At 53.8% G+C, this 55,279-nt stretch carries 47 protein-coding genes (1 of these 47 cut by a window edge); 26 read left to right on the forward strand and 21 right to left on the reverse strand.

The features are described 5' to 3' along the window. Both HOV93_RS26240 and HOV93_RS21435 read left to right on the forward strand, forming a co-directional pair. Window positions 1-1,007, forward strand: the 3' portion of a protein-coding gene (locus HOV93_RS26240; RefSeq protein ID WP_207398591.1) for a DUF1559 family PulG-like putative transporter. It extends 1,051 nt beyond the left edge of the window; only the last 1,007 of its 2,058 coding nucleotides appear in the window; its start codon lies beyond the left edge, outside the window; it ends in the stop codon at window positions 1,005-1,007. Window positions 1,008-1,149: 142 nt separating this feature from the next. Then, entirely contained in the window at window positions 1,150-2,775 is a 1,626-nt protein-coding gene (locus HOV93_RS21435; RefSeq protein ID WP_207398592.1) for a phytoene desaturase family protein, read from the forward strand. On the opposite strand, the gene HOV93_RS21440 is transcribed toward HOV93_RS21435, so the two are convergent. From HOV93_RS21440 to HOV93_RS21480, 9 genes are all read right to left on the reverse strand, one after another. Next, on the reverse strand, window positions 2,772-3,425 hold the full coding sequence (locus HOV93_RS21440) for a hypothetical protein (protein ID WP_235990757.1): 654 nt from the start codon (window positions 3,423-3,425) through the stop codon (window positions 2,772-2,774). The genes HOV93_RS21435 and HOV93_RS21440 overlap by 4 nt on opposite strands. Before the next feature lie 60 nt (window positions 3,426-3,485). Then, a complete protein-coding gene (locus HOV93_RS21445) occupies window positions 3,486-4,220 on the reverse strand; it encodes a class I SAM-dependent methyltransferase (protein ID WP_207398593.1) in 735 nt (244 codons plus the stop codon). 127 nt (window positions 4,221-4,347) lie between these two features. Further along, the gene (locus HOV93_RS21450; protein WP_207398594.1) at window positions 4,348-5,547 is read right to left on the reverse strand and encodes a DUF3419 family protein; all 1,200 of its coding nucleotides are present in this window, start codon (window positions 5,545-5,547) and stop codon (window positions 4,348-4,350) included. A gap of 370 nt (window positions 5,548-5,917) precedes the next feature. Then, window positions 5,918-6,820 carry an HvfC/BufC N-terminal domain-containing protein gene (locus HOV93_RS21455; protein WP_207398595.1) on the reverse strand — a complete coding sequence of 301 codons (903 nt, stop codon included), beginning with the start codon at window positions 6,818-6,820 and terminating at the stop codon, window positions 5,918-5,920. Between the two features lie 4 nt (window positions 6,821-6,824). Further along, window positions 6,825-7,736: an MNIO family bufferin maturase gene (gene bufB / locus HOV93_RS21460; RefSeq protein ID WP_207398643.1), complete on the reverse strand. Its 912-nt coding sequence runs from the start codon at window positions 7,734-7,736 to the stop codon at window positions 6,825-6,827. 35 nt (window positions 7,737-7,771) lie between these two features. Further along, a complete protein-coding gene (locus HOV93_RS21465; RefSeq protein WP_207398596.1) occupies window positions 7,772-8,233 on the reverse strand; it encodes a hypothetical protein in 462 nt (153 codons plus the stop codon). A gap of 100 nt (window positions 8,234-8,333) precedes the next feature. After that, window positions 8,334-9,581, reverse strand: coding sequence for an aminotransferase class V-fold PLP-dependent enzyme (locus HOV93_RS21470; RefSeq protein ID WP_207398597.1), 1,248 nt, complete (start codon window positions 9,579-9,581; stop codon window positions 8,334-8,336). Window positions 9,582-9,695: 114 nt separating this feature from the next. Then, window positions 9,696-10,664 carry a hypothetical protein gene (locus HOV93_RS21475; RefSeq protein ID WP_207398598.1) on the reverse strand — a complete coding sequence of 323 codons (969 nt, stop codon included), beginning with the start codon at window positions 10,662-10,664 and terminating at the stop codon, window positions 9,696-9,698. Window positions 10,665-10,723: 59 nt separating this feature from the next. Next, complete coding sequence (locus tag HOV93_RS21480; protein ID WP_207398599.1) at window positions 10,724-13,786, reverse strand: YCF48-related protein; 3,063 nt, start codon at window positions 13,784-13,786, stop codon at window positions 10,724-10,726. A gap of 179 nt (window positions 13,787-13,965) precedes the next feature. Here HOV93_RS21480 and HOV93_RS21485 point away from each other — a divergent pair, with 179 nt between their 5' ends. The 3 genes from HOV93_RS21485 (at window position 13,966) to HOV93_RS21495 (ending at window position 16,549) form a co-directional block, all read left to right on the forward strand. Then, window positions 13,966-14,742 carry a hypothetical protein gene (locus HOV93_RS21485; RefSeq protein WP_207398600.1) on the forward strand — a complete coding sequence of 259 codons (777 nt, stop codon included), beginning with the start codon at window positions 13,966-13,968 and terminating at the stop codon, window positions 14,740-14,742. Between the two features lie 73 nt (window positions 14,743-14,815). Beyond that, window positions 14,816-15,979, forward strand: coding sequence for an 8-amino-7-oxononanoate synthase (gene bioF / locus HOV93_RS21490; RefSeq protein WP_207398601.1), 1,164 nt, complete (start codon window positions 14,816-14,818; stop codon window positions 15,977-15,979). 96 nt (window positions 15,980-16,075) lie between these two features. After that, window positions 16,076-16,549, forward strand: coding sequence for an FxsA family protein (locus HOV93_RS21495; protein ID WP_261358648.1), 474 nt, complete (start codon window positions 16,076-16,078; stop codon window positions 16,547-16,549). Window positions 16,550-16,625: 76 nt separating this feature from the next. Here HOV93_RS21495 and HOV93_RS21500 read toward each other — a convergent pair whose 3' ends face one another. Continuing rightward, entirely contained in the window at window positions 16,626-18,140 is a 1,515-nt protein-coding gene (locus tag HOV93_RS21500) for an FHIPEP family type III secretion protein (protein WP_207398603.1), read from the reverse strand. Between the two features lie 506 nt (window positions 18,141-18,646). On the opposite strand from HOV93_RS21500, the gene HOV93_RS21505 reads away from it, so the two are divergent. Beyond that, complete coding sequence (locus HOV93_RS21505) at window positions 18,647-19,990, forward strand: PhoH family protein (RefSeq protein WP_207398604.1); 1,344 nt, start codon at window positions 18,647-18,649, stop codon at window positions 19,988-19,990. Between the two features lie 157 nt (window positions 19,991-20,147). On the opposite strand, the gene HOV93_RS21510 is transcribed toward HOV93_RS21505, so the two are convergent. Both HOV93_RS21510 and HOV93_RS21515 read right to left on the reverse strand, forming a co-directional pair. Continuing rightward, a complete protein-coding gene (locus HOV93_RS21510) occupies window positions 20,148-20,363 on the reverse strand; it encodes a hypothetical protein (RefSeq protein WP_207398605.1) in 216 nt (71 codons plus the stop codon). A 34-nt stretch (window positions 20,364-20,397) separates the two neighbouring features. Then, complete coding sequence (locus tag HOV93_RS21515; RefSeq protein ID WP_207398606.1) at window positions 20,398-20,895, reverse strand: class I SAM-dependent methyltransferase; 498 nt, start codon at window positions 20,893-20,895, stop codon at window positions 20,398-20,400. Between the two features lie 777 nt (window positions 20,896-21,672). Here HOV93_RS21515 and HOV93_RS21520 point away from each other — a divergent pair. From HOV93_RS21520 to ilvE, 5 genes are all read left to right on the forward strand, one after another. Continuing rightward, complete coding sequence (locus tag HOV93_RS21520) at window positions 21,673-22,773, forward strand: alpha/beta hydrolase family protein (protein WP_207398607.1); 1,101 nt, start codon at window positions 21,673-21,675, stop codon at window positions 22,771-22,773. Between the two features lie 251 nt (window positions 22,774-23,024). Continuing rightward, window positions 23,025-23,879 carry a hypothetical protein gene (locus tag HOV93_RS21525; RefSeq protein ID WP_207398608.1) on the forward strand — a complete coding sequence of 285 codons (855 nt, stop codon included), beginning with the start codon at window positions 23,025-23,027 and terminating at the stop codon, window positions 23,877-23,879. A 140-nt stretch (window positions 23,880-24,019) separates the two neighbouring features. After that, window positions 24,020-25,330 (forward strand): sulfatase-like hydrolase/transferase, encoded by a 1,311-nt coding sequence (locus HOV93_RS21530; protein ID WP_207398609.1) that lies wholly within the window; start codon window positions 24,020-24,022, stop codon window positions 25,328-25,330. 143 nt (window positions 25,331-25,473) lie between these two features. Beyond that, complete coding sequence (locus HOV93_RS21535) at window positions 25,474-26,109, forward strand: adenylate kinase family protein (RefSeq protein ID WP_207398610.1); 636 nt, start codon at window positions 25,474-25,476, stop codon at window positions 26,107-26,109. Between the two features lie 203 nt (window positions 26,110-26,312). Next, complete coding sequence (ilvE, locus tag HOV93_RS21540) at window positions 26,313-27,170, forward strand: branched-chain-amino-acid transaminase (RefSeq protein ID WP_207398611.1); 858 nt, start codon at window positions 26,313-26,315, stop codon at window positions 27,168-27,170. A gap of 61 nt (window positions 27,171-27,231) precedes the next feature. Here ilvE and HOV93_RS21545 read toward each other — a convergent pair whose 3' ends face one another. Beyond that, complete coding sequence (locus HOV93_RS21545; RefSeq protein WP_207398612.1) at window positions 27,232-28,140, reverse strand: hypothetical protein; 909 nt, start codon at window positions 28,138-28,140, stop codon at window positions 27,232-27,234. A gap of 201 nt (window positions 28,141-28,341) precedes the next feature. Between HOV93_RS21545 and HOV93_RS21550 the strand changes: the two genes are divergently transcribed. Next, window positions 28,342-28,797, forward strand: a complete 456-nt coding sequence (locus tag HOV93_RS21550; RefSeq protein ID WP_235990759.1) for an EVE domain-containing protein — start codon at window positions 28,342-28,344, stop codon at window positions 28,795-28,797. Between the two features lie 85 nt (window positions 28,798-28,882). On the opposite strand, the gene HOV93_RS21555 is transcribed toward HOV93_RS21550, so the two are convergent. Continuing rightward, on the reverse strand, window positions 28,883-29,932 hold the full coding sequence (locus HOV93_RS21555) for a 2-hydroxyacid dehydrogenase (protein ID WP_235990761.1): 1,050 nt from the start codon (window positions 29,930-29,932) through the stop codon (window positions 28,883-28,885). A 45-nt stretch (window positions 29,933-29,977) separates the two neighbouring features. Between HOV93_RS21555 and HOV93_RS21560 the strand changes: the two genes are divergently transcribed. The 8 genes from HOV93_RS21560 (at window position 29,978) to HOV93_RS21595 (ending at window position 38,149) form a co-directional block, all read left to right on the forward strand. Further along, a complete protein-coding gene (locus HOV93_RS21560; RefSeq protein WP_207398614.1) occupies window positions 29,978-30,595 on the forward strand; it encodes an HAD family hydrolase in 618 nt (205 codons plus the stop codon). A 98-nt stretch (window positions 30,596-30,693) separates the two neighbouring features. Then, window positions 30,694-31,746 carry a TIGR03009 domain-containing protein gene (locus HOV93_RS21565; RefSeq protein WP_207398615.1) on the forward strand — a complete coding sequence of 351 codons (1,053 nt, stop codon included), beginning with the start codon at window positions 30,694-30,696 and terminating at the stop codon, window positions 31,744-31,746. A 235-nt stretch (window positions 31,747-31,981) separates the two neighbouring features. Further along, entirely contained in the window at window positions 31,982-34,117 is a 2,136-nt protein-coding gene (locus tag HOV93_RS21570; protein ID WP_207398616.1) for an NfeD family protein, read from the forward strand. Window positions 34,118-34,157: 40 nt separating this feature from the next. Continuing rightward, on the forward strand, window positions 34,158-34,739 hold the full coding sequence (locus HOV93_RS21575; protein WP_207398617.1) for an NfeD family protein: 582 nt from the start codon (window positions 34,158-34,160) through the stop codon (window positions 34,737-34,739). A gap of 70 nt (window positions 34,740-34,809) precedes the next feature. Then, entirely contained in the window at window positions 34,810-35,871 is a 1,062-nt protein-coding gene (gene floA / locus HOV93_RS21580; protein WP_207398618.1) for a flotillin-like protein FloA, read from the forward strand. A 24-nt stretch (window positions 35,872-35,895) separates the two neighbouring features. Beyond that, window positions 35,896-36,465, forward strand: coding sequence for a hypothetical protein (locus HOV93_RS21585; protein WP_207398619.1), 570 nt, complete (start codon window positions 35,896-35,898; stop codon window positions 36,463-36,465). Between the two features lie 189 nt (window positions 36,466-36,654). After that, window positions 36,655-37,572: an NAD(P)-dependent oxidoreductase gene (locus HOV93_RS21590; protein WP_207398620.1), complete on the forward strand. Its 918-nt coding sequence runs from the start codon at window positions 36,655-36,657 to the stop codon at window positions 37,570-37,572. Window positions 37,573-37,720: 148 nt separating this feature from the next. Continuing rightward, window positions 37,721-38,149, forward strand: coding sequence for a response regulator (locus HOV93_RS21595; RefSeq protein ID WP_207398621.1), 429 nt, complete (start codon window positions 37,721-37,723; stop codon window positions 38,147-38,149). Between the two features lie 7 nt (window positions 38,150-38,156). Here the strand turns inward: HOV93_RS21595 and HOV93_RS21600 are convergent, their stop codons facing one another. After that, window positions 38,157-39,443 carry a PQQ-binding-like beta-propeller repeat protein gene (locus tag HOV93_RS21600; RefSeq protein ID WP_207398622.1) on the reverse strand — a complete coding sequence of 429 codons (1,287 nt, stop codon included), beginning with the start codon at window positions 39,441-39,443 and terminating at the stop codon, window positions 38,157-38,159. 66 nt (window positions 39,444-39,509) lie between these two features. Continuing rightward, window positions 39,510-40,163, reverse strand: coding sequence for a CerR family C-terminal domain-containing protein (locus tag HOV93_RS21605; RefSeq protein WP_207398623.1), 654 nt, complete (start codon window positions 40,161-40,163; stop codon window positions 39,510-39,512). A 125-nt stretch (window positions 40,164-40,288) separates the two neighbouring features. On the opposite strand from HOV93_RS21605, the gene HOV93_RS21610 reads away from it, so the two are divergent. Further along, window positions 40,289-41,641 carry an efflux RND transporter periplasmic adaptor subunit gene (locus HOV93_RS21610; RefSeq protein WP_207398624.1) on the forward strand — a complete coding sequence of 451 codons (1,353 nt, stop codon included), beginning with the start codon at window positions 40,289-40,291 and terminating at the stop codon, window positions 41,639-41,641. A 2-nt stretch (window positions 41,642-41,643) separates the two neighbouring features. Continuing rightward, window positions 41,644-44,910, forward strand: a complete 3,267-nt coding sequence (locus HOV93_RS21615; protein WP_207398625.1) for an efflux RND transporter permease subunit — start codon at window positions 41,644-41,646, stop codon at window positions 44,908-44,910. Window positions 44,911-44,922: 12 nt separating this feature from the next. Here the strand turns inward: HOV93_RS21615 and HOV93_RS21620 are convergent, their stop codons facing one another. Together HOV93_RS21620 and HOV93_RS21625 are read right to left on the reverse strand one after the other, a co-directional pair. After that, a complete protein-coding gene (locus HOV93_RS21620) occupies window positions 44,923-45,810 on the reverse strand; it encodes a hypothetical protein (RefSeq protein WP_207398626.1) in 888 nt (295 codons plus the stop codon). A gap of 22 nt (window positions 45,811-45,832) precedes the next feature. Further along, the gene (locus HOV93_RS21625; RefSeq protein ID WP_207398627.1) at window positions 45,833-46,291 is read right to left on the reverse strand and encodes a hypothetical protein; all 459 of its coding nucleotides are present in this window, start codon (window positions 46,289-46,291) and stop codon (window positions 45,833-45,835) included. A 274-nt stretch (window positions 46,292-46,565) separates the two neighbouring features. Here HOV93_RS21625 and HOV93_RS21630 point away from each other — a divergent pair, with 274 nt between their 5' ends. Together HOV93_RS21630 and HOV93_RS21635 are read left to right on the forward strand one after the other, a co-directional pair. After that, complete coding sequence (locus tag HOV93_RS21630) at window positions 46,566-47,342, forward strand: SDR family NAD(P)-dependent oxidoreductase (protein ID WP_207398628.1); 777 nt, start codon at window positions 46,566-46,568, stop codon at window positions 47,340-47,342. A 71-nt stretch (window positions 47,343-47,413) separates the two neighbouring features. Beyond that, entirely contained in the window at window positions 47,414-48,385 is a 972-nt protein-coding gene (locus tag HOV93_RS21635; RefSeq protein WP_207398629.1) for an alpha/beta hydrolase family esterase, read from the forward strand. Here HOV93_RS21635 and HOV93_RS21640 read toward each other — a convergent pair whose 3' ends face one another. Continuing rightward, a complete protein-coding gene (locus tag HOV93_RS21640) occupies window positions 48,386-51,679 on the reverse strand; it encodes a PVC-type heme-binding CxxCH protein (protein ID WP_207398630.1) in 3,294 nt (1,097 codons plus the stop codon). Window positions 51,680-51,969: 290 nt separating this feature from the next. On the opposite strand from HOV93_RS21640, the gene HOV93_RS21645 reads away from it, so the two are divergent. Together HOV93_RS21645 and HOV93_RS21650 are read left to right on the forward strand one after the other, a co-directional pair. Further along, window positions 51,970-52,542, forward strand: coding sequence for a hypothetical protein (locus HOV93_RS21645; protein WP_207398631.1), 573 nt, complete (start codon window positions 51,970-51,972; stop codon window positions 52,540-52,542). Between the two features lie 21 nt (window positions 52,543-52,563). Further along, window positions 52,564-53,148, forward strand: coding sequence for a 5-formyltetrahydrofolate cyclo-ligase (locus HOV93_RS21650; RefSeq protein WP_207398632.1), 585 nt, complete (start codon window positions 52,564-52,566; stop codon window positions 53,146-53,148). On the opposite strand, the gene HOV93_RS21655 is transcribed toward HOV93_RS21650, so the two are convergent. Together HOV93_RS21655 and aroH are read right to left on the reverse strand one after the other, a co-directional pair. After that, a complete protein-coding gene (locus HOV93_RS21655) occupies window positions 53,145-54,056 on the reverse strand; it encodes a cysteine peptidase family C39 domain-containing protein (RefSeq protein WP_207398633.1) in 912 nt (303 codons plus the stop codon). The two genes, HOV93_RS21650 and HOV93_RS21655, sit on opposite strands and share 4 nt — an antisense overlap. Window positions 54,057-54,422: 366 nt before the next feature. After that, a complete protein-coding gene (gene aroH / locus HOV93_RS21660) occupies window positions 54,423-54,848 on the reverse strand; it encodes a chorismate mutase (protein WP_207398634.1) in 426 nt (141 codons plus the stop codon). Window positions 54,849-55,279 lie beyond the last annotated feature (431 nt).

Genomic DNA, 55,279 nt, shown 5'->3' on the forward strand with positions numbered 1-55,279 from the left:
CCAATACTAACGCTACATCAGAAATTTCGATGACATCCACGGAGCCCCTAGCGGCTCCCATTTCACGAAATGACTTCGATCCGACTAAATTACCGTTACCATCACATGTTGAAATTGATAGCGCGGCGCTCGAACTGCGGCGCCTATTCCAAAGCGAAGCTCGCGAGGCAGATCAGGACAAGAAGAAAGAAGAGATCGCTAAAAAGCTGCTTCAACACGCTGAATATCTACAGAACGATCCTGCCAAGCAATGCGCGGCGTTGCAGATCGCGTATCGTTTTGCCATCCTGGCCAAGAATCCGGTACTGCTGAAGAACGCGTTCGACAAATTGCAAGAGAGGTTCCAGGTCGACAGCTTCAGCTCAGACCTATACACAGTGCGATTTGGTGCAGAGAACCTGCAAAAGATCCCGGCACACGAGCTACCCGAGTTTCGTGCAGTGGCCAAGTCGATCTTGGAGCGTGCCGAGCAAGAGAATAACTTCCAGGCCATGGACGAGTTGATTCAAATTGGCACCCGTTTCGCGGCAAGTCAAAGCGATCAAAAGAACCTTGCGGAATTAGAGCAGTTGAAGGAACGTCTCAAAGCTTCTCGCAAAGCTTACGATTCCATCCAAGCCCGCTTCCTGTCGTTACAAGTCCCTTCGCTCGACGAAGAGGGCAATCTGATGGTCGGCAAGTTTTGGTGTGTCCATCGCAATCAATGGGACAAGGGCTTCGAGTTTCTGCTTCGCGGCAACGATGTTCGCTTTGAACACCTGGCTGAAACCGAACGCACTTCTCCGATCGACCCACGAATCCAATTCAAGATCGCCGAAGGTTGGTGGGACATCGGGATTTCTAGCCCCCCCGGTGCCGAGCGTAATAAATTCCTCGGACGCGCTGCCCAGTGGTACAAGAAGGCAGACAGTAACATGCAAGATTCGATTGAAAAGGTTACCTCCCAGCAGCGTCTACAAGAATTTGCCCGCCTGACCGGGGTCAAGGAAATCCCCGCGATGAACTAGGCTTGGAATGAACTCTCGCTTATCGCGGTTGTATCGATCAATACGATTGCCGTAACCCAGGTAAACTTATCCGCTTGCTCGTGGCGAAGTCTAGATTGATATCCCTCAGTCCCAGACATCCCTCAGTAAGAATTGGTTTCGTATGGCATCCGGTGGCGGGCACTATGATTGCGTTGTAATTGGCGCAGGGCACAATGGCTTAATTACCGCTGCGTATCTGGCCAAATCCGGCAAAAAAGTCGCCGTGCTCGAACGGCGGCATGTCCTGGGTGGCTGCTCGACCAGTGAGCAGCTGTGGCCCGGCTATAAGGTCTCGACCGCATCTTACGTGGTCAGCCTGCTTCTGCCAGAGATTATCCGCGACCTGAAGCTGAAGCAAAACGGTCTGAAGATTCTGCCGCGCGATCCGGCCTCGTTCACGCCTACCGACGACGGACGGTACTTGCTGCTGGGGCATGATGTCGATTCCAACGCCCAGCAGATCGCCAAGTTCAGCAAGCACGATGCCGAGAATTATCCGAAGTACAACCAATTGTTGGAACGCATTGCGGCGGTCGTCGAACCCATCCTGATGAAGACAGCCCCCGATCCGCTGCCGATGCCTAAAGATTGGCGGAATGTCTCGCTGACCAAACGAATTCGTGATACCTCGCGTCTGTGGAAATTCTACCAGAGCTTTGGCAAGCTCGAGGGAGAAATCCCCGAAGCGATCGAGCTTCTCTCCGGAGCTGCCCGGCCGATCTTGGAACGGTGGTTTGAAAGCGAACCGCTGCGGGCCACCCTCGCGACCGACGCGATCATCGGCGCGTTCGCCTCGATCTCGGCACCTGGCACCGCCTATGTATTGCTGCATCACGTGATGGGGGAAGCAGGCGGCAAAAGGGGCGTGTGGGGGTTCGTCGAAGGAGGCATGGGAGGGATCGCTGCATCGCTTGCCAAGACATGCGAAGAACTGGGGGTAACCATCGTCCGCGAAGCACCTGTCGAAAAAATCCTCAGCAGCGAAAGCAAGATCCAAGGGGTTCAACTCGAAGATGGAACCACTTACGAAGCCAAGGTGGTGGCTTCGAGCGTGGACGCCAATCTGACATTTCGCAAGTTCCTTTCGCCAGACCAGTTGCCGGCAGACTTCCTGCGTGCCATCTCGAACATCGATTACGGTTCCGCTTCGGCCAAAATCAATTTAGCATTGGCCGAACCGCCTCAATTTACAGCCTATCCCGAGTCGGGCCTCAGTCCGATTCATCGCGGGACGATGCATATCTCTCCCACGATGGACTATCTCGAACGGGCCTACGACGACGCCAAGTATGGCAGGGCAAGCGAAGAACCGATCCTCGAAATGACGATGCCCACCTCAGTCGACAAAACAATTGCTCCAGAGGGGAAACATATCCTGTCGATCTTCGTCCAGTACGCGCCCTACCATCTGCGGGATGCCCACTGGGACGATATCAAAGAGTCGTTTGCCGATCGCTGCATTGCCAAGATTGGGCAGTACGCCCCGAACGTACCGGGGGCCGTATTGCATCGCCAGGTGCTCTCGCCGCTGGACCTCGAACGCGTTTACGGGCTGACCGGTGGTAACATCATGCAGGGCGCGATGAACTTCAATCAGCTCTTCGCCATGCGTCCCATTCCAGGCTGGGCCGATCATCGCACGCCGGTGAAGGGGCTCTACTTGTGCGGCGCAGCAAGCCACCCCGGCGGCGGCGTGATGGGAGCATGCGGCAAGAATGCCGCCGTCGAGATTCTACGCGACTACTAACGAACCAGCTCTAAGGTCGTCCAGATACTGGGATCTTCATCGATGGGGAATTGCGTGTTGACGCTCTGGGTCTGCCACCCCAGTTCGCGATCCATCACGGCGTAGAAGAAACCGATTTTGTCATACTCGCTCGGATCGTATCCGGTTAGACTTGTCGCCGGCACGCAGCATTCCAGCAGATAGCCGTCTTTGGTCAAGGTTCCTCGCACCCGTAAATCGCCAGGACGAACGGGGTTTGCATTCTCTCTTGCGCGGTTGATCAGCAGTTGATCCCCGACCGGGTCGCGATAGCTCGGCCCGGCACCGATGGGCAGAAAGGCAAACCGATGACAAAACTTTGTCGCGCGATGCACGGTGTGCGTTGCCCTGGTGTCGATCCAGAGTTGAAAGCCATCGCTTTCGTCGACGCGACTCTCGCGGCACCATACCGGCTGCCGTTTTCCAGAGACAAGCACTGAGAAAGAAACGCCTCGTTCGTTCCACCCACCCCGCACATCGGCAAACTGCTTGCGGCCATCGAGTTCTCCGAACCCGCGCAGCTTGTAGTCCTCGGAATATGCCAGCGGCTTTTGCTGCCAGATCTTCTCGCGGAAATTCAGCGGGACCGAATACTGAAACAGGAAGGATGGTGAGAGAACCGATTTCGCCATGGGCTTTACTATTTCGTCGCTAGTTGAAGTTCCATTTGGCTAACGTGACCGCATGCGGACCTACGCCTCGCGTTTTGTGCCGGTAAAGATGTAATACGGTGTCTTAAACCATAACAGGTAAGGAACCTTGGCGCGGTTCTCTTCCAAGTTGGTGGTTTCAAAGTGCCGCTGCAAATAGGGGACATGATCGCGCGACGGAAAGACATTGTCCGACGCAAACCAAACCGGCCAGAAACTACGTGTGAACCACGGATGACGCTTGAGCGACTCGTCGGGGAATTTACGCGAAACGTAGAAATCGACCACACCGATCGTGCCACCCGGCTTCAAAATCCGTAAAGCATTTTCCATCGCCGCGAACCAATCGGGGATCATCGTCAGCGAGTAAGAGAACGTTACTACGTCGGCGTACCCTTCGTCTGGTGTCCAGGCAGTAGCGTCTGCTTCCACCGTTTTCACGTTGCTCCAACCGCGCTGCTTGATGCGATCGTCGCATACCTTCAAAAGAGACGAAGCCAGATCAACCACATAGGCCTGCTTCAGGTTGCCGATACGATCCGCGATGAACTCGAGATTCGAGCCGGTCCCGCCTCCCATGTCGACCCACACGGCATCTTGCGGTGGCTCGATCGAACGGTACATCTCTTCCCGCCCTTTGAGCAGGCGTTTGCGAAAGTCATCGTACGCGCCGGCCTGACCGCTGTAAAAGCTATCAAGCCGCTGGGCGTGGTTGTCCCCTTTCACCGGCTTCACGGCAAGGTGATACAAGACTTTCAGATCCGAAGCCAGACTCATCCGATGCTCCTCGAGGTGTCCTTTCATTTCCCCTCGCCCCGTGGGGGAGAAGGTTAGGGTGAGGGGGTGAAACGAGAGCCCGTTTCTCATCCCTTTCCCTTGCGAAGTGTGCGGGAACCGGTGTTGTTTAGGCAGCGATATCCGCGATTCGGAACGCCCCGTAGGTGTGCACGCGATCTTTGACGTGAAGCTCTTCAGCCAGTTGCTGGTTATAGGTCAGCAATTCGCCGACCTGCTTCTTCTGACCTTGATGAGTGATCTCGACTTCATCGATAAAATCGGTGTTCAGGCCGCCTGTTCGCCAGATAATGCGGGTATCGTCTTCCCCTTCCATTCGATTGGCAATGGCCTGCCATTCGTTGACCAGGGCGAAGTAAAGTTTGTCGGTCAGCCAGTCTTGATGATCCAACAGCACCAAACGATGAATTGGGTGCCCGTCATGCTTCTCGAGGAAGTGCTGCACCGAATCGGTATGCGTGCTGACCTTGTGCACCAAGCCGTCCTTCAATTTCTGAAAGTTATCTGGCTTGAGATATTCGGGACAGCAATCTTCGGTGTATTGCCCCGTCACGTATACACGCCAGAAGTAGTTGTCCTGGATTGGAAGTTCAGCGAAGACGGCCCGCATGTTGTCTTGCACGAAGTCCACGATACCGTTGGAGTACTGCTTCTCGAGATGCTCGCGTTGGGCACGAGGCACCCCGACCAAGCTCCAGGTGGTGTCCCGGCTCATCGCAAACTTGAGAGGCCCGGTCCACAACTTTCGGTCGATGACCTCAAAGATCTCACGTTGCTCTTCCAGAGTTTTGGCATCCAGCAAATCGAGAACTTGCGGTCGCATTCGCAGGACATTCTCGACATACATGTTCACCACCTTGGCGAACGCTCCGGATGTCCCACGGAAGTAGAAGCTTCGCTTCTTGCGAGGACGGAAGTACTTGATCTTCCGATCCCAATAACTGCGTGACCATTCCGGCAGCGAATTTCGCAGTTTCGACTTGTAGGTGTCCTTGAAGTCGAGCAACTGGCCTTTCCCGAACATGGAGAAGAAGTCTTCATACTCCAAATTCTGGATTCCCGCTTTCTTGAGATCCAAAAGCGCATTTTGCCGTGGATTCATATCGACGGCATAGACATGGTTGGCTCCGGCCAGAACATAATCTAGCGCATTGCAGCCTGCCGACGTGATCACCATCACATTGTGATGGGGTTGAATCTCCAGGGCGACCCGATCTAAGCGAGGGTCTTCCCAGCAGGTATTGTACACTAAGTTGTTACGGTGAACGAAGTTAAAAACACGACCTCGAACCCAGCTAACCAATGCCATTGCGGCCCTCAAAGAACTAGATCAGGCAAGGAAGGGGGAAACCGAGTCGGTAACCCTGCCAATCAATGGAGCACCAGAACCAGCACTCCAAGGTAACTCATTGATTGTAGGGGCTCTGATACCGATCACAAGCCACGGTGCCTCCCATTCCCCCTCCATTTCCTCGCTTCTTACATAAGATTTACCCATTCTCGGGATCCGGACGGGCAATGCTGATGCGTTGGTTAAGTTCCCAAGGAATGTCAGGAAACTTTTGCCATAGAGAACATGGAAAAAGAGGGGGTTATCAATAAACGATCAATCAGGTGGCTCCCATTCAATCCGCGAGGTTAAAACCTCGGCAATGGTCTTAACTTCAGGAATATGGTGCCTAGCACTCTCTTCGCTCAGAAGAGACATCAATTGCCAGAAAGAACTGCTCGCGAGTGAATTTTTGGAAAGCGGCTGCTAGCAATTCAGGGAAATCATCCGACGAGCCGGCCTCGATCACCGCGCCTTCGATTGCCTGGGAAACGCTCTGTCCTTCGGCAAGCCGCGACAGAAGATGGTATTCCCAACACGTAAGAGGCACGCGACGGACGACATAGTCTTGGCGTGACAAAGCGAGCCAACTGGGTGCGGCTTCTGGAATTGCTGCCTGGGCCTCTTGTTTGATGGATGTGATGAAGTCACTGATCGGGAAGGGAAAAGAGTGCAGTCTCAGGCACGGCACCATCTGGAACGTTGCCTCCGCGAACGCTGTCGGCGAGATGCCTTCCAACTGGGCTGGCGACATCACCTCTTGCTGCTCTACGCCTGGCCCATCGAAGATCGCGTCGATGGAACGCTCGGCCACGGCAAGCCCTACCAGAAAGTCTTCAAAGCCTAACTCTTGGATACCTTGGGTCGGACTGGTCTCTTCCAGAAAGTCAGGAAACCGACTCCCCAGTCGATTCAGCGTGTACGACCGCGACGGATACTGTTGCAGGTAGGCGATCGCGAACTGATCGAATAGCTCGTCCCCGACGGTCTTAGCAAACAACGGGTAGATCGACTTCAGACACTCCACTAGGCGGGCATAGTAGGCATGCGCGTACACCTCCAGCCGCTGAATACTGGTCCGCCGGTCGCTGCGGGTCACCACCGATTCGATCTGCGATGAATCGACCGAGATATGCCGTTGTGCATCGGGCGCATCGATCCCTTCGACCACCCCATCCACATTCGTAATCACCGACTGCAACCATTTTTGAAGAACCGGTAAGTTGGTCGCGTTCGGCTTGTTGTCAGTCATCGATCTAGTTCACTTCGTGCTCGATACGATGCGCAGGGTGGGGAACGGCCGCGTGGCTGGCGTCGGTCGATTCTTCGACGACAATCGTTTCCCCCTGGATAAACTTCTTCGCCTTGAGGACCTCGGCATGCAGCGTGGGAAAATCAGGGATATTAGCGTCCCATTCCAAAAGCGTAGAAACACCACCGGTTCGCTCGTGGGCCAAGCGATAGAGTTTCCAAACCGGGTCGATGACATGGCCGTCGTGCGTATCAATGCAGTAGTCGCCCATGTTGGTGTGCCCAGCCAGATGAAACTGAACGATGCTCTCCCAGGGAAGGTTCTCGATGTACTGCACCGGATCGAAGTCGTGATTGACGGCTGAAACGTACACGTTGTTTACATCGAGCAGTAGCCCGCAGCCGGTCTCTATGGTCAGCGCGGTCAGAAACTCCCACTCGCTCATCGTCGATGCGGCGAAGGTGATATAACTGCTGGGATCTTCCAGGATCAGCGGGCGTTCGAGGAAATCTTGCACCTGACGAACACGCTGAGCGACGTGCTGGAGTGTTTCCTCGTTGTAAGGAATCGGCAAGAGGTCGTGCGTGTTTTGGCCGGAAACGCCTGTCCAGCAAACGTGATCCGAAACCCACTTGGCACCAATCGCCTGGGAGAGAGACTTTAGCTTCGCAAGATAATCGAAGTCGAGCGAATCGGTGCTGCCGATCGAGAGAGACACACCGTGCATCACAATCGGGTATCGCTCGGCAATCTGATCCAAGACATACCTGGGCCGGCCCTGCGAGTCGATGAAGTTCTCGGAGATGATCTCGAACCAGTCGACCGCAGGCCAGTGCTTTAAAATATGCGTGAAATGGGGGGCACGCAGTCCGACCCCCAATCCCAAATTTTCGTGGCCAAGCCGCGGCTGTGGCATAATCACTTCTCAGTCTCTTAGGCGAGATCGGCGACTTAAGCAGTCGGTTCCGGAGCAGGGTTCAATTCGACTTCCTTTTCCTTCATGCGCTCTTCAAACAGTTCGCGGGCCTTCTTCCACATGCCACCGGTCATGGGAATACCGCAACCACCTTTGCCGGCACATTCGTTGGCCCCTGGCGTTTTACCGCAGCCACCTTGCCCTTTGCAGTCGTTGTGGCCGCCGCAAATGTGATGCTCGACAGTCGCACAGTTGCCTGCCCCTGCACATTCGTTGGTGCCTTTGGCTCCTTGTCCCTTACATTCGTTCAAACCACGGCAAGCGTGCTTGGCGACAGTGGACGTGTCTCTACCTTCTGCAGGGGAACCGCCGTCTTCTTCGCCGGTCTTAGCAGCGGGCTGAGATCCGCAACCGATCGTTCCGGCTGCCAACATCCCACTCAGGGCCGCAGCAGAAAGCATATGAAAATCGCGGCGGGTGTAATCTTTTTGAGACATTTGCCTGGGTTTCCTGTCCGAAAAGGATCGGGGTGGTGATCGTGTGTAAGGACTAGTCTAACGGATTGAGGAAGCACCGTCTGGTGATCTGGAATACGGTTTAACCGAAAAATTTGACGGTCGTTTTCACGGCATTCGCTAGTTTTTCGACTTCTTCTTGCGTGTTGTACAGATAGAAACTGGCCCGAACACTCGCACTGATCCCCAACTTCTTATGCAGCGGCAGCGTGCAGTGATGCCCCTCACGCACAGCAATCCCACGTCCATCTAGAAATGTGGCGATGTCACTCGCGGCGAGGCCTTCGATCGTAAAGCTAACGATGCCGGCCTTCTTGCTGACGTCTGGCCCGTAGATTTTCAGGCCTGGCACATCGGCCAACAACTGGTGAGCATACGCGGCCAACGCTTGCTCGTGCTGTAAAATGCGAGCCAAGCCGACTTGTTCCAGGTACTCAATCGCGGGAATCATTGCAATCGCATCGGCAATGGGCGGCGTACCGGCTTCAAACTTCGCCGGCAACATGGCAGGCGTGAAATGATCGATCTCAACCGTATCGATCATGCTTCCCCCGCCCAAAAACGGTGGCATTTCTTCCAGCAGCGATTGCTTGCCATACAGCACGCCCACGCCGGACGGCCCCAACATTTTGTGGCCACTGAATGCCACAAAATCGGCATCCCAGCCACCGACGTCGATCGCTTCGTGCGGCACTGCCTGTGCCGCGTCGACCAGAACCTTGGCTCCCACGGCATGCGCTGCCGCAGTGATCTGAGCGACCGGGTTGATGGTCCCCAGTACGTTAGAAACTGCCGCGACTGCGACAATCTTGGTCCGTTCGGTCAAAAGCATCGGAAGCGAATCGAGGTCCAACTGGCCGTCTTCGGTGACCGCGATGGCACGGATCTTCGCTCCGGTTCTCTGGGCCAGTTGATGCCAGGGTACGAGATTGGAGTGGTGCTCCATCTCGGTTACTAGAATCTCGTCGCCTGCGGTGATATTGGCATCCCCCCAACTGCGAGCGACCAGATTGATGCCCATGGTGGTCCCGCTGGTGAAGATCACCTCGTTCTCCGACGATGCCCCCAAAAACCGCTGAACGGCGCGACGTGCCTCTTCGAATAGATCGGTCGACTCTCCGCTCAGACGATGGGCACCTCGATGAACATTCGCGTAATACCTTTGGTAGACATTACTTAAACAGTCGATCACCGACTTAGGGCGTTGGCTGCTGGCACCGTTGTCTAGGTAGACGAGGGGATGCTGTTCTTCGTCAACTTGATGCAGGATAGGGAAATCGGCTCGGATGCGCTTGACATCCAATTGCGATTCCACGTCGAAAGTGGCCATGGACTCGTGATTCTGTTGAGGGGGAAACGACGGCTCGGGTCGCCGTCTATTTTTCGCATACTTTGGTTATTTTATTCCCCTAGACCCAGATCGACAACGAGCGGTTCGGTCTTGTTACTTGAGTCGCCAGAAAGTCTCCCACGGGATCTTCTGTTCTTTACGACACGCCTCGGTCTGTTTCGCGAAGCGAGCCGCGTCTACCGGATAGCCGGCCGTCTCGGCAATTCCGGGTACCTGTTTCGCCCAGTAGGCGTTGATGGCTCGCATCGCGACTTCGCGGTGAAACTTCGCATAAATCGATGCCAGCGCGGTAGGCAGAAACGCCTCCCCCTTCGAGCGGAACTCGACCGACACCTGTGTGGGGCCAATATCACCCATATAGCGGCTTACGCTGCGCGACTCTTCGAGAATCTGCCACCAGGTATCAGGAAAGAAATGCTGTAAGAGCCCTGCGTAGTAGTCTCTCCCGCCATGTTTGTCGCACACAATCCGCACAGCCTGGGGTGACGCGGTTTGCATGTCTTTCAGCAGTCGCCGCACTAGACCAAGCGAGGCGTGCGAGAGGACCGTGCTCTTGTTGCCAATTCTGGCGAGACGTTCGTTGTAAGTCTTCTCAGTCAGAAATACGCTCCGAACATGGGCCAGCGACACGCCGCTTGCCTGACAAGCATGCGTGAACTGCGATGTTCGCTCAGCCACCATTTCGACCGTAGCGTGTGTCGGACAGGCATGCTCCCAGCCTAAATACCAAGGGGCTAAGTCTTGAGGGACGGCGTCGCCCAGGTCTGGCTCACAGCATCCTTGCCAGATGGGATGGATATGCGGTAGATGACTGCCGGTCGCCAGAACGGCTTCTTCCAGTAGTGAAAGATCGTCTCGCTTGCCGTACACCACCTTAGAATCAGCAATCGCCAGATGCTTGCGCGATGGCTTGCGCGAAACGGCTTCTTTCAGCAGATCGTAGAGTTCAAGACTTGCCAGGTCTGCGTGGCGGTCGCCGACATTCCAGACGGTGCCACCGATGACCAGTGGCCCCAGATTTGGGCCATATCCGGCTTCATCGATTCCAATCAGATATGCCACGCTTATTGCCGCTTGCGAGAGAACTCTGTTTGTTTCAACTCGCTAGGTTCTAAGCAGATTTATCGAAATTGCAAGAGACCGAACTCCGCAGGCCCCATTTCATACAGGGCACTTGAAGGCCAAGCTTCGGTTCCTTCGCTAACCATCACGCGTTGCACGGCCATCCCCCAGGTATCGCCTGGTTGGAGCAATTGGCCAGACAATTCACGGAAAGGTATGGCCGCTTCAATCGTCCAGGTCGATTCATCCTGATCGGCGGCAACATACCAGTTGGGGTTCCACGTCAGATTGCCAGAAAGCGAATCGGCCGTCCTTCCTCGGTAGTCAACCGACAAGCAATACGAGGTGGCATAGTCGCGATCGAGATCGAGATAAATACGAACACGATCACTCGAGGTGAGGTCTGCGTCACGCTCGCGTGGCCGCTCTCCAGGAGCTTCGTAGTGGAAGTTTTTCGACTTCATGCACCGAATCGCGAGATACAAATAATCTTCATCAAAGCCCACAATCATTGCGGCCGGCGGTGCCCCCGCTTCAGGTGATAGAGTGCCTGCCTGGAAATCGACCGGCTTGCCCGTTTGCCAAACACGATCATTCAAACGGCCATCGAGGACCGGCTTCGAGTCTTCGTAGTTAGCCGCCACGATTGGGGCATCGACCTGACTATTGCCACGCCCTAAAACAAGCTCCCATTGAGCGCGTCGACACCAGGCGTTTTCTTGTCCCAGGTTCAACAAACGTCGAATGTAGGATTCTCCCTGGCGAGAATGGCCTTGCTCGGCATGCAATCGTTCTAACAGAAATGCCAAAGAAGGATCGGCCAAAACATGGGGCATGTTTTGGTTCAATTCAGCGATCAACTTCGCGGCACGTTCCGGCGATTTGGTTGGACTTTTGTAGTTGGTAGGGTCGTTGAACGAAACGGTTGCGATCTCGCTGGCATCGGATGTCTCTTCCTCTGCATTCATTTCCTTGGGTGCCGTCGGAGCAGCGAATTCAACCGAGTCGCGGTTAAGAAACTGCATTTCGCTGCTCGCGTAATAGGCTAGTAGCCACGCGGCGGAACGCTCGGCAAGGACGTGGGTGGGAAACTTGCGAACAATCTGATGATGCATATCAGCGGACAGAGTCAAGTTGCCATTCTCGTTGGCCTTTTCTGCCAGGTGCGAAAGAACTTCCACGCTGCGTGCCGGCGGCAAGTCTTCCGACAGCTTAAGCATCTGCCCTAAAAGCAATGCTCCCCGCTGCTCGTCCTTGGCGGAATGGTTGATCATCTCGAACATATTCCGCCGCTTCTGAGCTGCCCTTTGAAGCTGCGCCAAATCGACCAGCGACATTTGCTGAGGTGGTCGCCGGGCCCCTTTACCAGCAGGGACCGAAAGCCCCGTAAAGATGTCACTCAAGCGGCCTTCGAGAAGGCCTGACGAACGTAAAACCTTCATTTCCAACGTGGAAGGTGAACTGCTCAGCTTGCCCGTTGCAACGCCTCGTGACACGCCAGCATGTTCCGATAAAGACATGGCGAGCTGCGGCGAGATCTGCGTCGTATTCAAGGTGATCGAGCCGTTTTGACCTTCCGGCACCACACTGCAGACTCGGGCAACCTTCCACGGTGCGAGCCCCAGTTCGGCTTGTTGTTCGGGGAAGCTATCGGCGTCGCCAGCTTTCTCCACGGCACGAAGCACGAGTTGGTTGACCATGTAGGCCAAAGGATCTTTACCGGTCGGATCGGCATAGTCGGTCAGCACCACGGTGGGTTTCCATTGGCGAATGCGTTGGACCAGGTAGCTTTCTGCGGCAGCGAGCCCCTGACCGTCGTTGGCGGCGTCCCAGGTCTTGGCCATTTGATCGCCGGTCAACTTAAGTTGCACGTCATGGGCCGGAAACTGCCAGGCCGTGTGACCGAAGTTCGCTCCGCTATGCAACAGAGCGTCTCTTAAAGGGGGACGTGGTTTTCCAGTTTGCGGCATAGGACGATTGATTACTTCCATACCAGTCAAATAGCCCTGCGAACCAGCGTGATGACTCACCAGTTCATAAGGAATGATCGACGAGTCGTGAAAGATTCCTAACAGCGCCAACCGCTGGCCCCCTTGCCGCTGCACGCTCCATGTTTGACCTCCATCCTTGGTATGCAAAATGGTTCCTAGTGAGCCGACGGCCCAACCGGTCGTTTCGCTGCGAAAGAAGATCGCGCGAATGGTTGCCGTAGTGGGCAGCTTCTGCGTGGTGAACGATTGCCCGCCGTTGCTTGAGTGCAGCACAAAACTGCCTGGGTCGCCGGCGATCCAGACCTGTTTTCCCAGACGCTCGACGGCGTGAAAGTCGACCTGTCGATCGGTTTGCTGTAGCGGTCCCGGGGCGACAACTTCCCACGAAGTCCCCGCGTTGGTCGAATTGAGAATAAGTCCCCCTTCGCCTACGACGGTTGCGTCTTTGGCACCTGCGACGACGATATCCTGCATATCTCTTAGCGGATCGACCAGAATCGTGGGCTTACGAATGCCGCCGCGATCGGCCAGCGAGAGATTACCACTGACGCCTGCCAGCAAGAGTTCACCACCAGGCAACACGGCAAACTTTTCAAAGCGAGTGTTCTGAGTGCCGGGCAAGCTTCGCCAACTGCGGCCACCATCGTTGGTTTCAAACATTCCGGTGGGAAACATGTGCGAACCATGACCCACGGCCCAGCCATGCCGAGTATCTTCAAATCGCACACCGGTCAACTTGGGCAACGACTGCTCTGGCATCGCGTTCCATGACATGCCACCATCGCTGGTCGTGAGCACAACGCCACGTGTCTGGGTGCTGTAAGGCTGCTGATAGCCGCCCACGGCCCAACCGTGCCGCGAATCGGTGAAGTAGACACTTGCGAGATGGGCATCGGTGCCTGAGGGAATCTGCTTCCACTCAAGTCCCCCGTTATCGGTGTGCCAGATGGCACCGTGGTCGCCGACGGCAAGACCGTGCCGATCATCTACGAAGGTCACGTCGTTTAGCTGAGCATCCAAGTACCAGGTACCCGGCACCTCGGCCTGGGCCGGAGATGCTAGCACCGTCAGGCATGTCAACAATAACGCGTTAGGCAGAAGTCGACCTAAGGCTGGAATGAGTCCGTTCATTCGCGAAACCACGATGATATCAGAGGGGAGAAGCGTACGAGAGTTTGGACGGAATCTTAGAAGAATTCGCACAATCGTGCCAATCCGGTTCGTCCGACTTTAGAGAATTCGTGCGAACCAAATCGAGAAAATTGCGATAAACAATAGATAGGATCCATACTTTCCTGGGGGAGACACCCATGCCGCTGCAAAACTGGAGAACTTTGCCTCTGATGGTTTGCGGCATTTGCTTGCTGTTGCCATCGCTGCTATCAGCCGCACCCCAGGCCGACTTCGAGAAGATTCTTTCCCCCATTTTGGAAGATGCCGTCCATCGGTCGCTTCCCTCGTCTTTCAAAGACGAATCGGACTGGGGGCGCACTCACGAGTTCACCAAGCGGCTAAAAGTCCGCGGCAAATGGCATAGCTTGAAGCTCGAACGCGTTCGCGAAGCTCAGAACCATGGCGACTGGGTTCGCTATCTGGGGCATATTGAAGCCCCGAATCAGCATGTCCGGATTTGGATTGAAGAATTGAACGTGGGCCCCATGCGTTCGACCTGCCAGATTCATGCCCGAGTCGAGTTTCAGGGTGAGGCCGAATTTCAACAATGGGTCCGCGATGTGCGTCTGCTCGGCGTGAGTGTTGTCGCTGAAGCGACTGTGAAGATTCGTCTCGATGTCCAACTTGACAGCAAATGGGACATGTCGACGTTCGTATCGACGGCCGAATTGACGCCCACGGTCACCGGCGGTGCGATCGAACTCGAGCGGTTCTACGTCCACCGCATCGGCAAAGCTCACGGCGAAGTTGCCGAGCAAATCGGCGAACAACTCGAAGGTAAACTCGCTAAGAAGCTCTCTGGCAAGGAGGAAAAGCTCGTTCGTGAAGCGAATAAAGCAATTGCCAAAGAGCTGGAAAACGGCACCGTTAAGCTCGACCTGCTCGACTATCTCAAGAAGCAGTTGTTGAACTAGGGTCAAGCCCGTTTGAGCGGTAAGCGCACTTGCGAAATAATAAGAGGGTATCCTACTATTCCGCGAGAACCCCATGTTTGACCCGCTTGCTTGGATTCCCGAACAACTTGATCTCCTTCAAGCGATGGAGCGTCGACGTGCCATTCACGTTCGCTCAACCGCACAAGGAGCAACCGTTTCGTGGAAAGAAACCAAACTCATTAACTTCGGTAGCAACGATTACCTCGATCTGGCTGCAGATGCTCGCTTAGGCGATGCGGCCCGGGAAGCCATCACCGCAGAAGGATGGGGAAGTGGCGCCAGCCCGCTCATCACCGGCCGAGGAAACGACCAGGCCCGGCTCGAAGCTGAACTGGCCCAGTTTGAAGGGACCCAGGCCTCTCTGGTATTTTCGAGCGGCTTTGCTGCAAACGCCGGAACGATCGACGCGCTCACCGATCGAGGCGACGTCATCCTTAGCGACGAAAAGAATCATGCCAGTATCATCGACGGCACTCGGCTTTCCAAAGCGACTGTGCGCGTTTATCCCCATCGCGATGTCGACTACCTGGAAAACCTGTTGAAACAGTGCGGGACATTTCGGCGGCGATTGATCGTGACCGATACGCTCTTCAGCATGGACGGCACGATTGCCCCGCTGCCAGAGTTGGTCGACCTGGCCGAACAATACGACGCGATGCTAATGGTCGACGAGGCCCACGCTACCGGCGTATTCGGCGAGCAAGGGCATGGTCTCTGCGAACATTTCGGCATCGAAGATCGCGTGCCGGTGCGCGTCGGGACGTTCAGCAAGGCCTTAGGGGGACACGGCGGCTTTGTCGTCGGCAGCCAAACGCTCATCGACTATCTGGTGAATCGCTCTCGGCCATATATCTTCTCCACGGCGGCCCCGGCGGCCAATGCCGCGGCGATGCTTGCCGCACTTCAAATCGTGCAGAAGGAACCCCAGCGTCGTCAGACGTTGATGGCAAGTGCCAAGTTTTTAAGAGACGCGCTGCGTAAACAAGGGTGGGGGCTGGGGGATTGTCGTAGTCAGATCATTCCGGTGATCGTCGGGACGGAAGCCTTGGCGATGCAGCTTTCCGCCAAGCTGTTCGACAGGGGCATGCTGGTCCCTGGGATTCGACCTCCATCAGTAGCTGACGGAGAGTGTCTGCTGCGGATCAGTCTTTCCTCAGGACACACGCGGCAGCACCTGGACACGTTGGTGGAAGCACTGGAAGAACTTCGTTTCTAAGCTTCCGACATTGGCGACGAATAACTGCGTGTTATCATTTCGATAGGCGACCACCCCCTTTCAACATGGATTAGAACCATTCAAGTTTTTGCCATACTGCTTGCTCTCTTTGTTACCGTTCCCTTAGTGGAACTCACCTTGCTACTGTGGCTGGCCCAGTACGAAGGGTGGTTGGTGACTTTGGGCATCGTACTGTTCACTGGCATCCTGGGAACGCTTTTGGCACGCAGCCAAGGGTTTTCGACCTGGCAGAAGATTCAATCGCAGCTAGCAACGGGACAGATGCCTGGCAGCGCGATGGCCGATGCGGCGATGATCTTCGCGGCAGGAGCCATGCTGATGACGCCAGGCCTGCTAACCGATGCGTTGGGTTTCTCCCTGCTGATTCCCCCTTGTCGCGAGTGGATGAAGAAACGCTTTCTGGCCTGGGCCAAGTCGAAGTTTAATATCCAAGCCACCACCACCGTGGACGGAGAGACCCGCACCTACTCTAGTTCGCCAGAGAAATCGGAGATTGTCGATTCCTATGTCGTTTCCGAACCGAAACAGCACAAGGCGTTGGAAGACTAGAAGTCCTCTCAAGAAAGTAAAAATGGCTATCCTGCGAAGCCGCCGGATAGCCATTTTATAGTGTTTAGTCGTAGCGTTAACGTGGGCGACGCGGTGGCAATTCTTCCGCCATGTGCTCGGAAATCTTGCTCTTGCTGGGGCGATAGGTTGTGTCCTTCGCCACCGCCGGGTGCGGATTTCGCTTGACGGCCGTTTCCAGCGCCCCGACCTCTTCCGGCGAGACAATCATCTGCCAGTAGATTTCGGTCCCTCGTGGAATCTCGGCCAGACCCAGGACCGAAATCTGCGGGAAGTGAGGCGATAGGATTTGCCACAGGCGATTTCGCAGGTCCGATGAAACAATGACCGCGACCGGCCGCTGCTGATCGTCCAGTCGTTGGAACGCTTCCCGTAAAACTTCGACAAGCCGTTCCATCCAGCCGCGAACGTGCCGACCGGCGTCTTCATCGGTCATTTGCAACAGGGGGGCTTCCAAGTCCCGGTCGATCCCGATGGCATGGACTTTCCCGTCGGTATCGATATACCGCTGAACGAGTTGCCGACCCAACCGGACGCGAACCATGGCGACGAGCGATTCGATCTCTTGATTGCGGTGGCCGTGCAAAGCAAGAATCTCGACGATTCGCGAGAAGTTCTTGATCGATTCGCCTTCTTCCAATAATCGCCGCAAAACGGCGTGCAGCAGGGACACTGTCATCGGGCTCGAGCGGACTTCGTCGAACTCGCCTGGGCTGCGATCTCGGAGCCGTTCGAGCATTTCACGAACGTCTCCCAACGTGAGAATCTCGTGGGCTTGTCGCCGCAAAGTTTCCTGGAGATGCGTGATCACCAGCATGGAAGGATCAATCACCAGGTACCCTAGTTGTTCCGCTTCCTGCTGCTGATCAGAGGTAATCCAAATGCCTGGTCCGCCAAAGGTTGGATCCGTTCCACGGACGCCCTGTAGAGTTCCACTGGAGGTTCCCATGTCGAGGGCCAGATACTGGCCAGGACCAAGTCGGCCACGTGCGACCTCGTATTGATCGATGAGAATTCGGTATTCCTGATCGCCTAAATCGAGCGAATCCCGAAGCCGCAGACGCGGAATGACAATCCCCATTGAATCGGCCAAATGGCAGCGAATCGCCGAGGTCCTCTGCATGATATCGGTCGACTCGGGATGAGCGAGCTTGACCAGTTTCTGCCCTAATTCCAGGGTCAAACGGTCGACTTCGAGAAATGCATCCCAGGGCTCCTGGGATGACTCCGGTGCTGAAGCGATTTCACTCTCGACGATCGGTACTGGCAAGTCTGCATGAAATTCCGGCAGCACCGGAACGTCCATCAAGTCATCATCCGCACAGCGTATCGCGACAATATGATGAAAATGGACCAGGGCTTCCGAGCCATCTGCATGGGGTCCATCTTCGCCAAAATCCGATACGGAGCTAGACCAAGGGCTATCCTCCGACTCTTGCGAAGTCGAGGCATTAATTAGACGGACGCAGTCTTCGTAAACTGCGGCCAATTCTCCACGTAAGCGAACGTGGCCAAATGTCGATACATAAACATCCCTGCCGATGTAACGAGCCAGAATCGACGCATAATCCATTGAGAACCTTTCGTCTCAAAAGGTGCACGACTTGGATCTCGCAACCATCCGCGAAACCGCTTCCATGTTATGCTCGATTGTAGGCATTGCCCCCAATTGGCGGCAACTCAAAGAACAGAGTTTTTCGATCTTTGCGGTGTCCACCTGGGTAAACTATCCGGAGCGGCAAATTTCTGGCGAAGGTTCCGCAAAGTTTCTCGCAAGTACACGTTACGTCATTCGTGCAAAAGTTCTAAGTACTAAAACGTGACGAACCGGAGAAACAGGGACATGTCCTGTAGGATATACTTCAATAAAGCACGGAAATACTTCGAGATGAACCAGTTCGTTCCGCTCGCTTTTTCGCTTAAAATTTGATTACGAGGAAAAAGCGGGCTTTTCTCAAGCTGGCACCTCGGTCACAATCCAGCAAAGCAATGGAATGTGACCAACAGGGACGCAAAGTAGCCCTTCGACTCGGCATTTCACTTCACGCGTGCCCATGGTCCCGTGCAAACGGAGAACGCATGATTGTTCAGTCGGTGCAGACGCAGTTGAAGCTTTTTGTTCTCGACACCAACGTTATCTTGCACGACGCAAGATCGTTCCAAAACTTTGAGGAGCACGATGTGGCCTTGCCCATCACCGTCCTCGAAGAGCTGGATCGGTTTAAAAAAGGTAACGAGGACATTAATTTCCAGGCCCGCGAGTTCCTTCGCCAGATCGACCAAATGACCGGCGATCTTCTCTCGGAAGAAGGAGCACCTCTCGGCGAAAACCAAGGTCGCCTTAGGGTCATCTTTACAAATCAGCTCGATGCTCGCCTGCATCAAGTCTTTCTCCATGATTCGCCTGACAATCGCATTTTAAATACGGCCTTGCATCTGCAGCGTAACGCCAACGATCGCCGTGTCATCCTGATTACTAAGGACGTAAACCTTCGCATGAAGGCCAAGAGCCTGGGCATTCAGTCGCAAGACTACGTCAACGACAAAATCGAAAGCTTCGATAGCCTTTACTCAGGCCGTCGAACTCTTGAGAACATTACCACCGAACAGATTGACCGCTTCTACCAAGACTCAGGCCACGTTCAGCTGGAAGACTTTCCGGAAGTATGCGACCCGATCGCGAACGAAAACTTTGTTCTCAGAAACGGCTCGAAGTCCGTTCTCGCGACCTTCAACGGTGAAGAACAAGCCCTGCGACGAATTGAAAAATACAGCCCCTACGGCATCAAGCCACGCAACGCCGAACAGGTCTTTGCCATCAAAGCGTTGATGGACGACAACATCAAGCTGGTCACCCTGGCCGGCAAAGCAGGTACCGGTAAGACGCTGCTGGCGTTGTCCTCAGCTCTGGCTTGCTCGTCCGCGTATCGTCAGATTTTGTTGGCTCGCCCGGTGGTTCCACTTTCCAACCGAGACCTGGGTTACTTGCCTGGCGATATCTCGGCGAAGATGGATCCGTACATGCAACCGCTGTTCGATAACCTCTCGGTAATCCGACATCAATTCAACGATACCGACAAAGAGGCCCAGCGTATCAACCGCATGCTGGAGCAGGAAAAGCTGGTCATCACGCCGCTGGCTTACATCCGCGGGCGCAGCTTGCAGCGGATGTACATGATTGTTGACGAAGCCCAGAACCTGACCCCGCACGAGGTGAAAACCATCATCACCCGCGCCGGCGAAGGAACCAAGGTCGTCTTCACAGGCGACATCAACCAAATCGATCATCCGTATCTGGATAGCCTGTCCAACGGACTGTCGTACATGATCAACCGCATGAAAGGCCAAGAGCTATACGCCCATATCTCGCTCGAGAAGGGCGAACGGTCGGAATTGGCCGATATTGCCAGCGAGCTGCTATAAAGCGATTTACGAATCACGAAGTTCACTCAAATGCCCACGCCCAGCGTGGGCATTTTTCGTTACCAACCCAAAGACCGCCTTCAGAAACCCTGGCAACAGCGAGAAGAATTTCAGGCGAGTTGAAACTCCAGTCCTTCCAATCGTGCCGGGGCGGCGATTAAGGAGCGGTCGCGGTCGCGATCAGTGTATCTGTCTGGTTAAGCCCTGCGAGCATCTCTCCGTAGGCGGCCTCGAGCGTTGGAGTTCGCAGCTGACTCCACTTGAGGTGGCCGCTAGCCTTTCCTTTAGCCAACCAGTGCAGGTGATTGGCTAGCGGATAACGCTGGAAGCCTTTTATCGAAATCTCCGCAAAGCCCGCTCTTTCTAAAAACATCCTTAGGCTGTTTCGAGTGTGCAAAATCAGATGCTCACTCCAGAAAGTAATGCTCACTCCAGAAAGTAAAAGACTTAAACTCTTCCAGATCTAGAAAGGAAATGAGAAAGTCCTCGGCGTGCGGAACTTCAATCACGATCTTTCCACCTGCCGACATCTTGTTTCGCAATGTCGTCGCAGTGCCGATTGGGTCGATTAAGTGTTCAAATACATGAAATAAGGTGACGACCTCGATATCGTCATGGGGCACCTCTTCCACAGAACCGTACACGTCATATCCAGATTCCGCGATGCTCTGCCGCCCTTCTTCTTGAGGCTCGACTGCGATTGTTTCTGATGCAAGCGGCGAGAAAGCATCTAAAACGGCCCCAGCGCCAGCCCCTACGTCCATCCATTTCTTATTGGCAACGACGCTTCCAAATTGTTGAAACCGCCGTTGAGTATCTTCGGACTTCGCTGCGATGGTCGCCTTTCTTTCCAAGGCACCCCAGAAGCTGAAATTATCGTTACCTTCGTAGTAAGAGATATCCATGTGATCGGATCGCGATAAAAAAATCACGCCCGACTTTTGGCACTTCAAGACAGCGACATCCTCACGATCTCGAACTCTTGGATGAAAGGGGACAATCGAGTCAGGATCGCTTATGCCCAAGTCATACAGTAACGATGCAATGCGATTTTCCATTCGTGTTCTAACCTAATAGTCTTGGGACATAGGATGATTCTGGATGTCTAACCGGCGATAGATGCTTGGGATCAGATTTGCTCTCACGAACACGCAATGATGATGAAAGCTCCTAGCAAACGCGGCCGGTCATCGATCTGGACTTCGAAAGCCGTTTCTTCAGCATGACATCCGCTTTCCTTGAGCAATCGCCGATCTTCCTCAGCGTCGAATGATTCGGCAATCTCTTGAGAAAAGCGTGGAATAAAACTTCCACGTCAACGGTTTGTTCAGCTAAGCCCAGGTGATCATATTCTTCGGCTTGTGGCTTTCGCCAGCTAGTTTAGTGACAAGCGATTGGTTCGGGAAGCCTGGTTTAAAGCCGTTCCGAGAACCAAGCTTCCGGCAAGCTACACCGAGATTACAATTGAATAAATCCGAATCAGATCTGAATTGAACGGTAAAATTCAAAAAAAGTAAATTGACTTTGCCGAGGCTGGAAGCGTCCAATCGAACCGTCGATATCGATCGCAGACGTCTGGAAAAACAGAAGCTCCCGTGCTCTAAAGTGCTTTCCATCCGCCGTTAAATATGGCAACTTAGCAGCTATAAATTCCCACCTTCTTTCCGCAAGAGATCCCGCCAATGACCGCGTTTCACCTTTTGACCGCCCTTTGCGCCCTCACGTTCCTGTCTTCGACTGCCAGAGCCCAGGCCATTCCTAAAGACAACAACGTTTCCCACAGTTTTGAGCGTCTCGGCCAGCAAGTCACTCCGGCTCAGATGTATAACGCCACCACAGTTCAAGAGCACGAGGCCTGGCGAGCGAATATGCATACCACGGTAGTCGACCTACTCGGCGAAATGCCGGAAGCGGTTCCTTTGGAAGTGAAGTGGGCCGAAGAGAAGAAGTTCGAGAAGTTCACGCGACATAAGATCTACGTTCACACCGAACGCAACTATTGGGCTCCGGTCTATTACTTTGTGCCGCACGAACTGAAAGAGAAGACGCCGGCCATCGTCTGCCTGCACGGGCACAGTGGCATCGATCCCTACATCCGACTGAACGAAACGCCGGCACAAAAGAAGAAGACCGACGAGCATGCGCTCGATTACGCGGTTTACATGGCCGAGCATGGCTACATCACGGCGGCGATCGTCGTTCGCGGTTGGAACGAAACGGTTGGGCGGCAAGACTACGGCATTAAGTCGCCGGCGCGAAGTTGCCACGAGACCACCATGAACGCATTCTTGATGGGCATGACACCACAAGGTATACGCTGCTGGGATGCCATGCGAGTAATCGACTTTTTAGAAACCCAAGACGAAGTCGACGCCGATCGCATTGGAGTGTGCGGCCTTTCCGGTGGCGGAACCCTGACAATGTATCTGCCGATTCTCGACAATCGTGTTAAACTAGCGATGATCGCCGGAGCTTTCTCCGAATACCGTACGTCGATCTACGCCATCCATCACTGCATCTGCAATACCCTTCCAGGCATTATGCGAGAAGGGGAAATGGCCGATGTTGTCGCACTATATGCCCCACGCCCGGTCCTGCTGATCAATGGCATCGACGATCGGATCTTCCCGATAGATGGTGCTCGAAAAGAGTACGCTCGACTCAAGAAGGTCTACGCTGTACTCGGGCAGGAAGAGAACGTCGACGCCGACTTCTTCGACGGCGGCCACGCTTGGTCGAACAACAAGACGCTCGCGTTTCTTAAACAACACTTCGGCGAGTAGCTAACTCCCATCCGGTTTTGTCGCATCAACGCCAGGGCTGGCCGTTATATCGAATGCCTTATGCCGTTTGGCATTCGGCTTAAGTCGATGGTTAATCCCCAAGATTAACAATCGATGAATTTTACCGATTCCAGGCAACCATACTGCGATTCGATCGTTAACCATAGCGAGCGCCCAATCTGATGACCTGATGAAGATTATCTAGCCCACACTGATGCCCCCAAATTCATGACACTCTAGGAATGTTAGCGATGCCACCTACGATTCCGAGCAAAGACGGCGAAGTCAATAAATACAACTTGATGGCCGTCCCGACAGTTTCTCCTAGGGTGTATTACGTCAACGGCATCCGAACTAGCGCCAAAGACCACGCCCTGACATCTTCTCTGCTTTCTATTCTTTGCGAACACCCGGTGCATGGAGTTTACAACTTATCGAACGGAGCAATCTTAGACCTGGGGCAGTGTGTGCTAGACTTCACGCAGAATGCCAGTGCCCGCGTATTCGGAAACCGGAAGCTTGTCCCAGGCCAACACATTAACACTGCCGAAATCAAAAAAATCGTCGACGACACCGTGAAGGGCTCGTTCGTCTGGAATCAGGCCACAGTCTCGTTGTTTCGAGAGGTCGCGAAACACTACGGCCGCAAGACATTAATTGTCGCCCACAGCCAAGGCAACCTCATTACCTCAAACGCCTTATTCATTGTCGAACGCATTTTCGGTTCTGCCGCCCTGGAGCATGTGCGTGTTTACTCCTTGGCTTCCCCCTCACCTGCCTGGCCCTTGGGACTTCGGCATACCAACGGTGGCGGAGGACGTCAGGAAAACGCGTTCATGAACGATCTGGTCGCGCTGCTTCGCCCCCACAACATGGCCGCCAAGATCGGCGTCACCCGTTTTCAGAACTCCGGCGACTTCCGCACCCACGCTGGATCTGGCGTCGTCGGTGTCGCCCCTCACGGCGTGAACGAGAACATCGCCCTCAACTTTCTCAAATCGATCCGTATCGACCTGGGAAAATCGAAGGAGTTCGCGACAGACTTTCTCGATAAGTCGAGCAAGAAGGCAGACGAGGCGATCAAGCAAATTGGCGTGAATAAGTAGGCACACCTAGGGCGTAACTGGCTGAAACAACCCATCCGCAGCTTGCAGGCCCGCGGGGATGACATTCGTATCGCGGTCGACTAGGCTAATGCCAACCCGCTTTTCAACGATTCTCTCTCTGCCAGAACGTGGTTCTTCCCATGCGTCGACTGTATTTCGCTCTGTTGTTTTCTACGCTTTCTCTCCTGATTCCAGTCTTGGCCCAAGCTGAAGACCGGCTGCCGAATTTGGTCGTAATCATGGCCGATGATCTTGGCATCGAAGGGGTCGGAGCCTACGGTGGCCAATCCTACAAGACACCCCATCTGGATGCTCTGGCGTCCGGGGGCATGCGGTTTACGCATTGTTTTGCCAATCCGGTTTGCTCACCGACGCGAGCCCAAGTCCTGACCGGTCGATATCCTTTCCGAAATGGCATTCCCCGCATCATTTATCTGCCGGACGAGCACCGCGAGTTTCTCGATCCTAACCGGGAAACCAGTTTTGCCACGCTGCTGAAGCAAAAGGGATACGCAACGGTGATGGCCGGAAAGTGGCAGTTGTCGTTCTTGAACGAGCGTGACTTGCTTGCCGATCACGGTTTCGACCAGTCGCAGATGTGGCAGATCTTTCACAATGGCGAGAAAACGTCTCGCTATGCTAACCCTACCATGCGTCAGAACGGGAAGGTGCTGCAAAAGGAACTTCAAGGTGGCTACGGCCCCGCAGCGAATGTCGACTTTCTGATCGACTTCATGCGACAGCATCAGGAGCAACCGTTTCTTGTCTATTACACCGCACTTCTGCCGCACTATCCGTGGGAACCGACCCCGCACAGCGAAAAGCCCCTGAAACCTGCCAACGGCGTTGGCGATAAGAAATACATGAAGGACATGGTCGAGTATCTCGATAGCCAAGTCGGGCAAATCGTTGACGCGCTGGAAGACATGAAACTCCGCGACAACACGTTAATCCTTTTCACCGGTGACAATGGATGCGATCAACGGATTGTTTCCACTTGGACCGACGGAACAGTAACGCGCCAGGTTCACGGCGGAAAAGCCACCATGACCGATCGCGGTACGCGAGTTCCACTGATCGCTAACTGGCCCGGAACTATTGAAGCCGGCAAGGTCAACAGCGACTTGGTCGACCTTTCCGATATCATGCCTACCCTGCTGGAACTAGCTCACACCCCCAAGCCCAAGCAAACCCTGGACGGTCGCAGCTTCGCCCCGCAACTGCTGGGGCAGGCAGGCCACCCACGACAGTGGATTCACGCCCAATATGGCAACAAGCGGTTGGTACGCAATCAAGACTATATGCTGCTGGGTGGAAGCGTTCTCCGTCCGGTCGTCGACTTCGGCCTGCCTACGGGCAAGGCAATCCAAGGAGATTTAACCACTGAACAGCGAGAGGCCAAGCAGCAGTTGCAGGCAGCGTTTGTCGGGCTTAAGAACACAGAGAAGTAAATCGAGTACTTGCTGTGTAGATGCTATCCCATGTACCACATTTCCCGCGTTTGCCAATTCCGCTGAGGCCCGCAAAGCACTACAATCGACGGCTTGTCATAGGAAATGCCCCAAGTCTTGATTGATTTCGCAAGGACGTCGCCATGCACAAATATGTGTTCATGGGCGTACAGGGTTCCGGTAAAGGAACTCAGGCCAAACTCTTAGAACAGCATCTCGACCTCGCGCATATCGGCGTCGGGGACATTTTGCGATGGAATATCAAGAACCACACGAAGTTAGCGGCGAAGATCAAGCGTATTCTCAACGCTGGCAGATTAGTCGATGACGAAATTGTCGAAGAAATCGTCCAGCGACGCCTGCAAGAACACGACTGGAACTTCGGCTTTATCCTGGATGGCTTTCCCCGCAACGCCAATCAGGCCGCCTTTTTCCTGGAAAGCTACGATATCGACGCTGTCGTGCATATCGTGGTTCCAGACGAGGTAATCAGGAAGCGAGTTCTCGCTCGCCGGCTGTGCGAAGACTGCGGCGTCGACTTCAATGTGATCGATCATCGCCCAAAAATCGAAGGGCGATGCGATATTTGCGGAGGAAAACTGATCCGTCGAGTCGATGACACAGAAGAAGTCCTGGCGAATCGCCTGGCCGAATACCACGAGAAAACCAAGCCAGTGCTGGAGATTTTCCGCCGCAAGGAACTGGTCGTCGAGGTCGACGGAACCCGGGCCGTCGATGACGTTCAAGCCGAGATTCGTAAATCCATTAATGTCATCTAGCCCCCCTATCGGGCCAGCGCAATGCTTTCGCCCAAATCGTAGGGCGAGTAATGAACCTCGCCCTGGTTCGAATGTCTGGTTGGGAGCATGAAGTTTAAAAACTCCCTGCCGCGAGACCTCCTGAGGGCTCTAGGGCAAGTTCACTGGATTAGGGTATAATGCGCGTTTCCACCCCTCACCCCGATTCGCTCAGTAAGATACCAATGTCCGCGAAAGTCTATATCAACGGGAAGTTCTTCGCCCCTAACGAGGCGATGGTCAGCGTTTTCGATCACGGGCTATTGTACGGTGACGGAGTGTTCGAGGGTCTGAGAATCTACAACGGAAAGATCTTCCGCCTAGAACAGCACATCCGCCGTCTTTATGACTCAGCAAAGGCAATCTGCCTGAAAATCCCGCTGACATCTGCCGAGATGACCCAAGCCTGCTTGGAAACACTCAAGCAAAGCGAATTCACCGACGGGTACATTCGACTGGTCATCACGCGCGGTGCCGGCACGCTTGGACTTGGTCCCGAACGTACCCATGATCCCCAAGTGATCATCATCGTTGACAAGATCAAACTCTACCCTCAAGAGTTCTACGACAACGGATTGGCCATCATCACGGCCGCGACTATCCGTAACCATCCGGCGGCTCTCTCGCCGCGGATCAAGTCGCTGAACTACTTGAACAACATCATGGCCAAGATCGAAGCCAGCAACGCCGGTTGCCTGGAAGCTTTGATGTTGAACCACAAAGGGGAAGTCTCTGAGTGCACGGCGGATAACATCTTTATCGTCCGCGACGGCAATCTGCTAACGCCACCAACCGATGCCGGTATTTTAGAAGGCGTCACGCGAGATGTCGTTCTAGAATTGGCCCGAGAGGCCGGCATTCCAACCTTCGAAAAAACGCTCACGCGTCACGATATCTACGTGGCCGACGAGTGTTTCATGACGGGTACAGCGGCCGAAGTGATCGGAGTGGTGAAAGTCGACGACCGTGAAATCGGCGACGGCAAACCGGGCCCTATCACGCGAAAGTTGAAAACGCTGTTCGTAGAACATACGACAAGCTAACAGATCGCGACACGGTCAAAAGAGAACACGACAGGGCAATCCCCGCGTGAAATATAATTAGCTAAGCCGCCTCCCCTTCGCGGAGTTTGTTGGCGGCATTGCTTTCAGAGGCCGGCTTGATCTGCGTTTCCAGATCGGCGATTTCTCCTTCGAGGCCATCGATCTCTTGCTGCTTTTCCTGGATCAGCTTTCTCAGAGTTTCGATCTTCGCCTCCGGTGACATACGGGCCAGACGGCTAATCACATCCATGGCCAGCAGCCCCCGCCATACGCGCAGAGCCAATCCACGCATGCGGTAAACTCGCGTCGCTCGCGTTACATTCTGCAGCCGTACCAAGTGAGTCAATCGGAAGGCCCGTAAGAAGGCAATTAGCGGCAAGCAGATAATCAGCAAATCAACCCAATGCGCCTTTAAGTAAAGAATTTTCTTGTCGACAATTGAGAACATCACGATGAATTCCATCGTGAACGCCAGCCAGGTAATACTGTAGCCCGTCTCGACTACGACTTGCAGCCAACGGTGCTGTTCGAGTTGAGCTGCCCAAACGAAATCTATTGCCAGCAGCGGTAAGATCATCACCGCCACGATGATCATCGGGACGCTCAGATCACGTTCGACCTCTTCATGCAGGTCTTCGTCGATGTGACGCCATCCCAGAATGGGCAGCCACATTCGCGAGCCGTCCTCCATATCACGCCGGGCTAGTCTCAGCGGCGGCAACGCACAGGCAAACAGCGTTCGCCACTTTCGTGGGCTATCGATGGCAAAATGCCAGAGCGACTCGATCCAGAAAATCGGGTACATGGCCATCGTCAGCCAGAAAAAGATCATCAGTCGAGTTACCGAAAGATGTTCTTCCCGAGTCATGAACTCTTGGACCGTCAGCGCAAAGAACGAAAGAATCGCCACGGTCGCCAAAAACATGGGAACGGCTAAGATCTCGTCGCTTTTTTGCGTCGTGCTTTTCAATTCCGACAGCTCTTGATGGGACCGCAAATGGAGAGGGAGCGACGTTTTCCCGCATTAAAGAGGATGAGTCAACCTCGGTTCCGCCCCGTGACAAAGGATGGTCGAGTCGTTTATTCTAACGGTTCTCAATGAAACATGAAAATTGCCGGCGTAGACCGCCTAATCCCCGAGTGATAGCACCCCGCGATGAATTACTGGTTAATGAAGTCAGAACCGGGATCATATTCGATCGATGACCTGGCCCAAGAAAAGAAGAAGACCACGTTCTGGTCTGGCGTACGTAATTACCAGGCCCGGAATTTCATGCGAGACGACATGCAGAAAGGGGACCTGGTTCTCTTTTATCACTCCAACGCGTGCCCCCCGGCGATTGTCGGCGTGGCGGAAGTCGTGAAGGAAAGCTACCCCGACTTCACCTCGTGGGACGAGGACGACCACCACTTCGACCCCAAAAGCACACCAGAAAATCCCCGCTGGTTTATGGTCGACATCAAGCTGAAAAAGAAATTCCCCGAACCACTTGGGCGACCTGAACTCGCCGACGTCAAATCACTTGCGGATATGGAACTGATGCGCAAAGGCTCACGTCTTTCCGTTCAGCCGGTGAAAAAGAAAGAGTTCGATGCGATCTTGAATCTAGCCAGCGTGACACTGTGATCGCGCGTCACGGTGACGATAGTTTTCATTCGCCCAATTTGGGGCTTTAAAGACTTCTCGATGCTTGAACCATAGTGACTGGAAACTATGAAACGGCAACTTCGTTTGTCAACGTTTTCCCTGTGGCGAATTCCTTCAGGTTTTGCACTGTCACCTGGGCGATGGCTTCCAAAGCGTTTTGGGTAAAGAAGCCTTGGTGGCCGGTAACCAGGACATTGGGGAAGGTCACCAGCCGGGCAAAGACGTCATCTTGGATGACGGTTTCCGATTTATCTTCAAAGAACAACTCGGCTTCTTCTTCATAGACATCGATGCCCAGGGAACCGATTTGCCCCGACTTCAGTCCGCCAATTGCGGCGACGGTATCGATCAAACCGCCACGGCTGGTGTTGATAACCATGGCTCCGGCTTTCAGCTTGCCAATCGCCTCGTCATCGATCAAATGTTTGGTCACTGGAAGCAGTGGACAGTGCAACGAGATGATATCGCTTTGAGCGAGAATTTCGTCCAGAGCCTTATAATTCACGCCTAGTTTCAGGCAGTCCTCAGCTTGCTGCACATCATAGGCGAGTAGCTCACACCCGAACCCATGCATGATTCTGGCGAAAATCTGCCCTATCTTGCCAGTACCGATCACGCCGACCGTTTTGCCATGCAGATCAAAGCCGACGAGGCCATTCAGCGAGAAATCCCCCTCGCGAACGCGGTTGTATGCCTTGTGATACTTGCGGTTGAGCGTCAGGATTAAGCCAACAGCGTGTTCGGCGACCGCGTACGGACTGTAAGCCGGCACCCGGGCAACTTGGATCCCCAGTTCATGTGCCCTGGGCAAATCAACGTTGTTGTACCCGGCACACCGCATGGCGATCAGCTTGGTTTTTCCCTTGGCCAACTTATCCAGCACGTCGGAGGAGATTTCGTCGTTGACGAAGCAGCAGATCGCCTCGAAGGGGGAGGCCAGGGGAGCGGTGGTTTGCGTCAGACGTGGCTCAATAAAGTGCCATTGAATATCCGCCCCTTCGGCTGCGGAATCTAGAAAATGGCGGTCGTATGATTTTGTTCCAAAGACAGCGACTTCCACAGACTTCCCTTTACCAATGTTGTCCCCTCTCCCTTGGGAAGGAAAAGGAGACATGAATTTTACTAAACGCTTAACATCCATTCGCAGCAGCAATTTATCATGACCGCACTTTCCCATCTTAAAGGCATCATCTTCGATATGGACGGGACCCTGGTCGACTCAGGTCTCGACTTCGCTGCGATGCGCGCCGCGATGGGGCTGCGGCCGGGCATTCCTATCTTAGAGCAGTTGGCCGAACTCTCCCAAGACGATCGAGCGGCGAAAGAAGAGATTCTGCATCGCCACGAATTGGAAGGAGCGAAACGGGCCTCGATGATCGATGGAGCAGATCGCTTACTGCAAGCTTTGGCCCAAGAGGGCCGTCCGATGGCGATCGTGACACGAAATAGTACTGAGACCACACGGTACACATTAAATTTTCTGAACATTGGGCACTACTTCGACATCATCATCTGTCGTGAGGACGGACCTCACAAGCCTGACCCCTGGGCGATCCTCGAGATTTGCCGTCGTTGGAAGCTTACCGTCGACGAGGTCGTGATGGTCGGCGACTACGAACTCGATATTCTGTCTGCCCATAACGCCGGCTGCCCGAGTGTCCTTTTTACCGAAGGAAAAGACCCTTCAAGCGTCGATGGACGGGAACTTGCCACGCACATAGCGACTCATTTCGACGAGCTTTATCACCTGCTAGCCCCTCGGGAAGATTCGATCTAGGTCACACCCAGGCAATGTGATACGATCCAAGCTCGTTTCCCCATCGGCTGGGGCATCCCAGTCGTGTTTGGTATTCCCCTCAAAAGCGGAAATCCTCGATGAAGAATGGAATCTTCCTCGCGGCGTGCTTGGCCATCGTGGGCCTCGTCAGCAGCAATAGCTTCGCCCAATCCCAGCGTAATACTGGCCAGCCTCTTGGACTGGCGCAGAATGGGCAGCAGGTCAATCCGCAGCAGCAGAATCTTCAGCCTGGGATGGTTGGCGGTCAGGCACCAGTGGGGCCAGGACAACTGATCCCGGCTCCGTTCCAGGTTACGCAGCAGGAACAGAAGTACATCGACGACATCCTGCAGTTCTGGGAATTCCGCAGCAAAAAGGTTCATCACTACGAAGCCAACTTCGAGCGTTGGGAATACGATTCGGTTTTCGGTCCCGCTGATAGCCATAAGACCTACAGCAAAGGCACCATCAAGTACGAGCAGCCTGACAAGGGTCTTTTTAAAGTTGATACGCTCCAGCACTACACGCCTCCTAAGGAAGCGGGCAAACCTGCAACTTACGAGTTTCGTCCTAGCGAAGTCCTCGAACATTGGGTTTGCGATGGTGCTTCGATCTTCGAGTTCGATGTCGCCTCTAAGCAGTTAAAAATTTGGCCTCTCCCACCTGAACAACAAGGGAAAGCGATCACTAACGGCCCGCTACCGTTTTTGTTTGGTGCCAAGAAAGAAGAGATCAAAGAGCGTTTTCACCTGCGTGTCTCTCCTCACCAAACCAGCAACCCCAACGAATACTGGCTTGAAGCCTGGCCAAAACGCCCTCAAGACGCAGCGGAGTATCGCTACATCGATATCCTGATCGATCGGGAAGAATTCCTCCCGTTTGCCATCGCGGTGTTCGATCGGAACTACAATCCCAACGCCGAGCCTCCGAACATGCCTAACTTTTCGCGGGCCGTCTATCAGTTCTCGGATCGCAAAACCTACGAAGAAGGAGGCCTGACGGCTGGCCTGCAACAGATGTTCTCACGATCGTTCTATCAGCCGCAACTGCCTAGCGGTTGGCAGCGGGTCGTTCAACAAACGCCAGGTGCTCAGCAGCAAAACCCAGGGCCAGCCAACGCCGGTCGCCCAAATCAAGCGATGCCACGTTAGGATCTATTCCTCCCAAATCGCCTTATTTCGCATAAAATCCACCTTCTCGATTACTTCGTTAATCGGAAAGGTGGATTTTCTTTTGCCCCGTTTCTTCTCGCGCTATAATTCAGTTACCTGAGAATAGGAACGCTAGTTCTAGCGCTCACTCCTTGTGTAGATAGGTCCCCGGATGTTGAAAGCTCGCGGCACCTGGATTCGGTGGGCAGAAGCTTTTCTGCTCCTGGCTCTAGTTATGATGTCCCCCTCGGCAGTGCTATCTCAGCAGGACGTACCTGCTGCTGAGGCAGAGAACCAAGCAAACCAAGCAGCGGCCCCCAAACTGACTGGCGTCCGGCTAAAGATCCCGTTGCCCATTAGTGGTACGGTTGATACGGACGTTAAAAAAAGCCTTCAAAAGCTTCTCTCTCGACTAGCAGACAAAGACGAACGCCCAATCGTTATTCTTGAAATTGAGGGCGACCCGGATGGCAAGTCGCGCGGAAGCGAATTTGAACGCAGCTTGGCGATCGCTCGGTTTCTAACTTCCAAAGAGGCGACCCGGCTCAAGACGGTCGCTTACCTGAAAGGCCCGATCGAAGGTCATGCGGCGCTCGTCCCGCTGGCGTGCGAACAGATTGTGATGCATCCAGAAGCTCAGCTAGGCAACGCCGGAATCGACGAAGCCTCGATCTCTACCACGATGCGTCATGCTTACGAAGAGATCGCCGGCTTCCGCAACGTCCTGCCGCCGCAACTGGCGCTCGGCATGCTGGACCCAGGTCTGGAAATCTATCACGTCAACGACCGTCGCTTTGTAAGTGGTGAAGAATACGCCAAGCTGAAAGACGAAGGTCAGGTCGCCACCTCAGAGAAACTCGTTCCCCGTGGGCAGATGGCACTTTTTACCGCCAATCAACTGCGGCAGGACCTCCAACTGATTAGCCACGTCAGCGAAAACTATCGCCAACTGGCTGCCATGCTTGAGATTCCCGAAAATCAGATCACCCAAGACCTGGGGCTTAACCGCGACTGGAAAGCGGCCCGGTTCGTCATGGATGGCGAGATCTCGAATCGGATGGTGCAGCGAACTTCCCTTTCAATGCAAGACGCCGTTACCGGTGGTGTGAACTTCATGTTGATCGAACTGAAGTCGCAAGGAGGTGATCCGGTTGCGTGCGAGAATATGGTCAATTTCCTGCTTGGGTTGCCTGATTCGGTTCATACGGTGGCCTTGATCACCGAAGAGGCTTCCTCCAATGCATCGTTGATTGCGATGGCCTGCGACGAAATCGCGATTGCCCCCAATGCCAATCTCGGAGGCGAGGGGAGCTACCACTACACCCAACAAGGTCGCGTCGATCTGGAAAATTACTTGTCTAAAATCTCTGTCGAAGCCAAACGATCGTGGTCGATCTGGGGCGCGATGAATGACCCAGAATTGAAGGTCTTCCGCTACGAACGTCCTGGCACCACGCTCACCAAGTATCTCAGCGAGCGTGAAGCAACCGAGCTTGCCGACCCTCAAGAGTGGAAGCAAGGTCCAGAGATCACGCAGCCAGACGCAGCGTTGCAACTGACCGGCACCCAGGCACTCGATTGGGGAGTAGCCGATGCCGGAGCGGCTAGTGTGTCGGACATTACACGGCGATACGGCCTGCCGGACGAGCTTGAGATCCCCAAGCAAAACTGGGCTCACCAGTTTGTCGAAATTTTGGCGAAGCCTAGCCTAGCGATGTTTTGCTTGTTTATCGGCGTGATCGCTTTGATTAGCGAGTTTAAAGCGCCAGGCGTGGGCATCCCTGGGTTTGTGGCGGTGATGTGCTTTGGGCTTTTTTTCTGGAGCCGCTTCCTCAACGGCACCGCCGGTTGGCTGGAAGCGATGCTAATCGTTGGTGGCCTTTTCTTTATCATTCTCGAGATTCTAGTGCTGCCTGGCTTTGGTATCTTCGGCCTGGGAGGAGGTGCGATGTTCATCACCGGGATCGTGCTGGCCATGCAGACATTTATTTGGCCGACGACGGACTACGAACTCGACCAGGTACCTTACTCCTTGGCGACGATCTTGGTCCTGTTCTCAGGGATGATCGCTGCGGCTTTCTTTGCAAAGCACGTTCTTCCAAGGACCCCATTCTTGAATCAAACGATGCTGAATGCTCCGGATGACGAAGCCCAGGAAGAAATTCGCCGCCGAGAAACGATCGTCGACCTAACTCACCTGGTGGGTAGTGCAGGCCATGCCCTGACGCCACTGCGTCCTAGTGGTAAAGCGAAAATCGGACACGAAATCGTGAGCGTAACGTCCGATGGTGATATGATTGAACAAGGGGAAAAGGTTGTCGTTGTTCAAGTTCGCGGCAACTACGCCATCGTTCGCTCGGAATCGCAATAATTCATCTGTTGTCATCCCGAGACCATTCGAGAGATCGTCCATGTCACCAATAACCATCGCCTTGATTCTGCTCCTCTCAGGGCTGGCGTTCATTGTCCTTGAGGTGTTCCTTCCCTCAGGAGGCATCTTGGGGTTTGTCGCGGCTGTGCTATTGGTAGGTTCCGTCATTTACGCATACTTGAAGTGTGACATCGCTGTAGGTACTGCTTTCCTCGCGGCCACGGTGATTACGGTTCCTGTGATGATTGGTATTGCAATTCGTGTTTGGCCTCATACCCCCATGGGACGAATGATTTTGCTCGACTCGGCCTCCGAAGAGTTCGCCGATTCCCTCGAAAATTCCGGCCACACAGAACTGGTCGGTCGCCGAGGGATTGCTCGCAGCAACCTTCTGCCCAGCGGCGTCGCCGAAATTGATGGCAATCGCTGGGACGTGATTATCGTAGGCCCGGCCGCCGATCGAGGGGATTTGATCGAAGTCGTCGAGGTCGAAGGGAATCGAGTCCTGGTAACCCGGATCGACGAGACCGATGAGGTTCCCGAGCCTGTCTCGGAAATCGAAACGTCGGAATCACTAACAACTCGCAACGACGAAATTTTCGAAGACGACCCGTTTGCTTGACTTTCGCCGTCAGAATGCCATAACTGATGGCTGAATCAATACCTATGGTACAGCGGTAGAAACACTCCCCATGCAATACTTCGTTGAAATCTCTCTGCTTGCCAACTGGTGGGCGAACCTGGTGATTATCGGCATGCTGGCCGCGGCGCTAGTGATGTTGGTCGTCCTTGGGATCTTCGCGTTTTACTTCCGCCTCTGGATTCAATCGATCTGGACCGGTGCTGGCATCACCATCTTCGACCTGCTCGGCATGTCGTTCCGGAATGTGAACGCCAAGATGATCGTCCGCAGCAAAATCATGGCCGTTCAAGCCGGGCTGGGTGATTCGTCTGGGATCACCACAAAAGCACTTGAAGCGCACAATCTGGCTGGTGGTAACGTACCCCAGGTCATCAAAGCGATGATCGCGGCCAACAAAGCGAAGACCATTCAATTGACGTTCCGTGAAGCGACCGCCATCGACCTGGCTGGACGCGATGTGCTGGAAGCGGTGCAAACGAGCGTATATCCGAAAGTGATCGACTGCCCACCGCGAAATGCCAAACGCACATCACTAGATGCGATGGCCAAGAATGGAATCCAGCTCAAGGTCAAAGCCCGGGTGACAGTGCGGGCCAACTTACAGCGGTTAATTGGTGGTGCCACGGAAGAAACGATCATCGGTCGTGTGGGGGAGGGGATTGTCAGTGCGATCGGTTCTGCCGAAACGCATTCCAACGTGCTGGAGAATCCCGACCTGATCTCTAAGGCCGTGCTGTCACGTCGCCTAGATTCCAACACGGCGTTTGAAATTGTCTCGATCGATATCGCTGACATTGATGTTGGCGAAAACATTGGTGCTCGACTGCAGGCCGATCAGGCGGAAGCCGACACGCAAGTTGCCCGGGCACGTGCCGAAGGTCGCCGAGCAATGGCCGTGGCTGAAGAACGAGAAAACCTGGCTGAAATCGAAAATGCTCGCTCCGCGGTCGTCGATGCCGAATCGGAAGTTCCGAAGGCCATTTCCGAAGCCTTTCGCAACGGCGGTTTAAGCATCATGGATTACTACTCACTGCGAAACGTGCAGGCCGACACGGACATGCGTAAGTCTATCGCCCTTTCCAGTGGTTCCGTCGGCTCGTCGAGTAAGTAAGCCCCGCCATCAGGGACATCACTTGTGGGAATTTGGAACCTAATAGCCGACGTCGACGCCATCGAATTGCTGATTCGTATCGGCATTGTCGTGCTTTTTATGGTTGGTCCTTATTTGCTTCAACTTTTAGGAGGGAAAGCCGTGCAAGACGATCGCGGACAACGTCGCAGGCGAGAACCTCAAACGGACCTGGAACGCGAGATCCAAGACTTTCTCGAACAAAGTCGCGGCGGCGGAAACACCTCCTCTTCTCGCGTCCCGGCTCAGTCGGCCGATGCCTATCATGAAGATGAGTTCGTTGAAGCAGAATCTGCCCATGAATCGCTTCGAGACCATCACCTCGAATCGCCGATTGATGTTTCCCATCCAGAAGCCAAGAAACGCGAAGAACGACAGCCTTACGCGATCGAGGCAATGGTTCATCAGGAACATCAGTATGAAGAATCCGAGTCATATAACTACGACTCGGATTCGACTACTGGGTCGCCAGATGCAGGTGCCGCGATCGCCGCTATGTTCCGCGATCCGACTCAGTTACGCAATGCTTTCATACTCGGCGAAATCATGGCCCGCCCGAAGCCCCGACGTCGATAGTGCGAACTCGGTCACTTCTCAATAGTCCGGCGATAACACGCATACCTCTTTTGACTCGACCGAACGTCTGGGTTTACCTCTGGGTCTAAAGTGACTCGGCAAGCTGTGTTACAATTCTCGGTGCACAGCATAGCTAAATATTGAAAGCGAGCGATATTCCTCGCCCCCCTTTAAGGTAAGGCTCCTACCATGCCAAGCATTGAAATTGTTCCGGGAAAAACCAAGATCGGCTGGATCGGTACCGGTGTCATGGGTGCCAGCATGTGTGGCCATCTGATCGACAAGGGATTCTCGGCAACCGTTTCCAATCGCACGAAGGAGAAAGCCGCAGGACTGTTGGAGAAAGGCGCACAGTGGGCAGACACGCCCAAGCAAGTGGCCGAAGCCAGTGACGTGATCTTCACAATCGTTGGTTTTCCGGCAGACGTTCGGAGCGTCCTTCTAGGAGACGATGGTGTTCTGGCCGGCAGCAAAGCAGGCAACATCCTAGTCGATATGACGACCAGCGAACCGACCTTAGCCGTCGAAATTGCCGAGACCTCCCACGCCAAAGGTGTGTATAGCATCGACGCGCCCGTTTCCGGTGGTGACATCGGTGCCAAAGAAGCTCGGCTGTCGATCATGATCGGGGGTGATGAGGAAGTCGTCACCGCTTTGAATCCTTGCTGGGAAGCAATGGGGAAAACGATCGTTCGTCAAGGTGGGCCCGGGGCAGGGCAGCACACCAAAATGGTCAACCAAACGCTAATCGCGACCGGCATGATTGGCGTCTGCGAAGCCTTACTGTATGGTCATAAAGCTGGTCTCGATTTAGAGACCGTCCTACAGAGTGTGGGTTCAGGTGCGGCCGGCAGTTGGTCGCTAACCAATCTGGGGCCGCGTATCATTGACAACAACTTCGACCCCGGATTTTTTGTCGAGCACTTTATCAAAGACATGGGCATCGCTCTTTCCGAAGCTCGCAAGATGGGAATCGCATTGCCAGGCCTTGCCCTGGGCGAGCAACTCTACCAAGCCGTTAAAGCCCAAGGTCATGGCCGACTCGGCACGCATGCTCTTGAACTTGCGCTGTGCCAGTTGAATGACATCGATTGGAAAAATCGTTGAACATTCGACTCTAACGATTATGCCGCCGACCCCAGTGAAAAACGTTGTCTTTTCGCAACCGTTGCATTTTGACAACGCTACTTTGCGGGGAATGCTTGAGTGCACGATGGACTGTACGCAACGGCGACACGCAAATAGGGGCAATACAATGATTGCGGATGCCATTCCTCAAATGGAAGAACTCACCGACCTAGAGGTCCGAGGTGATGTTCTTATTTGCGATGATGAGCCTGATATTTGTGAGGCCTTAGCTCACTTCGTCAAGAAGCGAGGCTTCGATCCGATCGTCACCCACAAAGGGAACGATTGCATCCGGCTTGCTCTTCAGCAACGCCCTATGGCCATTCTGTTGGACGTCAATCTTCCGGATTCCAACGGGTTGGATGTTTGCTCGCAATTGACCGATGCAGTGCAGACCAGCCAGATCCCCGTCATCATCCTTAGTGCCAACGGCGGCGATGATATGATTCGGCAAAGTCGCCGCAGTGGGGCTCGTTTCTACGTTCGCAAGCCTTACGACCCCAATACGGTCGTCGCGATTCTAGAGCAAGCCGTCAACGACGCACAGGCCTGGTAACGCCGTCTCAGTCTTCGAGACTAACGCAAACCAGTTCGTTGTCGTTACGAGCGATAATGCACTGCTCTGCAAAAGCAGGGTGCGACCAGCACACACCGTCGCGGCGTGCGAGTTGATCGCGGGTTGGGTCGATGATCTTCGTCCGGTCGATCTCATGAAAACCTTCGGGAGAGAGTCGGGCGATGATTAGTTCCCCCCGCTCGTTGAACAGAAAGTATCGGTCCCGATATTTCACAAAGTGGATCGTACTCCACCGAGCCTTTGGAACGGCCGTCTGATCTTCCCAAATACGATCTCCGTTGGAAGCATCGAGACAGCGTAGCTGACCATAGCTATCTACGCCATAAATGTAATTTCCCTCGAAGACCGGCGTGCTGATAATCGAGTGAAGTCCATCGGTATCGTTTTCTGAACGACCCACACGATGCCACAACACGTCGTAGCCAAACTCGTCAGGCTTAATCCTTAGCATTAACGCGCCATCGTAAAACGAAGTAAGAAACACGCGATCGCCGTTGACAACCGGCGTGGCAACACCGATCGGCATATTGCGTGGAGCCCATGGATATCGCCAACGTACATCGCCATCTTTCGGGTCCAACGCGGCTACACTGTCGCCAGTCCAAACAAGTACGGTAGGACGCCCTGCTTGCTCGATCATGATGGGCGAAGCATAGCACGCCCGATCATTCAAGGCCCGCCACTCTTCTTCACCACTTTCTTTATCAAGGGCGATAATACAAGCACCTTTTGCCCCGCCAATCTGCAGAATCAAAAGGTCACGCCAAAGCAGTGGTGCCGCAGCAATTCCCCAGGCGGGCATTCGAATCTTGAAGTCTTTTTGTAGATCTCGCGACCAAATCTTGGTCCCGGTGATTGCATCCAAGCAATGCAGATGCCCCATTGCTCCCAAAACGTAGACATTTGAGTCATCGACTAAAGGACAAGCCCGGGGTCCGGCCGAATATCCGATATTGGAATAGGCACACGGATACTCAAAGCTCCAAAGTTTCTTCCCGTTTATCAGGTCGACGCAGTGGACGCGTTCCTTCTGCTCAGGCTCGACGATGCGATCGGTCACATAGACATAATCGTCAGCAACAGCTGGCCCGCTGTAGCCTGCTCCGATCGGGACAGTCCACTCGCGGCGCAGACCTTCCTTGGGGAACTTGCGAACAATACCTCTTTCTCGCCAAACACCATCTCGATTGGGGCCACGCCACTGCGGCCAGTCGTCGGCCATGGCCGTCAAACAGATCGAGAAGACAATCCCAACGCAGGCAAGTCGTCGCATGGTTTTACTCCCTGGCAAACAAGAGAAGAGAATCTGCCAGCAGCCTGAAGGATCGCCTACGGAAAATCAAGCCGAATCGATTTGTTTTCTCTGGAGAATCGCAGCGGTAACAACTTGGTAGATATGTTGGGCCACTCGGTCTGCGGTTAATGCCTGGAGCTCGTCCTGAGATATGAGCATGTTGATGATCGGGCCAGCCATTTTATAGTGCATACACTGTCCCACGACACTGAAAGCAAACATGTGGCGATCGCCGTCCGGCGTTCCCTTAGGAAGCAGATCTTTCAAGATGTCATTCACACGCTCGAAATGAGGACGAATAAATTCCTGCACAATATCCTGGGTTGCCTCGGAAGGATCGGCCATTTCCCGAAAGATCAGCAAATGCTTGTGATCGATTCGATCCTGGGCGGACATGGCCATGGTTACCATCTGGCGAATGAATCCCTGCAATCGCACCTCGGGGTCGATCTCGGGGCCATCTCCGGGAGGAATGAAGCCACTGGGGGCCATCGAGCGATGCCTAGCCCGATGGGCTTCTTTGACTGCCTCGATGTACAGGCCTTTTTTATCCTCGAAGTAATACTTCACCGCGTTCACGTTGACGTCTGCCCGACCGCAGATACGGCGAACCGTACCATGGTCGTAGCCATGCAGGGCAAATTCCTGAATAGCTGCCTCGAGGAGGCGTTGTTTGGCATCAGGCGGTGACGAACTCATGAATTTTCGGATCTTGCGATTGTTTTTTTAGAGTGGCAGCGATACTATCGAGTTAAACGCGTGTTTAATACTAACGCAGCTAATTAATTTAGCAAATCACACGTCCTCGCACCTGAGAACGATCCATGTCGAAGTTTACCGGCATTTTAAATCTAGCGCTGAAATCTCTCATCTCCCTCTGTCTGGTGGGAGGTGGTTTCGCTGCGGTAATTTTCTTGGGACAAGCCAAGACCGAGTCAGACCAACCGCCCCCCGAGGACATCCGTCTTGTCGAAATCCAAACGGTTCAGCCCCATGAGTCGGGGATTACCTTCGAGGTGGATGGTGTTGTCGTTCCGTATCGCGAAATTCAATTAGCAGCGGAAGTCGACGGCCGGGTAATCGAAAAATCGGACAATCTACGTATCGGTCGAACCGTCTCAGCGAAGGAACCGATCGTCTTGATCGACCGCCGCGACTATGACCTGGAATTAGAACGACTGCAAGAGGACCTCGAACAGGCCGAGGACAACATCGCCGAAATGGATGTTCAAATCGCATCGGCCGGCGGTCAGATCGAGTTGGCTTCTGAGAATCTCGTAATTCAGACACGATCGACCGACCGAATACGAAGTCTCGTTAGTCGAAATGCCACGACCGAGTCGAGTCTGGATGACGCTCTGCGTGCGGAATTATCGGCCAAGACGACCCTTCAAACGCAACGCGATCAACTCGCACTCCTGAAAGCCACCAAGACGCGGCTGGAAAACGTCCGCGATCGTACGAAATCAGAGATCTCGGCTGCCCAATTGCAACTAAGCCGCACGACGATTGCCTCACCCATCGACGGCGTAGTTGTAGAGGACCAGGTAGAGCAAGACAGCTACCTGCAGAAGGGGACTGCCATCTGCACGATCCGTGACACCTCGAAGCTGGAAATCAAATGCAGCCTGCAAGCCTATCAAATGAAGTGGCTCTGGGAATCGTCGACCGGTTCGACCGAGACGAAGAAACGCGGAGCTTACGTGCTGCCCGAAACACCAGTCACCGTACGATTCCGGATTGGGAACGAGGTTTACGTTTGGGATGGAAAGCTGACCCGCTACGACGGCGGCCAGATTGACCAACAAACTCGGATGATTCCATGTCGCGTCCAAGTTAACGATCCACTGCATGTCAAGCGTATTACTGACGACGGAGAGATCGACACCCTTGCCGAGGTCCCGACACTGATGGTGGGCATGTACGTTCAGGTAGATGTCCACGTCAATCCGAGAAATCCGTTAGTAGCGGTGCCTGTACCGGCAGTTTACCCAGGCAATCGTCTTTGGGTTGTCAAAGACGACAAATTAGAACGCCGAGAAGTCCTGGTAGCCGTGAGCAATGATGACGACGCGCTAGTATATGCCGGCGAAGGAAAAATTCAGCCTGGCGAGCAGGTCGTTGTCTCGCCCCTGTCGGCTCCCTTCCATGGTGCGAAAGTTAAGGTGGTTGAATAACCATGCAAGGAATTGTTCGCTGGGCGATATCCAACACGCCCGCCATGAATATCTTAATGGTCGCCGCAATCCTAGTCGGATTCGTCTCGCTTTCGCGAATGCATCGCGAGACCTTCCCCGATTTCGATCTCGATATCATCCTCGTCCAGGTCCCCTATCCCGGAGCCGCGCCTCAGGAAGTGGAAGAAGGGATTTGTCAGAAGATCGAAGAGGCGGTGCGTTCGCTCGATGGCATCAAGAAGGTTACTTCAGTTGCCGCAGAAGGGGTGGGCAGTGTCGTCATCGAATTGCAATCGTCCGTCTTGAACCCTGATCGAGTGCTGGACGAAATTCGTTCGGAAATTGATCGCATTCCCAGCTTCCCGGAAGAATCGGAAGACGCTGAGGTGCGTCGCGTTACCACGCGTCGGCCAGCGATACGAGTCGGTGTGATTGGACCTGAATTCGACTCGGAAGAAGCGCAACTCGAATTACGCGCAGTGGCTGAGAAGGTTCGCAATGAGATGCTTCAGCTCGATGGCGTCTCGCAGGTCGACTTTATCAACAACCGAGACTATCAGATCGATGTCGAGATCCACGAATCCATTCTGCGATCGCACGGTCTAACCCTGAACAATGTGGCCGAGATCATCCGCCGTGAAAACCGCGAACTGCCAGCCGGTACGATTCGCGGCGAGTCGCAGGAAGTCTTGCTACGGGGTAACAATCGCCGCACCACAGGGGAAGACATCGCCAAGCTTCCCTTAATTACTCAGCTAGATGGAGCCGTTCTTACCATCTCTGATCTAGGTACGGTGCGCGATGAACTAGCCGACACCACGTCTCGCGCCTACATCCAAGGCAAGCCCGCGATGGCATTGACCATCTCGCGAAGCTCGGACGAAGACCTGCTTAAGATGGTAGATGCCGTCAAGAGCTATGTTGCCGAGAAGCAGCTGCCAAGTGGCTACGAAATGCTGACCTGGAGTGATCAATCAATCGAAGTCCGCGGTCGATTGAACTTACTCATCGAGAACGCAATTTACGGATTGATCATTGTCTTTGTGCTCTTGATCTTATTTTTGGATCTCGAGCTTGCGATCTGGGTTTCACTAGGAATTCCGTTCTCGCTCTTTGCTGCTGGTATTTACCTGTACGCCGCTGGGGAAACGATGAACATGATTTCCATGTTCGGTTTTCTGATGGCCTTGGGCATTGTGGTGGACGATGCGATTGTTGTCGGCGAAAACATCTATGCCCACCGACTGATGGGCAAATCCTTCATGGACTCGGCTGTGGATGGGACAACGGAGGTGATGAGTTCCGTGTCGTCGTCGACGGCCACAACCGTAATGGCGTTCATGCCGCTGCTGTTTGTCAGTGGCGTAATGGGAAAGTTCATGGCCGTGATGCCGATGGCAATTATTGCCATCTTGATTGCTTCGCTTTTTGAATGCATCACCATTTTGCCGTGTCACTTGGCGCATAAAAATGACGGCTTCATGAAGTTCATGGGCTGGGCTCTCTTTATCTTTGCTTGGCTTTTGCCGATCGTTCATTGGGCTAGTAACACCACGACCAAGATTCTGGAATGGTTCATTCGCAACGCCTATCAACCTAGTCTGAATTGGGCCTTGCACAACCGAATCATCGTGTGCGGAGGCGGCGTGGCTGCGATCTTGGTGACCTTTGCGATCGTACGTTCTGGCATAGCGCCGATCGAGTTCTTCCCCAAGCTGGATGGGAATACGGTTCAAGCTCAAGTCACCTTTCCCGATGGAACCCCCGAACGCGTCACCCAAGAGTGGACCAAACGCATTGAAGAATCGTTCTGGGCAGTCAACGAGCGTCTTTCCCCTCAAGGTGAGAGCCTGGGCCAGGTATCATTCCGCACCGTCGGCTCGCAAGTCTCTAATGGTGGTCCTCCCGGAGCAAATGCCAACGAGGCCAGCGGTAGCCATGTTGGGAGCGTCGAGATCGAGTTGCAAGACACCGAGCAGCGCGAAATCAGCAGCATGGATATCGTTACCGCCTGGCGAGATGAACTTGGATCGATTCCGGGAGCCGAGTCGTTAACGATTGCCTCGCAAGCAATGGGCCCTGGTGCGACCCCGATTGAGTTTCGCTTGCTGGCCGATGGCGATCACATGGATCAACTTGAAGAAGCGGTCGAGAAGACCAAAGCCCATATGGAGACCTACTCGGGCCTGATCGATATCTCGGACGACTCGATTCCCGGCAAATGGGAATATCGATTCCGTATCAAGCCTGATGCCCAAGCTCTCGGCGTACGTACGGCTGACCTGGCCGAAACCGTCCGGGCTGCTTTCTATGGCCAGGAAGTGATGCGAGTCCAGCGTGGACGCCATGAAGTCAAGATCATGGTGCGATACCCTCAAGAGGATCGGCATCGCCTAGCATCGTTCAATGACATCCGCATTCGCCTAGACGACGGCATCGAGCGTCCGATCACGGAACTGGCAGAAGTGGACATCGTCCGAGGTTACTCCGAGATCAACCGCTTGAAGCAAAAGCGTTCGATCAAGATTATTGCGGATATCGATACCGAACGTGGCAACGAAGTCGAAATCGTGGCCGGCATCAAAGCAGACTTTGTCCCCAAGCTTCTCAAAGAATACCCTGGCATTAGCGTGTCTTGGGAAGGACAAAACGAACAGCGTAGCGAGTCGATGGGCAGTCTGGGTAATGGATTCCTTGTTGCCGTAGTCGCCATGTTCATGCTACTTGCATTTGAATTCAAATCGTACTTCCAGCCACTTTTGATTTTGGCCATCATCCCCTTCGGGGCGATCGGTGCCGTGGCAGGGCATGCGATCATGGGGATCCCTCTTACATTCTTCAGCATGTTTGGTCTGGTCGCACTAACCGGGATTGTCGTGAACGATTCCATCGTGCTGGTCGACTTTATCAATCAGCGTGTCAAAGCAGGCATGCCGCTGAAGGAAGCATTGCTCGAAGCAGGTTCGCGTCGCTTCCGACCGGTACTACTAACCACAATTACCACCGTGGGTGGCCTTTCGCCGCTGCTAACCGAAACATCGCTACAAGCCCAGCTTCTTATTCCGATGGCAACCAGTATCGCCTTCGGGGAAATCTTCGCTACGGTTCTGGTGCTGTTTCTAGTTCCGGTCGGTTACTCCATTAAGGTGAGCTTCATCGAGTTCTTCGCTCCAGGGTCAATTCTCGGTAACGAGAACACCCCTCAGACAGCTCATGCATTTACCTCGCCTGGAAAGCTCGAAGAGTCCTCGATCGGGACATCGCATTAAAACCTGGCCGGATCAGCCGATGCTCCACATGGTTTCGGCCATCTGACCTACCACTTGGATCAACGCAAACGCGACGACATAGGCCATAAAGAAATAGCGGTCCTTGACCTGACACTGTGCCATGCCGAGCAGCATCAGCATGCAGCCGAACCCTTCGACCGGGGCGACCATGTAGGTGGTTACCGCAAAGGTGAGCAGCAGATAGTGCCGGAGCGAATGCCAACGTGATTTCTCTGGCAAGGCGAAAACAAGAGCGATCGAGCCTTCGATAACCACCGTCCACCAGGTCAGGAACCAGGCCAGCCACCTTACCGACTCGGTTCGATGTAAGCTGCGGGGAACCAAGTCCCACTCCGAGCCAAGCAACAGCTGCATCACGACGCTTCGATTCTCTTCTAGATGCCAAGAATTCAGGTCGGTCAAAAGGGCAGTGAAACCGTGAAACCGACTGTCGGTTAATAGCGTGAACTCGAAGAAGTCTCCGGACAGATAGGACGGCGTCGTCGCTTTATAGAACGCAGCCAGTCCCATGACGAGGATCAACAGGTTGCGTCCATTGGCGTGCAAGATTTCCTGCCGATCTTGCTTTGCCCAGCAAGCACAAGCTGTCGCGAGCATCCAATAGCCTATCAGCCACTTGTGGTTGTCAGATGTGGCCCAATCGTAGACGACCCCAGATCCAACAATAATTGCCAGAGCCAACCAGGTTAACGCAGAGTTGCGAAGTCTTGCCGACACAAGAGCCAGAATTGCCAAGCCCAAGCTGGGTCCTCGCATGAACCATGCATCGGGACCATTGAGTAACACGATTATGAGGGAAAGCGCCAAGCAGATATTCCATCGGACCTCTGGTGACTCGATCTCGCTGGCCCAATGCTTGGCCGAAGCAGCAGATTCCATTCTTGCTTCCATGGCCCCCTCGCTACTCGTTTAAAGAATCCTGAATCTCTTCTCCATCGCGAGAGAGAATGAGAAACGTGGTGCCTTCCTCGATTTCAAACGGTTCGACGTGGATTTCGCACGCCTGCGAGTCGTAGGCAAGATTTCCGATCACGAGCGCAACGCTTTGGTATTTGGCATCTTCCTGTTTTATTATCTCGTTAAAGCGATGTGCGACGGTCAGCAAATTCTTCTTACTGGGGAGCGTACTTGCGTTGACGTATTCCCGCTCTAACTCAGGGATCAATGCGGTGTGAAAGACATCGTCGCTGGTGTAAGCCCAATGCTTTATCGTCCGCTTTTCGATCTCGGCGAACATACCAAAGCCCCCTCCTTTCCAGGGATTCAGTTGCCAGTTGTTAACAGCTACCATCTGTCCGATGGCGACAACCAACAGCAACGTGGGGGCAAGCAGCTTGAGTATGATTCGATTTCTGGGCACCTGACTTGTAACTCCGATCCAAGCCAACACTTCAAAAATGGCTAAGTGTCAATCCTACGCGAGAAGTGGCGAGAGTTTGATTCGCAAGGCTGCATGCTGTTTTACTCGATTGGGTCATCAATCTGACCTGCTCAATCCAGCACAAGCTTGGCTGCGTGACCAATGCCGCCGTAGTATATAGGCAGGCCCTGAGCGAAACAACGCAAATTGATCGGTGATAACATGTATTGGCCAGGCCTAACCTTCTCAACCCCACTTCCTAGAAAGATGTCTCATGGATCTTCAACTGAAGAACAAAAATGCGCTGGTAACTGGTTCGACCAAAGGAATTGGCTACGCAATTGCCCAAGTACTAGCTCAGGAAGGGGCCAATGTGATCGTCAATGGCCGCAGCGAGGAATCGACGCAGGCCGCAGCGAAATCGATTGGAAACAACGCGCGGGGAATCGCGGCCGATGTCTCGACACCCCTGGGATGTAATGATCTTCTCGAGAAGTCCGGGCAAATCGATATTCTGGTAAACAATGCTGGGATCTTTGAACCGAAAGAATTCTCAGAAATCCCGGACGAGGACTGGGAGCGGTTCTACCAGATAAACGTTATGTCCGGGGTACGACTTACGCGGGCCGTCCTGCCCCAAATGCTAGAGCGCAATTGGGGACGCGTCTTATTCGTTTCCAGCGAAAGTGGAGTCCAGATTCCCGCCGAGATGATTCACTACGGTATGACCAAAGCCGCCAACATCTCGCTCGTCAACGGAATCGCCCGATTGACCAAGGGAACCCATGTGACCGTAAACGCGATCTTACCCGGCCCGACAGCATCCGAAGGCGTATCCGAGTTCGTCGGTCATTTGGCCAAGGAAGCCAGTCAATCGAAAGAAGAATTCGAGAATGACTTCTTCGAGCATGCTCGACCCACCTCACTTATACAACGTTTCGCTGAAGTCGAAGAGGTTGCCAATACCACGGCATACTACTGCTCGCCCTTATCCAGTGCCACCAACGGCGCGGCCATTCGGGTAGACGGCGGTATCATCCTGGAAACTTAAATCGCTCGAATCCGACAGACGATCTGGCAGGTAATAATTGATAACGTTCCTATTGCTCCTGCGAGGTTGTCATGTTTCGTCGCCGCTGGTTCGCTCTCCTTTTGTTATTTGGAATCACAGGCGGGCTTATTTGGGGTGGTAAAAACTTTCAAGCAGCCGAAGTCCCATCCCCACCCACGTCTGGCCTGTTTGATATCTCGACTAAGTCCGAAGGCTACTCGCGGACCGCCTTGATTCATATTCCCAAGAGCTATAACGCCCAAACACCTCCACCTTTGGTGATTGCACTGCATGGGACAGGGGGTGATGCCGAATCTATTTTGCACCACTACAACTGGGCAAAGCTGGCCGATAAAGAAGGGTTTATCGTCGTCTCGCCGAATGGTTTACCGGCCAGACCGCGTCTGCCCAGTAATTTCCTGGCCAATCCACAACTATGGAATTCCGGACAACTTCGCGAAGGCTCGCCAAGGACCAAAATCGATGACGTTGCCTACATTCGCACACTGCTAGACGATCTGGCAAAGAAGGTTCGCTACGATAAGAACCGCGTTTTTGCCACAGGGCACAGCAATGGTGGTGGGATGACCTTTCGTCTGGGTGCCGAGATGTCCGATCGCCTCGCCGCCATCGGTACGGTTGCCGGAATGGTCGCAGTAAACGACCCCCAACCCGTGAAACCGCTACCGACGCTATTTATCTACGGAACAGCAGATCCAGTGCTTCCCATCGGCGGAGGCGAAACCTCACTCCCCTGGGGCACTCGCACGACGCCCCCAATTGCCGACCATATGGAAAAGTGGGCCAAAGCAATTGACTGCGAGACCGAACCAACCACGGTTTCGGACGACGATACAATTAAGAAAGTTCGCTATCGGTCACGAAAGAATGACCCGGAATTGACCATTCTTTACCTTCAAGGACACGGTCATCAATGGCCAGGCGCAAGTCGAAATTTACCACCTCGATTGATTGGCCCGATTACCAGCAAGCTCGACGCCGCGGTCGAGCTTTGGAAGTTCTTTGAGAACAGCACAAAGTAATTATTCGTGCCCGGCCGAAGAACCATCTTTCTTCAGGCTCGCCAAAAATTCGACTAGGTCACGAAGTTCTGACTTGGACAGATGCTTGAAGATGTCTTCAGGCATGGGGCTCTTGGCACTCTTGCGACCCTCGATGTCGTCCTGTGGAATCGTAATCAACTTTCCATCGGCATCAACCAGGTTCACGGCCTCGTCGGTTTCTTCCTTGAGTACGCCTGAGAAGGTTTGGCCATCGACGGTCAGCACCAAGATCGATTCAAAGCCTTCGGCGATCTTGGCATTTGGCTGAACGACCGCCTCGAGCAAATACTCCCGAGACTTCGTCTGCCCCAGGACATCCAATTCCGGACCAACCCGACCACCAGTCCCCATGGCTCGGTGACAGCGAACGCAAGACGTTTCCGTCTTTTCAAAGAAGATCTTACGTCCTCGCTCGAAGTCGCCCCCAGCCAACGCCACGCGGTACTCGGCCAACGGATCCGCCGGGTCGAGCGACAAGCGATACTTCTCTAACAGAGATGACACCTCCGCCGAATCCTTAAAGGCCGTTGCCGCTTCAATGGCATCCAGACGCGTATCCTCAGGCAATTTGCCAGAAAGAAGCTTTTCCATCGCAGAAGAAACGATAGCCTCGGATCCGTTCGGCTTCAAATTCGCCAGGGCCGCCAGAGCTTTCTGACGTTCGATAGCCGAATCGGCGGCAATGCCTTCTGAAAGAGTCTTGGCTGCGGCATCGGGAGTCAATTTAGCGATTTGATCTCGAGCAACCGCACGAACCAATGGCTGGTCTGACTTCAATGCGTCTTGCACGATCGGCAATGCTTTGTCGGCATCGACACTTGCCAGCGCAGCGATCGCATCTGCCCTTGTCTGGGCAGATTGCTTTGCGTCGGTCGCAAGTCCGATCAATACAGGCGATACTTCTTTGATCCCGAACGAGGCCGCCAACTTGGCCGCCTTATTACGAACGGCCTCATCGGTGGTTAAAAGCTTCGGCAACGCGGTCGCCAACGCCTGTTTGGCAACCGCTGGATCACGGTCCTCCAACGGACGATAGAAATTCACGACACGATCCAATTGCCCAGGCTTATCCCATGTTTCAAGCATAGCTAACGCTTCCAATCGCATCGCTTCAGGCATATCGCTTCTCGCGGCGAAGCGTGCGAGAGCCTCTGCGTTCTCTTGATCGCCAAGACGGAAGTTTGCATTGAGCACTCGGCGAAGTAATGCATCGTTCTTCCAGCCAGAATCAATCAACCGGGCTGCCTGCGGCAATGCTTTTTCCATCGGCAGATCGTGAATAGCACGCACTGCTTCCAGGACCACTAATTCGTTGCCATCGGCCAAGTATCGCACCACAGTAGGGCTTTCAAGACGCCTTAGAGCAACCACCGCCGCAATACGTACGTCGGCCGATGGATGGTTGGCCAAGTCGGCCAACGACTGAAGACTTCGCATACCAGCCATCGCCATGATACCGCCGTGTCGCAAGATAGGATCTTGATCGGCATTCTTGGCTAAAATCGCGGCGACGCGATCGATCACCTGGTTCGGGTCCCCATGGGGTCCGGCATTGCCTAGTCCAATCATGGCAAAGTATTGAACCCGCGGGTTTGCGTCTTCCAACAGTTTAGGAAGCCCATAGATCACACGAAGTTCTCCCAACACGCGGCCTACTTGGGCCCGAACCTCTGGGTCTTTGTCTTTCACCAGTTGTGTGGAAAGCAATTCGACGGCCTTCACGCGGTCCGCCATTTTTGCTTCTCCTTCAGCAATCTGTCCAATTCCCCAGATTGCATGCAGCCGGGCCAGTTGTGATGCGCCGCCTTCGGCAGCCACCGACTCGAGCACGTCGAGCTTGTCGCCTTCTGCCAGGGCAAATTGAGCTTTCATCCGAACGCGACGATCTGCATGACCGAGCAGCTTCTTCAGTACATCGTCCGATTTCGCGGTGAAATCACTCGGCAGAAGTTCTTTCACTTCCGCGATTAGCTTGGCATCTTCTGGATTGTCCTTGGTTAGTCGGTAAATGCGTCCCTTATTCAAACCTGTCCAACCATCGACCCAATCGCTGACATACATCGCACCGTCTGGGCCAAAATCAACATCCGTTACCAGGCACTTCCAGAGGAATTCCTCGGAGTCGACCAGTTCATAGCCTGCGCCGTTCGGTTTCATTCGAAACGTTCGGATCCCGCTATTCGCCGGACCGCCACGAAAGTCACATAGAAAAAACGTTCCATCGTATTGCTTGCCGAATCCAGTACCTGGGTAGTGCACCAGTCCACTTGGACCGTCCGAAATATTAAGGATGGGAGGAACTATGTAGGCTGCCTGACCTTCGTGATGCGGATGCCACAGCTTCTCTCGGTTCCACGGCCCGCGATCACTTAGGTACTGATAGGCCATGTTCCAGCCTGCATGACCATCCTTCACAAGATAAATCCACCGAGCCTGATCGCCGCTGTCCGAATTGTTATCGCAAGTAAAAAGGTTGCCGAAATCGTCGAAGGCAAGCTCCTGCGGATTTCGGAGCCCTGTACAAAAGACTTCCAGATTCGATCCATTCGGATTGCAGCGGAAAACGGCCCCAGAACCAGGATCTTTGAGTCGTGTTCCATTGACTTCGATGTTGTACCCACGATCGCCAATGCTGAAATAGATTTTGCCGTCGGGCCCTAACGTCAAGCCGTGCAAGTCATGCCCTCGAAAAGCGAATCGCACTCCGTACCCTTCGCTGAGGGACTTCTTGTCGTCAGCCACGCCATCACCGTCGACGTCCTTTAACTTCCATACATGCGGAATATTGGTGTAGTAAACACTGCCATCAAGCGCCAACACGCCAGCTCCGGTTCCTTCCACGATATCGTTGTAGCCAGAAGAAAAGACCGTATCTTGATCGGCCTTACCATCGCCGTCCGTATCCACCAACATGCGAATCCGATCGTCATGCTGAGTGTATTTTTGAGCGGCTTCAGGATGATGCTTCAGAATGTATGCGCGACGGTCGGCTACGGACTGAGCCGCCAAGTCGTCATTCAACCAATAGTTGTGATTTCGATTGTCCTCGACCCCTTGCCCTTGTCGGTAGGTTTCCGCAACGTAGACGCGTCCTAGATCATCAAGACAAAATGCTACAGGATTGGCGGTCATCGGTTCGGCCGCGAAAAGGCTCATCTCGAACCCTTCGGGGACCCTAAACCCAGAAATTGCATTTTCGCCCTCATCCGAAGCCGGAGCAAGTTGAGGAACTTCTGGCTCAGGCAGTTCGGCATGCAGTGGTAAACTGCCCATGAAAGTCAAAGCCAAGAGCACCCATGACAAGGATAGAACGTTCACTGTCTTCAAAATCAACATACTTCTCACGATACGAATGGAACCTCTGAGAACACTTGACGACACACGGGCGGTATTGTCACGTTTTTCCAGAAGGATGGCGTTGAATAGGAGAATATTTGGCTATTCGCGGTAAACTTTTTAGAGTAGTCCGTTTCGCATGACTTCACAAGATTGCCGTTTCTCGCGAACCTATATACTGTGCGGCTCAAGCCGAATGCGTTCTCCCCTCGATTTAGGCCCCACGAATGAGCGTTGTATGCAGCAAATGCGGAGAAGAGCTCATTGGAGCCGTTAACCGCTGCTGGAAATGCGGGACGCCATTCATTCGCAGCGAAACGGTTAGAACGCCCGCACTAACCGGGCCAGGTTTACCCCAGACGACGCAACTTCAAGTCCCGCCCATTCGAAGGGCTCCGGTTCTGGCAATCTACCTTTCGCACGGAAACACCCAAGACGATGAACCGATCGCGGCAATCATCGAGGAAGAAAACAATGACGCGGAGCATGCACAAGCCCCCGCGGTAATCCCAACGACAATAAGGTTTCTAGACTCACTTCCGATGGACTACCCAAGTCTCGGCGGATCCCTTCTTGCTTTTGTGACAAGCATTGTCTGCTACTATTCGATTATCGGGGTGTTATTTACTGCGGTCGCCGTCATCTTGAACGTCTACCTGTTATCCCATCGACGTTCTACGGCTCGCTGGGTAGGGTTTGGTCTTTCCATACTGTCGTTGCTATTCGCACTGACCCGCACCATGGCAAGTCTCTTCCTTTGGTTCACCGGCATGCGTTTGGCAATGGCTCTGTTCGGTTAACTGGAATTACCTACCGCAAAGATGAACCCTTCCGACAAGAATGATATTCGCCGCGAAGCGATCGCACGACGCCAGGCCCTTGATGATGGTAGCCAGCGGAGCGAGGCCATTCAGCATCGACTTCTTACGGAATTTCCCATTCGTGAAGGTTCCAACTGGCTGGTCTACGTTAGCGTACGCAACGAGGTGAAAACCATGGGCATCCTGGAAGAGGTTCTGCGTGTAAAAGGGCAAGTCGTGGTCCCCTATTGCCTCAGCAATAACGAACTAGGCCTCTTTCTACTGACAGATCTGCAGCAGCTTGAGCATGGCTCGTTTGGGATTAAAGAACCGTTAGCGGCACTTCGCTCTGAACGCTCTGTGCCTTCTGAAACATTGGACACCGTCGTGATGCCTGGCGTCGCGTTCGACCGGCGTGGCAATCGAATCGGTTACGGCAAAGGCTATTTTGATAGGCTGTTAAAGACACTGAGCGGCGACTGTATAAAAGTCGGATTGGCCTACGACTGCCAGATTTACCCCAAAATACCGAGCGAAGCCCACGACCTGCCCGTCGACCATCTAATTACCGAGACGCAGATGATTCGCTGCTCGGCCAAAGTCTAACGTGCGGCCAATGTGCGGATGTTCTCCAGGCCACTTCGAGTGTTCTTAAATAGCGGACCTTCGTAACTGCGTTCGAGCCGAGCGCTGTGGCCATCCCACACCTTCAACAGTTCTTCTTCGCTCCAATACTCGATGCCGATATCCGGGTTAGGATCAGCGATGACATAATAGCCATGAATTCGCCCAAGGCAGACGACCGAGTGAATCTCGCCGACATTCCACCCTTCCGGTAGACCTGCCGCATTACCACTGCCCAACCAGGCCCGTTTTCCGACACGCAGAACAACAGGGCGACGTGCGGCGGCAAGTTCTCCAGCCGAGAGATAATCCATGCGAACCAGATAAGGCGTATCCTTCGTTTTCAGCTTTAAACCACGGTAAAAACCCTTCCACGAAGTTCCTTGTCGAGTAAGACATAACTCGGCCATTTCTTCTTCAGTTGTGGGGATTTTGTAGTAGTTCAACAGCGTCGCAGCACACGCCGCAGTGCACGTTTGGTCTGTGGTCTGGTAGCAGATCCCTTGCGTATCCCAATTCGTCTGGCACTCCGGTGCCTGGCCTATCAGGGGATAGATCAGCGACCAAACGCCAGCTCCGAGCAAGCCTGACATAGGAATGACGCGTCGCCATCCTTGATCACGTAGGCGGTTCGTCGCGATGGCAGCGAGCACAAGTGCCGCCAGAGGGTAAAGATTGCTGAGGACGATCAAGTTCGAGAACGGCAATAGCTCTGTGAGGAAAAGATTCTCCCACACGAAAGCAGTGTACAGCCCAACAAGCGCTATCACGCCGACGGCAGATAGATTCAGAGCAAATACCGACCATTCTCTGGTCCAGGCTCTTGTTACGAAGAAACCACCAAGGCTGAAAATGCCTACAATTAAGTAGCCCGCGATTACATCCTGCATACGAGCCTCCTTTTCTAGTGGGCATTCAGGCCACTCTAGAGTGAGATATGGATGTCCGGCTGTGGGGCCAACTGCCACGTCAACCGTTCATAGATGAGGTATTAGCAATAGTATCGTTAACATTCCATGAAGACCATAGACGATTGCTTCGGGTGACCGCCATAATGCGGTATTTTTCGAACAGAGGCCCTACGGTCTAGCGAAACAAAAAAGCCCCCACCAGAGGACCGCTAGGCCGCTCATGCGGGAGCAATTTCATTAACCGAATGTTAAGCAACTAGAATGCCATACCATGGCTGATGCTAGCCGCACGCGGAGCGCATTTCTCGATAAGCTGCTTTCAGATAAGCAGTTACGACATAAACCTTATTTCATACCCGTCATCTGCTGCTCAATCCACTGCTCAAGTTCTTCCCATTCGATCTCAGGAACTTGGCACAAATCAGGCCGGAGCCTGACTGCATCGCGTACATAGACGTGATGGATCTCCTCTTGGGGCTTATCCGTATTCCAGTGCAGCAGTATTCGCACACACATGGGCAAAGAGCCGGGTACACTAATTTCGTGCGTGCATATAAGAGGAACATCCATCCAACCGATTTGCCTTGCCGCTAGAGCAGGAAACTCTGCATCCAGATCGTTAGTAATAGTGAAGATGGCACTCGCTACGTCTTTTGGATCGATCCCATTCTGGCGAATCATCAAAGCCAACAGCTGCCGAGTCGCTTCGAGGATCTCGTCGCGATCGTTATGAGAAACGGTAGTCGCCCCGCGAACTCCACGACACATCATGACATTCTTGCCCTTCTAATACGGCTACCCAAAGCGGGCCTCGGTAAAACACGTGCTTTCGTCACTCGTAAAATACAAGATCCCCGCCCCAGTTCACAGGGTCATAGGCGTCACCGAAACGAAAAGGGCGATCTTTCCCCGGAATTCGCATCACCGCAATGTGTTTTATATCAACATGTTACAACTTCATTTCATCTTTTCTAAACAAAAACCCCACGAGCCCCTTTGACGCCAGGGCGAGAAGCTATAGGATATACCGTCTCACCTGAAGCGAGTGACGCCGACAGGGAGAAGCGAAAGCTTTTGATCTTTGACAATTTGGTAGTGACCTCTGTTTGAGAACGAAGGTGGTTGTGCTTCTTTGAGATTGTTTACGCAATCTTGGAGAGGCGATCATTTTTGAACTTAAACTAGTTCAATTTTTTTGAAAT

The organism is Bremerella alba, from assembly GCF_013618625.1.
Taxonomy (GTDB): Bacteria; Planctomycetota; Planctomycetia; order Pirellulales; family Pirellulaceae; genus Bremerella; species Bremerella alba.

What these genes read in the sequence shown, in the direction of transcription:
- HOV93_RS21435 (WP_207398592.1), top strand. Translation starts at nt 1,150, where the DNA reads ATGGCATCCGGTGGCGGGCACTATGATTGCGTTGTAATTGGCGCAGGG.
- HOV93_RS21440 (WP_235990757.1), bottom strand. Translation starts at nt 3,425, where the DNA reads ATGGCGAAATCGGTTCTCTCACCATCCTTCCTGTTTCAGTATTCGGTC.
- HOV93_RS21445 (WP_207398593.1), bottom strand. Translation starts at nt 4,220, where the DNA reads ATGAGTCTGGCTTCGGATCTGAAAGTCTTGTATCACCTTGCCGTGAAG.
- HOV93_RS21450 (WP_207398594.1), bottom strand. Translation starts at nt 5,547, where the DNA reads ATGGCATTGGTTAGCTGGGTTCGAGGTCGTGTTTTTAACTTCGTTCAC.
- HOV93_RS21455 (WP_207398595.1), bottom strand. Translation starts at nt 6,820, where the DNA reads ATGACTGACAACAAGCCGAACGCGACCAACTTACCGGTTCTTCAAAAA.
- bufB (WP_207398643.1), bottom strand. Translation starts at nt 7,736, where the DNA reads ATGCCACAGCCGCGGCTTGGCCACGAAAATTTGGGATTGGGGGTCGGA.
- HOV93_RS21465 (WP_207398596.1), bottom strand. Translation starts at nt 8,233, where the DNA reads ATGTCTCAAAAAGATTACACCCGCCGCGATTTTCATATGCTTTCTGCT.
- HOV93_RS21470 (WP_207398597.1), bottom strand. Translation starts at nt 9,581, where the DNA reads ATGGCCACTTTCGACGTGGAATCGCAATTGGATGTCAAGCGCATCCGA.
- HOV93_RS21480 (WP_207398599.1), bottom strand. Translation starts at nt 13,786, where the DNA reads ATGAACGGACTCATTCCAGCCTTAGGTCGACTTCTGCCTAACGCGTTA.
- HOV93_RS21485 (WP_207398600.1), top strand. Translation starts at nt 13,966, where the DNA reads ATGCCGCTGCAAAACTGGAGAACTTTGCCTCTGATGGTTTGCGGCATT.
- bioF (WP_207398601.1), top strand. Translation starts at nt 14,816, where the DNA reads ATGTTTGACCCGCTTGCTTGGATTCCCGAACAACTTGATCTCCTTCAA.
- HOV93_RS21500 (WP_207398603.1), bottom strand. Translation starts at nt 18,140, where the DNA reads ATGGATTATGCGTCGATTCTGGCTCGTTACATCGGCAGGGATGTTTAT.
- HOV93_RS21505 (WP_207398604.1), top strand. Translation starts at nt 18,647, where the DNA reads ATGATTGTTCAGTCGGTGCAGACGCAGTTGAAGCTTTTTGTTCTCGAC.
- HOV93_RS21510 (WP_207398605.1), bottom strand. Translation starts at nt 20,363, where the DNA reads ATGTTTTTAGAAAGAGCGGGCTTTGCGGAGATTTCGATAAAAGGCTTC.
- HOV93_RS21515 (WP_207398606.1), bottom strand. Translation starts at nt 20,895, where the DNA reads ATGGATATCTCTTACTACGAAGGTAACGATAATTTCAGCTTCTGGGGT.
- HOV93_RS21520 (WP_207398607.1), top strand. Translation starts at nt 21,673, where the DNA reads ATGACCGCGTTTCACCTTTTGACCGCCCTTTGCGCCCTCACGTTCCTG.
- HOV93_RS21525 (WP_207398608.1), top strand. Translation starts at nt 23,025, where the DNA reads ATGCCACCTACGATTCCGAGCAAAGACGGCGAAGTCAATAAATACAAC.
- HOV93_RS21530 (WP_207398609.1), top strand. Translation starts at nt 24,020, where the DNA reads ATGCGTCGACTGTATTTCGCTCTGTTGTTTTCTACGCTTTCTCTCCTG.
- HOV93_RS21535 (WP_207398610.1), top strand. Translation starts at nt 25,474, where the DNA reads ATGCACAAATATGTGTTCATGGGCGTACAGGGTTCCGGTAAAGGAACT.
- ilvE (WP_207398611.1), top strand. Translation starts at nt 26,313, where the DNA reads ATGTCCGCGAAAGTCTATATCAACGGGAAGTTCTTCGCCCCTAACGAG.
- HOV93_RS21550 (WP_235990759.1), top strand. Translation starts at nt 28,342, where the DNA reads ATGAAGTCAGAACCGGGATCATATTCGATCGATGACCTGGCCCAAGAA.
- HOV93_RS21555 (WP_235990761.1), bottom strand. Translation starts at nt 29,932, where the DNA reads ATGTCTCCTTTTCCTTCCCAAGGGAGAGGGGACAACATTGGTAAAGGG.
- HOV93_RS21560 (WP_207398614.1), top strand. Translation starts at nt 29,978, where the DNA reads ATGACCGCACTTTCCCATCTTAAAGGCATCATCTTCGATATGGACGGG.
- HOV93_RS21565 (WP_207398615.1), top strand. Translation starts at nt 30,694, where the DNA reads ATGAAGAATGGAATCTTCCTCGCGGCGTGCTTGGCCATCGTGGGCCTC.
- HOV93_RS21570 (WP_207398616.1), top strand. Translation starts at nt 31,982, where the DNA reads ATGATGTCCCCCTCGGCAGTGCTATCTCAGCAGGACGTACCTGCTGCT.
- HOV93_RS21575 (WP_207398617.1), top strand. Translation starts at nt 34,158, where the DNA reads ATGTCACCAATAACCATCGCCTTGATTCTGCTCCTCTCAGGGCTGGCG.
- floA (WP_207398618.1), top strand. Translation starts at nt 34,810, where the DNA reads ATGCAATACTTCGTTGAAATCTCTCTGCTTGCCAACTGGTGGGCGAAC.
- HOV93_RS21590 (WP_207398620.1), top strand. Translation starts at nt 36,655, where the DNA reads ATGCCAAGCATTGAAATTGTTCCGGGAAAAACCAAGATCGGCTGGATC.
- HOV93_RS21595 (WP_207398621.1), top strand. Translation starts at nt 37,721, where the DNA reads ATGATTGCGGATGCCATTCCTCAAATGGAAGAACTCACCGACCTAGAG.
- HOV93_RS21600 (WP_207398622.1), bottom strand. Translation starts at nt 39,443, where the DNA reads ATGCGACGACTTGCCTGCGTTGGGATTGTCTTCTCGATCTGTTTGACG.
- HOV93_RS21605 (WP_207398623.1), bottom strand. Translation starts at nt 40,163, where the DNA reads ATGAGTTCGTCACCGCCTGATGCCAAACAACGCCTCCTCGAGGCAGCT.
- HOV93_RS21610 (WP_207398624.1), top strand. Translation starts at nt 40,289, where the DNA reads ATGTCGAAGTTTACCGGCATTTTAAATCTAGCGCTGAAATCTCTCATC.
- HOV93_RS21615 (WP_207398625.1), top strand. Translation starts at nt 41,644, where the DNA reads ATGCAAGGAATTGTTCGCTGGGCGATATCCAACACGCCCGCCATGAAT.
- HOV93_RS21620 (WP_207398626.1), bottom strand. Translation starts at nt 45,810, where the DNA reads ATGGAATCTGCTGCTTCGGCCAAGCATTGGGCCAGCGAGATCGAGTCA.
- HOV93_RS21630 (WP_207398628.1), top strand. Translation starts at nt 46,566, where the DNA reads ATGGATCTTCAACTGAAGAACAAAAATGCGCTGGTAACTGGTTCGACC.
- HOV93_RS21635 (WP_207398629.1), top strand. Translation starts at nt 47,414, where the DNA reads ATGTTTCGTCGCCGCTGGTTCGCTCTCCTTTTGTTATTTGGAATCACA.
- HOV93_RS21640 (WP_207398630.1), bottom strand. Translation starts at nt 51,679, where the DNA reads ATGGGCAGTTTACCACTGCATGCCGAACTGCCTGAGCCAGAAGTTCCT.
- HOV93_RS21645 (WP_207398631.1), top strand. Translation starts at nt 51,970, where the DNA reads ATGAGCGTTGTATGCAGCAAATGCGGAGAAGAGCTCATTGGAGCCGTT.
- HOV93_RS21650 (WP_207398632.1), top strand. Translation starts at nt 52,564, where the DNA reads ATGAACCCTTCCGACAAGAATGATATTCGCCGCGAAGCGATCGCACGA.
- HOV93_RS21655 (WP_207398633.1), bottom strand. Translation starts at nt 54,056, where the DNA reads ATGCAGGATGTAATCGCGGGCTACTTAATTGTAGGCATTTTCAGCCTT.
- aroH (WP_207398634.1), bottom strand. Translation starts at nt 54,848, where the DNA reads ATGATGTGTCGTGGAGTTCGCGGGGCGACTACCGTTTCTCATAACGAT.